Below are 57,671 nucleotides of genomic sequence, written 5' to 3'. Positions count from 1 at the left end.
GCAGCTTGCTCTGCTCCAACTGGCAGGTCAGCGAGCCCGGGCCTTCTTCCACAGTCGGGAAATCGTTGGCCGGCAAGGTGGACAGGGTAAAGCGGCTACGGCCAGCCTTGACCACCAGCTTCTGCTCGTCGACCTTGATGTCGATCAGGGCATCGTTCGGCAGGCTCTTGCAGATGTCCATCAGCTTACGCGCCGGGACAGTGATTTCGCCTGGCTCCGCCGGCTCTTCCAACTGCACGCGACCGACCAGCTCGACTTCCAGGTCGGTACCGGTCAGCGACAGTTGCTGGCCTTCGACAACCAACAGCACGTTGGAAAGTACCGGCAAGGTCTGACGACGTTCGACGACGCCGGCGACCAGTTGCAGGGGTTTCAACAGGGCTTCGCGTTGAATGGTGAAATGCATGGTCTAGTCCCTTGCCTTAATAAGCTGCGCTGGAGTCATCAAGTGGTCAGAGTACGCAGCAGGTTCTTGTAGTCCTCGCGGATGTCCGCGTCGGATTCCTTAAGTTCATTGATCTTGCGGCATGCGTGCAAGACCGTGGTGTGATCGCGGCCACCGAACACATCGCCGATTTCCGGCAAGCTGTGGTTGGTCAGTTCCTTGGACAAGGCCATGGCCACCTGGCGCGGACGCGCGACAGAACGCGAGCGCCGCTTGGACAGCAGATCGGAGATCTTGATCTTGTAGTACTCGGCGACAGTGCGCTGAATGTTATCCACAGAGACCAGTTTGTCCTGCAGGGCCAGCAGGTCTTTCAGCGATTCTCGAATCAGCTCGATGGTGATGTCGCGCCCCATGAAGTGCGAATGAGCGATGACACGCTTGAGCGCACCCTCCAGCTCACGCACGTTGGAGCGAATCCGCTGGGCAATGAAGAACGCCGCATCGTGAGGCAGTTCGACTTTGGCCTGGTCGGCTTTCTTCATCAGGATCGCAACGCGGGTTTCCAGTTCCGGTGGCTCCACCGCCACGGTCAGGCCCCAGCCGAAGCGTGATTTCAGGCGTTCTTCCAGGCCTTCGATCTCCTTCGGATAGCGGTCACTGGTGAGAATCACCTGCTGGCCGCCTTCGAGCAGGGCGTTGAAGGTATGGAAAAACTCTTCCTGGGAACGCTCCTTGCGAGCGAAGAACTGAATATCGTCGATCAGCAACGCATCCACCGAACGATAGAAGCGCTTGAATTCGTTGATCGCGTTGAGTTGCAGCGCCTTGACCATGTCAGCCACGAAGCGCTCGGAATGCAGGTACACGACCTTGGCATTCGGGTTCTTCTTTAATAGATGGTTACCCACAGCGTGCATCAAGTGGGTCTTACCCAAACCTACGCCCCCATAAAGGAAGAGCGGGTTGTAACCATGCTTGGGGTTATCGGCTACCTGCCAGGCCGCGGCGCGGGCCAACTGGTTGGACTTACCTTCTACAAAGTTTTCGAAGGTGAAGGTGCGGTTCAGGTAACTGGTGTGCTTGAGCGCACCTTCCACCTGAACGGTGCGCTGCTCGGCGCGCACTGGAGCCTGCTGCGAGCTGGCCCCCGCCATCGGGTCGAAGCTGTCACGAGAGGGTTCTTCGCTGACTTCGGCGACTTTCTGGGTCGCCGGCTTGGTCGGTGCGGCCGGAGCCGGGGTAGCGACCGGGGCGGCAGCGGCTGCCTGTTGAACCTGAGAGGCAACCGCAGCGGCCAGCGGAGCATTGGGCGCCGCACGAGGAGCGGAACTGCGTTTGCTGCCTATTAATAAGGAAAGCGCCGGCGCCATGCCATTGCCATGCTCATCCAGCAGCTCGAGCACGCGGCCCAGGTACTTTTCGTTGACCCAATCGAGAACAAAACGATTCGGTGCGTATACACGCAACTCGTCGCCTTCGGCTTCGACCTGTAGCGGACGGATCCAAGTGTTGAATTGCTGGGCAGGCAGCTCATCACGCAGAAGCTCCACGCACTGCTGCCAAAGTTCCACTGACACGGATATCCCCTAAGTTGAAAGCCGGTGAGGCAAAAACAAGCCGCCATTGTAACGACCAGACGCACACTTATCCACATGTAGGTTGATCGCAGGACACTATGAATCAACGCTTTATCCCGAAAAAACACGACCAGTGGTATGTGCATAAGCTCTGTGGATAACCACGCCTGAGGGCATTGCACAACTGGGGGCGAAAATCGGTGGATAACCCGCTTGTGGATAACTCAGCTTTCCACACACAGCTTTTCCGATAGCGCAGCACAGGCAGAACACCGTTTCTCGACAGTGTTGTCATTCTCTGTACAGCACGTCCTATAAGGGTTGAGTGTAGTTATCCACAGACAGTGGCGCTCCTAGCCTTTATAAGCTTTACAGAAAAGCTTTAAATAATTCCCTTCTTTATTTTTATATCTGGCTGAACGGATCTTCAGGCTTAGAGGCGGAGATACCCAGATAAAGGAAAAGCTGGTTGGAAATTGACCTAGAGGCTTGCTTTCTCTAGAATCGCCGATCTCTTAAAACGGGGGCCATTCCGGCCCGTTGTGGACGAACCAGGTAACACGACAATGAAACGTACTTTCCAACCAAGCACTATCAAACGCGCTCGTACCCACGGTTTCCGTGCTCGCATGGCTACCAAGAACGGTCGTGCCGTCCTGTCGCGTCGTCGCGCCAAAGGTCGTGCGCGTCTGGCAGTTTGATACTCCGGCACTGGAGGTGAGTCAGGACTTCAGTCGGGAAAAGCGTCTGCTTACTCCCCGGCATTTCAAGGCAGTCTTTGACTCCCCTACCGGCAAGGTTCCGGGGAAAAATCTCCTGCTCCTTGCGCGCAACAACGATCTGGATCATCCCCGTCTGGGGCTGGTTATCGGAAAAAAGAGCGTCAAGCTCTCCGTTGAGCGCAATCGCCTCAAACGCCTGATGCGCGAATCGTTTCGCCTGAACCAGGATTCTCTGGTCGGCTGGGACATTGTTATCGTCGCGCGCAAAGGTTTGGGCGATGTAGAAAACCCCGAATTGATTCAGCATTTCGACAAGCTCTGGAAGCGTCTGGCCCGTAACAAGCCGGCACCAGCAGTCAAAACCGAAACTGTAGGGGTAGACAGTACCAATGCGTAAACTGGCACTCGTTCCGATCCAGTTTTATCGCTATGCCATTAGTCCTCTGATGGCCAGTCACTGTCGTTTCTACCCCAGCTGTTCCTGCTACGCGTATGAAGCCATCGAAAATCATGGCCTTCTGCGCGGTGGCTGGCTGACCTTTCGTCGTTTAGGTCGCTGTCATCCGTGGAATCCCGGTGGTTATGACCCGGTTCCACCTATCCCTACCTCCCGTTCTTCTTCGATGGCCGAGTAATCATGGATATTAAACGCACGATCCTGATCGTCGCCCTGGCAATCGTGTCCTATGTCATGGTTCTTAAGTGGAACCAGGATTATGGCCAGGCTGCCCTGCCGACTCAGAATGTTGCTGCCAACACCGCCACCCCGGCTCTACCGGATACGCCTGTTGGTAACAATGCTTCCGCCAGTGCCGATGTACCCAGCGCGAATACCGATACCAGCACCGCTACCGAAACTCCGGTAGCGGCAAGCAAAGACCTCATCCAGGTAAAAACGGATGTGCTCGATCTGGCTATCGATCCTCAAGGTGGTGATATCGCCCAGCTGAAGCTGCCGCTGTATCCACGTCGCCAGGACCATCCGGAAATTCCGTTCCAGCTGTTCGATAACGGTGGCGAGCGTACTTATCTGGCGCAGAGCGGCCTGACCGGTGTCAACGGTCCGGATGCCCGTCCTGCAGGACGCCCGGTTTACTCGGCCGAGAAAAAGACTTATCAACTGGCTGACGGCCAGAACCAGCTGAATGTCGACCTGAAATTCAGCGACGCCGGCGTCAACTACATCAAGCGTTTCACCTTTACCCGCGGTCTGTACGATCTGAAAGTCACCTATCTGATCGACAACACCAGCGACAAGGCCTGGACTGGCAACCTGTTTGCCCAGCTCAAGCGTGACGCCAGCTCCGATCCTTCTTCCAGCACCGCCACCGGCACCGCGACTTACCTGGGCGCCGCGCTGTGGACAAGTTCCGAACCGTACAAAAAAGTGTCGATGAAAGATATCGACAAGGGTTCGCTGAAAGAAACCGTGCAAGGTGGCTGGGTTGCCTGGCTGCAACACTACTTCGTGACCGCCTGGATCCCGGCGAAGAACGAAAGCAACGTGGTGCAGACCCGCAAGGACAACCAAGGCAACTACATCATCGGTTTCACCGGCCCGGCGCTGACCGTTGCACCAGGTGCCAAGGCTGAAACCACCGCCACTCTGTATGCCGGTCCGAAGAGCCAGGCCGTGCTGAAAGAGTTGTCCCCAGGCCTGGAACTGACTGTCGACTACGGCATTCTGTGGTTCATTGCCCAGCCAATCTTCTGGCTGCTGCAACATATCCACAGCATTGTGGGTAACTGGGGCTGGTCGATCATCTTCCTGACCATGCTGATCAAGGGGATCTTCTTCCCGCTGTCGGCAGCCAGCTACAAATCCATGGCGCGCATGCGTGCAGTGGCACCGAAACTGGCCGCTCTGAAAGAGCAACATGGCGACGACCGGCAGAAAATGTCGCAAGCCATGATGGAGCTGTACAAGAAAGAGAAGATCAATCCGCTGGGTGGTTGCTTGCCAATCCTCGTGCAGATGCCGGTGTTCCTCTCCTTGTACTGGGTACTCCTGGAAAGCGTGGAAATGCGCCAGGCGCCGTTCATGCTGTGGATTACCGACCTGTCGATCAAGGATCCGTTCTTCATCCTGCCGATCATCATGGGCGCCACCATGTTCATCCAGCAGCAGCTGAACCCGACTCCTCCGGATCCGATGCAGGCCAAGGTGATGAAAATGATGCCAATCATCTTCACCTTCTTCTTCCTGTGGTTCCCGGCCGGTCTGGTGCTGTACTGGGTTGTGAACAACTGCCTGTCGATCGCCCAACAGTGGTACATCACACGTAAGATCGAAGCCGCTACCAAGAAAGCAGCAGCCTGACCTACTCTGTGGATAACCACTCAAGACGCCCCCTAGTGGGGCGTTTTGCTATCTGTCACTTTTGTCTGCCTCTTTATGTCTGGAGCGGGTTATGAATGTCCCTCGTGAAACCATCGCAGCCGTCGCCACCGCCCAGGGGCGTGGTGGTGTGGGCATCGTGCGTATTTCCGGACCGTTGGCCAACACTGCCGCCAAGGCCATCAGCGGCCGCGAGTTGAAACCGCGTTACGCCCATTACGGACCGTTTTTCAGCGATCGGGATGAGGTCCTGGACGAGGGGATCGCCCTGTATTTCCCGGGACCGAACTCCTTTACCGGCGAAGACGTGCTGGAACTTCAGGGTCATGGCGGCCCGATTGTCCTGGATATGTTGCTGCAACGTTGCCTGCAGCTGGGATGCCGCCTGGCCCGACCGGGGGAATTCAGCGAACGCGCCTTCCTCAACGACAAGCTCGACCTGGCCCAGGCCGAAGCTATCGCCGACCTGATCGAGGCCAGTTCCGCACAGGCCGCGCGTAATGCCTTGCGCTCTTTGCAGGGGGCATTCTCCAAGCGTGTGCATAACCTGACCGAGCAATTGATCGCGCTGCGCATCTACGTCGAGGCGGCCATCGATTTTCCCGAGGAAGAAATCGACTTCCTGGCCGATGGCCATGTCCTGCAGATGCTCGATGCAGTACGCGACGAGTTATCCACCGTGGTCCGCGAAGCCGGGCAGGGTGCCTTGCTGCGTGACGGTATGACGGTGGTCATCGCTGGCCGGCCGAATGCCGGCAAGTCCAGCCTGCTCAATGCCCTGGCCGGACGCGAAGCGGCCATCGTCACCGAGATCGCCGGCACTACCCGGGATGTGCTGCGTGAACACATCCACATCGACGGCATGCCGCTGCACGTTGTGGATACCGCGGGACTGCGCGATACCGAAGACCAGGTGGAAAAGATCGGTGTGGAGCGTGCTCTCAAGGCCATTGGCGAGGCTGACCGGGTATTGCTGGTGGTCGACGCCACGGCGCCGGAAGCACTGGACCCCTTTGCCTTGTGGCCGGAGTTCCTGGAGCAGCGTCCGGATCCGGCGAAAGTCACCTTGATCCGTAACAAGGCCGACCTGACCAGCGAAGCGATCGCCCTGGAAGTCAGCGACGATGGTCACGTGACTATCAGCCTGAGCGCCAAGGTGGGAGGCGAGGGCTTGGAACTGCTGCGTGAACACCTCAAGGCTTGCATGGGTTACGAGCAGACGTCCGAAAGCAGTTTCAGTGCACGCAGGCGTCACCTGGAAGCCCTGCACCACGCCAGTGAGGCGCTTGAACATGGTCGTTCGCAATTGACCCTGGCCGGCGCCGGCGAGCTGCTGGCTGAAGACCTGCGCCAGGCCCAGCAATCCCTGGGAGAAATTACCGGCGCTTTCAGCTCGGACGACCTGCTGGGCCGGATCTTTTCCAGCTTCTGTATCGGTAAATAACCCCAATCTCCCTGTAAGAGCAGCCGTTCAGCGGCTCGGTTGCTCGTGATGCTCAATGGCGGTTGTTCCGTCGGCATCACGGGCGAACCCGATTCTGCAATCCCTCGTACTTCCCATCATTTCCAAGTCTGCCGGGCACCATCGAGCGCTTCGGCGGATTTGTCGTGGGCGCCATTTGCTCGGCAGAGCCTTTTTCTGCGGATTAAGCCCTGTGAATAACTGCCCTTAGGGGCAGTTGATAACAGGGCCCCAAAACTGAGGAAAACCCGCTCTGTGGATAAGCAGCACTTTAATCCACAGGCTTACACCGGTTATCCAAGGGCCTCGTTGCCACCTAACCACAGACTTTTGAACCTCTGTACACATTGAAAACAAAGGGCTGTATGGATCTATCCACAGATAGGTCGGTGCCTAAGAATAAACATAAAAACAAAGATTTAATAAATTTCTCTCTTTTTAATTTCTATTGTCCGTGAGTCATCCACAGCTGGTTAAATTTTGTGCAAAGGGTTCTTTAGGAAGGGCGAAGACCCTATACTTGTCCGTTATCCCAAGAACCCATCCTTTTTTACCCATATAAGCAGGCACGAGGTGCGTGGTGGATTTCCCTTCCCGTTTTGAAGTGATCGTCATCGGCGGCGGTCATGCCGGTACCGAGGCAGCACTTGCATCAGCACGCATGGGGGCAAAAACCCTGTTGCTGACGCACAACGTGGAAACCCTCGGAGCGATGAGCTGCAATCCCGCGATTGGCGGGATCGGTAAAAGTCATCTGGTCAAAGAAATCGATGCCCTCGGCGGCGCGATGGCCATGGCTACCGATAAAGGTGGTATTCAGTTTCGGGTGTTGAACAGCCGCAAAGGCCCGGCCGTGCGCGCTACTCGCGCCCAGGCCGACCGTATTCTGTACAAGGCTGCAGTCCGCGAAATCCTGGAAAACCAGCCGAACCTGTGGATATTTCAACAGGCGGCGGATGACCTGATCGTCGAACAGGACCAGGTTCGCGGCGTAGTGACCCAAATGGGCCTGCGCTTCTTCGCCGAATCCGTGGTGTTGACCACCGGTACCTTCCTCGGTGGACTTATCCACATCGGGATGCAGAACTATTCCGGCGGTCGCGCCGGCGATCCACCTTCGATCGCCCTGGCCCATCGCCTGCGTGAATTGCCGCTACGTGTCGGCCGCTTGAAAACCGGCACGCCGCCGCGTATCGATGGTCGTTCCGTGGATTTCTCGGTGATGACCGAACAACCGGGCGATACACCAATTCCAGTGATGTCGTTCCTGGGTTCGAAAGAGCAGCATCCGCGGCAGGTCAGCTGCTGGATTACCCATACCAATGCCCGTACCCACGAAATCATTGCTTCCAACCTTGATCGTTCGCCGATGTATTCCGGGGTGATCGAGGGAATCGGCCCGCGTTACTGCCCATCGATCGAAGACAAGATCCACCGCTTTGCCGACAAGGAGAGCCATCAGGTCTTCATCGAGCCGGAAGGCCTGACCACCCACGAGCTGTACCCGAACGGGATATCCACATCCTTGCCGTTCGATGTGCAGTTGCAGATCGTGCAGTCGATCCGCGGCATGGAAAACGCCCACATCGTGCGTCCTGGCTACGCCATCGAGTACGACTACTTCGATCCGCGCGACCTGAAGTACAGCCTGGAAACCAAAGTGATCGGCGGTCTGTTCTTTGCCGGCCAGATCAACGGCACCACCGGTTACGAAGAAGCCGGCGCCCAGGGTTTGCTCGCCGGTGCCAACGCTGCATTGCGCGCGCAGGGCAAAGACAGCTGGTGCCCACGTCGCGACGAGGCCTACATCGGTGTGCTGGTCGACGACCTGATTACCCTGGGAACCCAGGAACCGTATCGGATGTTTACATCCCGTGCCGAATACCGCCTGATCCTGCGTGAAGACAACGCCGACCTGCGCTTGACCGAAAAAGGTCGGGAACTGGGTCTGGTTGACGATGTCCGTTGGGCCGCGTTCTGCAAAAAGCGCGAAGGCATTGCCCTGGAAGAGCAACGCCTGAAAAGCACCTGGGTTCGCCCGGGTACTGAACAAGGCGATGCGATCGCCGAAAAGTTCGGCACGCCGCTGACCCATGAATACAACTTGCTGAATCTGCTGAGCCGTCCGGAAATCGACTACGCTGGTCTGGTCGAAGTGACCGGGCAGGGCGCAGAAGATCCACAGGTCGCCGAACAAGTCGAGATCAAGACCAAGTACGCCGGCTACATCGATCGCCAGCAGGACGAAATCGCTCGTCTGCGGGCCAGCGAGGACACCAAGCTGCCTGTGGATATCGACTACAGCACCATCTCCGGCCTCTCGAAAGAGATCCAGAGCAAGCTCGGCGCCACGCGTCCTGAAACCCTGGGCCAGGCTTCAAGGATCCCGGGCGTCACACCGGCGGCGATTTCCCTGTTGATGATTCACTTGAAAAAACGCGGCGCGGGCCGTCAGTTGGAGCAAAGCGCTTGAGTTCGCAGGTCACCTCGCAGCATGCAGAAGAGTTATCCACAGGTGCTCGCCAACTCGGTGTCAACCTGACAGAAGCCCAGCACGAATTGCTGCTGGGTTATCTGGCCCTGTTGATCAAATGGAACAAGGCTTACAACCTGACCGCCGTGCGCGATCCGGATGAAATGGTCTCGCGTCATCTGCTCGATAGCTTGAGCGTGATGTCATTCATCGAAAACGGTCGCTGGCTGGATGTGGGCAGCGGCGGCGGGATGCCGGGTATTCCATTGGCTATCCTGTTTCCGGATTCGCAAGTGACCTGCCTGGACAGCAACGGCAAGAAAACCCGCTTCCTGACCCAGGTCAAACTGGAGCTGAAGCTGGATAACCTGAATGTTATCCACAGTCGTGTCGAAGCTTTCCAGCCGCAGCAGCCATTCAACGGGATCATTTCCCGGGCATTCAGCAGCATGGAGAACTTCACCAACTGGACTCGCCACCTCGGCGACCGCGATACACGTTGGCTGGCAATGAAGGGCGTTCATCCCGCCGATGAGCTGGTAGCATTGCCGGCAGACTTCCACCTCGATAGCGAACACGCCCTGGCCGTACCCGGTTGCCAAGGCCAACGCCATCTGCTGATACTGCGCCGCACGGCATGATTGGGAACACAAGCAAGAATGGCTAAGGTATTCGCGATAGCGAACCAGAAAGGTGGTGTGGGCAAGACCACCACCTGCATCAACCTCGCAGCATCGCTGGTTGCTACCAAGCGCCGGGTGCTGTTGATCGATCTCGATCCACAGGGCAACGCCACCATGGGTAGCGGTGTGGATAAACATGGCCTGGAAAATTCGGTCTACGACCTGCTGATCGGCGAATGCGATCTGGCCCAGGCCATGCACTACTCCGAGCACGGCGGTTATCAACTGCTGCCGGCGAACCGCGACCTGACCGCGGCGGAAGTCGTTCTGCTGGAAATGCAGATGAAGGAAAGCCGCCTGCGCAGCGCCCTGGCGCCAATCCGGGAAAACTACGATTACATTCTGATCGACTGCCCGCCGTCGCTGTCGATGCTCACACTCAATGCCCTGGTTGCCGCCGATGGGGTCATTATCCCCATGCAGTGCGAGTACTTTGCGCTCGAAGGGCTGAGCGACCTTGTGGATAACATCAAGCGCATCTCTGAATTGCTCAATCCGAACCTCAAGGTCGAAGGCTTGCTGCGGACCATGTACGACCCGCGGTTGAGCCTGATGAACGATGTGTCTGCGCAGCTCAAGGAACACTTCGGCGATCAGCTGTACGACACGGTGATCCCGCGCAACATCCGTCTGGCGGAAGCCCCCAGTTATGGCATGCCGGCGTTGGCCTACGACAAACAGTCCCGCGGTGCCATCGCCTACCTGGCCCTCGCTGGCGAGATGGTTCGTCGGCAACGGAAAAATTCACGCGCAGCTGCCGCCCAGCCAACTTAAGGAATCCCCATGGCCGTCAAGAAACGAGGTCTCGGACGTGGACTGGATGCACTGTTGAGTGGTCCGACTGTCAGTGCACTGGAAGAACAAGCGGTGCAAGCCGATGTGCGTGAGCTACAGCATCTGCCGCTGGACCTGATCCAGCGTGGCAAGTATCAGCCGCGCAGGGACATGGACCCACAGGCACTGGAAGAACTGGCGAGCTCGATCAAGACTCAGGGCGTGATGCAGCCGATCGTGGTGCGTCCGATCGGTTCCGGCCGTTTTGAAATCATCGCCGGCGAGCGCCGCTGGCGCGCCAGCCAGCAGGCGGGCCAGGAAACCATCCCGGCAATGGTCCGCGATGTGCCGGACGAAACCGCCATCGCCATGGCGCTGATCGAGAATATCCAGCGCGAAGATCTCAATCCCATCGAGGAAGCGGTTGCCCTGCAGCGCCTGCAGCAGGAATTCCAGCTGACTCAGCAGCAGGTTGCCGAGGCTGTGGGTAAGTCCCGCGTCACCGTAGCCAACTTGCTGCGCCTGATCGCTTTGCCTGAAGTGATCAAGACCATGCTGTCCCATGGCGACCTGGAAATGGGTCATGCCCGTGCCTTGCTGGGTTTGCCGGAAAATCAACAGGTTGAAGGGGCGCGACACGTTGTCGCACGCGGCCTCACCGTTCGCCAGACCGAAGCCCTGGTTCGCCAGTGGCTCAGTGGCAAACAGCAGCCTGCCGAACCCGTCAAACCCGACCCGGATATCGCGCGCCTGGAGCAGCGCCTGGCCGAACGCCTGGGCTCTGCGGTGCAGATTCGTCATGGAAAGAAAGGAAAGGGTCAGTTGGTCATCGGGTATAACTCCCTCGATGAGCTTCAAGGCGTCCTTGCACACATTCGCTGAAACATTTCCTCATGTAGCGTGCAGTCGGAAATCACTACCCGGCAGTTGAATAGGGGCTGAACCGCCCCTATACTCTGCGCGCATTTTGTCGGCACAAATTATGCCAAGTTATTGAATTCTGGCAGCCGACCCATGAGGAGCAAGAGTGATGGAAACCCGCACGCCAAACCGCTTGCCGTTCCATCGCTTGGCGGTTTTCCCGGTTTTATTGGCTCAATTGGTCGTTTTACTGCTGGCCGCCTTGGCGCTCTGGCAATGGCATGGAGTCGTAGCCGGATACTCAGGCCTTTGCGGGGGACTGATAGCCTTGCTACCCAATGTGTATTTCGCTCACAGGGCATTTCGGTTTTCCGGCGCCCGAGCAGCTCAAGCCATCGTCCGGTCTTTTTATGCCGGCGAGGCGGGCAAACTGATTTTGACGGCAGTGCTCTTTGCATTGACGTTCGCAGGTGTGAAGCCATTGGCGCCGCTAGCTGTATTCGGCGTCTTCGTGCTGACCCAACTGGTCAGCTGGTTCGCTCCCCTGCTTATGAGAACAAGACTTTCGAGACCTTAGGGCGTTTGAGGCAACCATGGCAGAAACAACCGCTTCGGGCTATATCCAGCACCACTTGCAGAACCTGACCTTCGGTCAGCTACCTAATGGCGGCTGGGGCTTTGCCCACACCGCAGCAGAAGCCAAAGAAATGGGCTTCTGGGCATTCCACGTCGATACCCTCGGCTGGTCTGTGGCGTTGGGTCTGATCTTCGTTCTTCTTTTCCGCATGGCGGCCAAGAAGGCAACTTCCGGTCAGCCAGGTGCTTTGCAGAACTTCGTTGAAGTATTGGTCCAGTTCGTCGATGGCAGCGTGAAAGACAGCTTCCATGGCCGTAGCCCAGTGATTGCACCGCTGGCACTGACCATCTTCGTCTGGGTGTTCCTGATGAACGCCATCGACCTGATCCCGGTCGACTGGATTCCTCAGCTGGCCATCCTGATCTCCGGCGATGCACACATTCCTTTCCGCGCCGTATCGACTACCGACCCGAACGCCACCCTGGCCATGGCCTTCTCGGTATTCGCACTGATCATTTTCTACAGCATCAAGATCAAGGGGATCGGTGGCTTCATCGGCGAACTGACCCTGCACCCGTTCGGCAGCAAGAACATCTTCGTTCAGGCGCTGCTGATTCCGGTGAACTTCCTGCTTGAATTCGTGACGCTGGTAGCCAAGCCAATCTCCCTGGCACTGCGTCTGTTCGGCAACATGTACGCTGGCGAACTGGTGTTCATCCTGATCGCCGTGATGTTCGGCAGCGGCCTGCTCTGGCTCAGCGGCCTGGGCGTGGTGCTGCAATGGGCGTGGGCTGTGTTCCACATCCTGATCATCACCCTGCAAGCGTTTATCTTCATGATGCTGACCATCGTCTACCTGTCGATGGCGCACGAAGAGAACCATTAAGACCAGTCTCGATCGGTCTGATGTCCCTCCCGGTCAAACGGGAGGGGGCCCGTCTAGGGCACGATGAAACGATTTGTTTTACCGCTTTAATCTAAAAAACCTAAACCATACGACGTAAAAGTCGGGAGGAAAGATGGAAACTGTAGTTGGTCTAACCGCTATCGCTGTTGCACTGTTGATCGGCCTGGGCGCACTGGGTACCGCAATTGGTTTCGGCCTGTTGGGCGGCAAGTTCCTGGAAGGCGCTGCGCGTCAGCCAGAGATGGTTCCAATGCTGCAAGTTAAAATGTTCATCGTTGCCGGCCTGCTCGACGCCGTAACCATGATCGGCGTTGGTATCGCTCTGTTCTTCACCTTCGCGAACCCCTTCGTTGGTCAACTCGCTGGCTAATCACTCGAATTTTCGAGTTGATTGGTGTGATGGACAACGAACGAGCGAGGTGTTGGCGTGAACATTAATGCAACCCTGATTGGCCAGTCCGTTGCGTTCTTCATTTTTGTACTGTTTTGCATGAAGTTCGTGTGGCCTCCGGTCATCGCGGCTTTGCACGAACGTCAGAAGAAGATCGCGGATGGACTGGACGCTGCCAGCCGAGCAGCTCGCGACCTGGAACTGGCCCAAGAGAAAGCGGGTCAGCAACTGCGCGAAGCAAAAGCTCAGGCAGCCGAAATCATTGAGCAAGCCAAGAAACGCGGTAACCAGATCGTCGAAGAGGCCGTTGAAAAAGCCCGTGTCGACGCTGACCGTGTGAAGGTTCAGGCTCAGGCCGAGATCGAGCAGGAACTGAACAGTGTCAAAGACGCGCTGCGTGCCCAACTGGGTGTGCTGGCCGTTGGCGGCGCCGAGAAGATCCTGGGCGCCACAATCGATCAAAACGCGCACGCGGAGCTGGTTAACAAACTGGCTGCTGAAATTTAAGCGAGGGCGATCATGGCAGAACTGACCACGTTGGCCCGACCTTACGCTAAGGCGGCCTTCGAGCACGCTCAGGCCCACCAGCAGCTGGCCTCTTGGTCAGCCATGCTCGGCCTGGCTGCAGCGGTGTCGCAAGACGACACCATGCGGCGCGTGCTCAAGGCCCCGCGACTGACGAGCGCAGACAAGGCCGCCACGTTTATCGACGTGTGCGGCGACAAGTTCGATGCCAAGGCACAGAATTTCATCCATGTCGTTGCCGAAAACGACCGTCTCCTGCTTCTGCCGGAGATCGCCGCCCTGTTCGACCTGTACAAGGCCGAGCAAGAGAAGTCGGTAGATGTGGAAGTCACCAGTGCTTTTGCGTTGAACCAAGAACAGCAAGACAAACTCGCCAAGGTTCTCAGTGCACGACTCGACCGGGAAGTGCGCCTGCAAGTTGCGGAGGACGCTGCCCTGATTGGTGGTGTCGTCATCCGCGCCGGCGACCTGGTTATCGATGGCTCGATTCGCGGCAAAATCGCGAAACTTGCCGAAGCATTGAAATCTTGAGTTTGAAGGGGCAGCAGAGCAATGCAGCAACTCAATCCTTCCGAAATAAGTGAAATTATCAAGGGCCGCATCGAAAAGCTCGATGTGACCTCTCAAGCCCGTAACGAAGGCACTGTCGTCAGCGTTTCTGACGGTATCGTGCGGATTCACGGTCTGGCCGACGTCATGTACGGCGAGATGATCGAGTTTCCGGGCGGTGTCTACGGTATGGCACTCAACCTCGAGCAAGACTCCGTAGGTGCCGTTGTACTGGGCGCATACACGACTCTGGCTGAAGGCATGAGCGCCAAGTGCACCGGCCGCATCCTCGAAGTTCCGGTTGGTAAGGAACTGCTGGGTCGCGTAGTCGACGCACTGGGTAACCCAGTTGACGGCAAAGGTCCGCTGAACAACACCGAGACCGACGCGGTCGAGAAAGTTGCTCCAGGCGTGATCTGGCGTAAGTCGGTAGACCAGCCTGTACAGACTGGCTACAAGGCTGTCGATGCCATGATCCCGGTCGGCCGTGGCCAGCGTGAGCTGATCATCGGTGACCGTCAGATCGGTAAGACTGCTCTGGCGATCGACGCGATCATCAACCAGAAAGACAGCGGCATCTTCTGCGTATACGTAGCCGTGGGTCAGAAGCAATCGACCATCGCCAACGTTGTTCGCAAGCTGGAAGAAAACGGCGCTCTGGCCAACACCATCATCGTGGCTGCCAGTGCTTCCGAATCCGCTGCCCTGCAATTCCTGGCACCGTACTCCGGTTGCACCATGGGCGAATACTTCCGCGACCGCGGTGAAGACGCGCTGATCGTTTATGACGATCTGTCCAAGCAAGCAGTGGCTTACCGCCAGATTTCCCTGCTGCTGCGCCGTCCACCAGGCCGTGAAGCTTACCCAGGCGACGTGTTCTATCTCCACTCCCGTCTGCTGGAGCGCGCATCCCGCGTTTCGGAAGAGTACGTAGAGAAGTTCACCAACGGCGCGGTAACTGGCAAGACCGGTTCCCTGACTGCACTGCCGATCATCGAAACCCAGGCTGGCGACGTTTCCGCGTTCGTTCCGACCAACGTGATCTCCATCACCGACGGTCAGATCTTCCTGGAATCGGCCATGTTCAACTCCGGCATCCGTCCGGCAGTGAACGCCGGTGTTTCGGTATCCCGTGTAGGTGGCGCCGCTCAGACCAAGATCATCAAGAAGCTGTCCGGTGGTATCCGTACCGCTCTGGCTCAGTACCGTGAACTGGCGGCATTCGCCCAGTTCGCTTCTGACCTGGACGAAGCGACCCGCAAGCAACTTGAACACGGTCAGCGCGTTACCGAGCTGATGAAGCAGAAGCAATACGCGCCTATGTCCATCGCTGACATGTCGCTGTCGCTGTATGCCGCTGAACGTGGGTTCCTGACTGACGTCGAAATCGCCAAGATCGGTAGCTTCGAACAAGCGCTGATTGCTTACTTCAACCGCGATCACGCCGATTTGATGGCGAAGATCAACGTGAAGGGTGACTTCAATGACGAAATCGACGCTGGCCTGAAAGCCGGTATCGAGAAGTTCAAGGCCACCCAAACCTGGTAAGCCGCAGCGGGGGCCGCGAGGCTCCCGCTTGCTAACCTGATAGGTGTTACATGGCAGGCGCAAAAGAGATTCGCAGTAAGATTGCGAGCATCAAAAGCACGCAAAAGATTACCAGCGCCATGGAAAAAGTGGCGGTCAGCAAAATGCGCAAGGCACAAATGCGCATGGCTGCTAGCCGTCCTTACGCGGAGCGCATCCGCCAGGTTATTGGTCATCTGGCCAACGCCAACCCGGAATATCGCCACCCGTTCATGATCGACCGTGCAATCAAGCGCGTCGGTTATATCGTGGTGAGCAGTGACCGTGGTCTGTGCGGTGGTTTGAATACCAACCTGTTCAAGGCTTTGGTCAAGGACATGGCGGTAAACCGCGAAAATGGCGTCGAGATCGATCTGTGCGTGGTTGGCAGCAAAGGTGCGGCTTTCTTCCGTAACTTCGGCGGTAACGTCGTCGCTGCAATCAGCCACCTGGGTGAAGAGCCGTCGATCAATGACCTGATCGGCAGCGTCAAGGTGATGCTGGATGCCTACCTGGACGGCCGGATTGACCGCCTGTCCGTGGTGTCCAACAAGTTCATCAACACCATGACGCAACAGCCTACGGTGGAGCAGTTGATTCCGCTGGTGGCAACCCCGGATCAAGAACTCAAGCACCACTGGGACTATCTCTACGAACCGGACGCCAAAGAGCTGCTTGACGGCTTGATGGTTCGCTACGTGGAGTCGCAGGTCTACCAGGCGGTGGTCGAGAACAACGCGGCTGAACAAGCTGCGCGGATGATCGCGATGAAGAACGCTACCGACAACGCCGGTGATTTGATCAGCGATTTGCAGCTGATCTACAACAAGGCGCGTCAGGCTGCGATCACCCAAGAGATCTCGGAAATCGTCGGCGGCGCTGCCGCGGTTTAACGGTTCAAATATTCAGAGGATCCAGCTATGAGTAGCGGACGTATCGTTCAAATCATCGGCGCCGTTATCGACGTGGAATTTCCACGCGACAGCGTACCGAGCATCTACGACGCCTTGAAGGTTCAAGGCGCCGAAACCACTCTGGAAGTTCAGCAGCAGCTGGGCGACGGCGTGGTACGTACCATTGCGATGGGCTCCACCGAGGGCTTGAAGCGCGGTCTGGACGTCAACAACACTGGCGCAGCCATCTCCGTACCGGTCGGTAAAGCGACCCTGGGCCGGATCATGGACGTACTGGGCAACCCGATCGACGAAGCTGGCCCGATCGGCGAAGAAGAGCGTTGGGGCATTCACCGTCCAGCGCCGACCTTCGCTGAACAAGCTGGCGGCAACGACCTCCTGGAAACCGGCATCAAGGTTATCGACCTGGTTTGCCCGTTCGCCAAGGGCGGTAAAGTCGGTCTGTTCGGTGGTGCCGGTGTGGGCAAAACCGTAAACATGATGGAACTGATCCGTAACATCGCCATCGAGCACAGCGGTTATTCCGTGTTCGCCGGTGTGGGTGAGCGTACTCGTGAGGGTAACGACTTCTACCACGAGATGAAGGATTCCAACGTTCTGGACAAAGTGGCACTGGTATACGGCCAGATGAACGAGCCGCCGGGAAACCGTCTGCGCGTAGCTCTGACCGGCCTGACCATGGCCGAGAAGTTCCGTGACGAAGGTAACGACGTTCTGCTGTTCGTTGACAACATCTATCGTTACACCCTGGCCGGTACCGAAGTATCCGCACTGCTGGGCCGTATGCCTTCCGCAGTAGGCTACCAGCCGACCCTGGCCGAAGAGATGGGCGTTCTGCAAGAACGTATCACTTCGACCAAGCAAGGCTCGATCACCTCGATCCAAGCGGTATACGTACCTGCGGACGACTTGACCGACCCGTCGCCAGCGACCACCTTCGCCCACTTGGACGCCACCGTCGTACTGTCCCGTGACATCGCTTCCCTGGGTATCTACCCAGCGGTAGATCCACTGGACTCGACTTCCCGTCAGCTGGACCCGAACGTGATCGGCAACGAGCACTACGAAACCGCTCGCGGTGTTCAGTATGTGCTGCAGCGCTACAAAGAGCTGAAGGACATCATTGCGATCCTGGGTATGGACGAACTGTCCGAAGCCGACAAGCAACTGGTATCCCGCGCACGTAAGATCCAGCGCTTCCTGTCGCAGCCGTTCTTCGTGGCTGAAGTCTTCACTGGTTCTCCAGGCAAATACGTTTCCCTGAAAGACACCATCGCTGGCTTCAAAGGCATCCTCAACGGTGACTACGACCATCTACCAGAACAAGCGTTCTACATGGTTGGTGGCATCGAAGAAGCGATCGAGAAAGCCAAGAAACTGTAATCCCGGCGCCCGGCAACGGGCGCTAATTTAGGTTGAGGCAAGCAGATGGCTATGACAGTCCATTGCGATATCGTCAGCGCGGAAGGAGAAATCTTCTCCGGTCTGGTCGAGATGGTGGTCGCACACGGCGAGCTGGGGGATCTTGGTATCGCCCTGGGTCACGCTCCGCTGATCACTAATCTGAAACCAGGTCCGATCCGCTTGATCAAGCAGGGCGGGGAAACCGAGGTGTTCTACATCTCCGGTGGTTTCCTCGAGGTTCAGCCGAACATGGTCAAGGTTCTTGCCGACACCGTGCAGCGTGCTGCCGACCTGGACGAAGCCTCCGCTCAGGAAGCCGTCAAGGCTGCCGAGAAGGCCTTGCATGAAAAAGGCTCGGAGTTCGACTACAGTGCCGCTGCTGCACGTCTGGCTGAGGCCGCAGCCCAGCTGCGCACCGTCCAGCAGATCCGCAAGAAATTCGGCGGCTAAGCCGCGGGATTTCCGCGTGATTGATTAAAAAGGGTAGCCTCGGCTACCCTTTTTCTTTTTTTGCAATTCACCTCATGGTCGCAGTCGCTGACCACTCAGGATTGGTAGCAGTCATGTCTCTTGAAATCGTTATTCTCGCTGCCGGTCAAGGCACTCGCATGCGTTCGTCGTTGCCCAAGGTCCTGCATCCGGTGGCAGGCAACTCCATGTTGGGTCATGTTATCCACAGCGCCCGGCAACTCGATCCACAACGCATCCATGTCGTCATCGGTCACGGTGCCGATGCGGTGCGCGAGCGCCTGGCGGCGGATGACCTGAATTTCGTGCTACAGGACAAGCAGCTCGGCACCGGCCACGCCGTGGCCCAGGCCGTACCCTTCATCACCGCCGACACCGTGCTGATCCTTTACGGCGATGTGCCGCTGATCGAGGTGGAAACCCTGCAACGCCTGCTCAAGCAGGCAGGCCCCGAGCAACTGGGCCTGCTCACTGTCGAGCTGGCCGATCCGACCGGTTACGGCCGCATCGTGCGTGACGCTGCCGGCAAGGTGACCGCTATTGTCGAGCAGAAGGACACCAACGAAGCCCAGCGCGCGATCACCGAAGGCAATACCGGCATTCTCGCGGTACCGGCCAATCGTCTCGGCGACTGGATGGGCCGGCTGTCGAACAACAACGCCCAGGGCGAGTATTACCTGACCGACGTGATCGCCATGGCGGTCAGCGACGGCCTGGCGGTGGCCACCGAGCAACCCCACGACGCCATGGAAGTGCAGGGCGCCAACGATCGCAAGCAGCTGGCCGAGCTGGAGCGTCATTATCAGCTGCGGGCGGCCCGTCGCCTGATGGCCCAGGGCGTGACCCTGCGCGATCCCGCACGTTTCGACGTGCGTGGCGAAGTCAGCGTCGGCCGCGATGTGCTGATCGACATCAACGTGATCCTCGAAGGTCGCGTGGTCATCGAGGATGACGTGGTGATCGGCCCGAACTGCGTGATCAAGGACAGCACCCTGCGCAAGGGCGTGGTGATCAAGGCCAACAGCCATATCGAAGGCGCTGTGCTGGGCGAGGGCAGCGATGCCGGCCCGTTCGCTCGCCTGCGTCCGGGTACCGTCCTTGATGCCCGTGCCCATGTGGGTAACTTTGTCGAGTTGAAGAACGCGCACATGGGCGAGGGCGCCAAGGCCGGGCACCTGGCCTACCTGGGCGATGCCGAGATCGGGGCGCGCAGCAATATCGGCGCCGGCACCATCACCTGCAACTACGATGGCGCCAACAAGCATCGGACGGTGCTGGGCGAAGATGTATTCATCGGTTCGAACAATTCGCTGGTGGCGCCTGTGGATATCCAGGATGGCGCCACCACGGCGGCCGGTTCCACCATCAACCAGACTGTGGAAAAATCCCAGCTGGCCGTGGCCCGTGCCCGGCAGAAGAACATCGACGGTTGGAAACGCCCGGTGAAAATCAAGAAGAGCTGAGTTATCCACAGCCCGATGCAAGGTCGGTACTGTTCGTTCTGTCTATCGTGAGCAAATTCGTGGCTACAGGAGTGATACCCATCCTCCTGTAGCCGCGAGATGTCATCTCTGTGGATAATTCCTTCAGCTTGTTATCCACAGCATTTTTCATTTCCTTCGCTTGACGAATTTCCAGCAATAGGTTTTGATTGCTTCCGTTATCTTTCGAATCGAAACTTAAGTGCTCATGTCGAAACGCAATACGCCCCAGCGCCGTCACAATATTCTTGCCTTGCTCAATGAGCAGGGTGAGGTGAGCGTGGACGAGCTGGCTAAACGCTTCGAAACTTCGGAAGTTACGATCCGTAAGGACCTGGCGGCCCTGGAGAGCAACGGCCTGTTGCTGCGACGCTACGGTGGCGCGATCACCATGCCGCAGGAGCTGGTCAGCGAGATTGGCCAGCCAGTCTCTCCCTACAAACAAGCCATCGCCCGCGCGGCGGTAGCGCGGATTCGCGAACACGCCCGCATCATCATCGACAGCGGCAGTACCACCGCGGCCATGATCCCCGAACTCGGCCAGCAGCCGGGCCTGGTGGTGATGACCAACTCGCTGCATGTGGCCAATGCCCTGAGCGAACTGGAGCACGAGCCGGTGCTGTTGATGACCGGCGGCACCTGGGACCCGCATTCCGAGTCGTTCCAGGGGCAGGTCGCCGAGCAGGTATTGCGTTCCTACGACTTCGACCAGCTGTTTATCGGTGCCGACGGCATCGATCTGGTGCGCGGGACCACCACCTTCAACGAGTTGCTCGGCCTGAGCCGGGTGATGGCCGAGGTGGCGCGGGAAGTCGTGGTGATGGTCGAGGCCGACAAGATCGGCCGCAAGATTCCCAACCTGGAGCTGCCCTGGAGCAGCGTCCATACCCTTATTACCGATGATCGCCTGCCTGCAGAGGCCCGCGACCAGATTCAGGCCCGCGGCATCACGCTGATTTGCGCGGCAGTCATCTAGGAGAGAAACCATGTGTGGAATTGTCGGTGCCGTTGCTGAACGGAATATCACGCCCATCCTGCTCGAAGGCCTCAAGCGCCTCGAATACCGCGGCTACGACAGCGCCGGGGTAGCGGTCCTGACCAACGATGGCAAGCTCGAGCGGATGCGTCGTCCGGGCAAGGTCAGCGAGCTGGAACAGGCCCTGGCCGGCGAGCCGCTGGTCGGTCGCCTGGGCATTGCCCACACCCGCTGGGCCACTCACGGCGCGCCGTGCGAACGCAACGCCCACCCACATTTCTCCGGTGACCTGGCGGTTGTACACAACGGCATCATCGAGAACCATGAAGCCCTGCGCGAGCAGCTCAAAGGCCTGGGTTACGTGTTCACCTCGGACACCGACACCGAAGTCATCGCCCACCTGTTGAGCCACAAGATCAAGGACCTGGGCGACCTGACCGTGGCCCTGAAAGCCACCGTCAAGGAGCTGCACGGCGCCTATGGCCTGGCTGTGATCAGCGCCAGCCAGCCGGACCGCCTGGTCGCCGCCCGCAGCGGCAGCCCGCTGGTGATCGGCCTGGGCCTGGGTGAGAACTTCCTGGCTTCCGACCAACTGGCCCTGCGTCAGGTAACCGACCGCTTCATGTACCTGGAAGAGGGCGATATCGCCGAGATTCGCCGCGACAGCGTGCAGATCTGGAATGTCGACGGTAAAGCGGTAGAGCGCGAAGCCGTGCAATACCGTGACGGTGCCGAAGCCGCCGAGAAAGGTGAGTTCCGCCACTTCATGCTCAAGGAAATCCACGAGCAGCCAGCCGTGGTGCAACGCACCCTCGAAGGCCGCCTGAGCCCGAACCAGGTGCTGGTCCAGGCCTTCGGTCCACAGGCCGCCGAGCTGTTCGCCAAAGTGCGCAATGTCCAGATCGTTGCCTGCGGTACCAGCTACCACGCCGGCATGGTTGCTCGTTACTGGCTGGAAGAACTGGCCGGGATTCCGTGCCAGGTCGAAGTGGCCAGCGAATTCCGCTACCGCAAGGTGGTGGTGCAGCCGGACACCCTGTTCGTGACCATCTCCCAGTCCGGCGAAACTGCCGACACCCTGGCCGCCCTGCGTAATGCAAAGGAGCTTCCTAGAGAAGAAGGGGGTTTCCTCGCCAGCCTGGCAATCTGCAACGTCGGCATCAGCTCGCTGGTGCGTGAATCCGACCTGACCCTGCTGACCCAGGCCGGTCGCGAGATCGGCGTGGCCTCCACCAAAGCCTTCACCACCCAGCTGGTGGGCCTGCTGTTGTTGACCCTGTCCCTGGGCCAGGTCCGTGGCACCCTGGGCGAAGGCGTCGAAGCCACCCTGGTGGAAGAACTGCGGCGCTTGCCAACCCGCCTGGGCGAAGCCCTGGCGATGGACGGCACGGTGGAAAAAATCGCCGAGCTGTTCGCCGAGAAGCACCACACCCTGTTCCTCGGTCGTGGCGCGCAGTTCCCGGTGGCGATGGAAGGGGCACTCAAGCTCAAGGAGATCTCCTACATCCACGCCGAAGCCTACCCGGCCGGCGAGCTCAAGCACGGTCCGCTGGCCCTTGTGGATAACGACATGCCGGTGGTCACCGTGGCGCCGAACAACGAGCTGCTGGAGAAACTCAAGTCCAACCTGCAGGAAGTCCGCGCCCGTGGCGGCGAGCTGATCGTCTTCGCCGATGAGAAAGCCGGCATGACCAACGGCGAGGGCACGCATGTTATCCACATGCCGCATATCCACGACATCCTGTCGCCGATCCTCTACACCCTCCCACTGCAACTGCTGTCGTATTACGTGGCGGTGCTCAAGGGCACTGACGTCGACCAGCCGCGCAACCTGGCCAAGTCAGTGACGGTGGAGTGAGTTATCCACAACCGGGTTGAATTCTTGGTTTCAGACAATAGATTTTGACACAATGCCAAAAGCCCCTGATTTCAGGGGCTTTTTCTTTTTTATGTCCTCCACTATATGTTCGACTTTGAATAGTGATCTTGCCGAAGGTTTAGTCTGGTACCTGTGATCAGACTTATCCACAGGGCTGATGATAAATTGGAAGTCAGGATGCAGGGCAGCAGCCACCTATTCTAAGAATCGTCTGATGTCCGTCGACATTTCAATTTATTAGGCTGCAACGCTCCTTGCATCAACCCGTATAGCCCTCTTCATGAAGTGTTTAAAATTTCAGCGCCCGCTGCTCGCCTTAGTCTCGGCGACCTTGCTGGCGTGCGCGTCGCAGGCCATGGCCGGCAGTTGCGAAGTCATCGATTCGATGACCGAAACCCTTAACTTCGGCGCCAGCCTGGCCAATACTAGCCTGATGATCCCCGCTGACGCGCCCAATGGAACGGTGGTCTATCAAGACACCGTGCAAGGGTCCGCCCACCGCTGGAAGTGCACGCTGGCTTCACAATATGGCGTACTGCTCAATCCCAGGCTGGGCACCGTCTCCGGCTCAGTATCGACCTTCCCGCTAGGCAAGACCGGGCTGTCATACCGCATCTGGATGGGGATGATGGATCGATACGAGTCGTCTTTACACACCATTGTGCCGAACCCCTTGTATGCCATCGAGGCCGGCAGTATCCGCCTGGAAATCATCAAGAGCGGCGAGCTGACTTCGCAGGTCAAGGTCGATGCTGGCGCCCTGGGTACCCTGCAAGACGATGACCTGATCCTGAAAAGATTCAATCTGAGCAACCCCATCGTGCTGAATGCGGCCTCGTGCCAGACCCCTTCCGTGCCGGTGCCCATGGGGGACGACTATCAACTCCACGACTTTCGCGAGGCTGGCGCCACACCTCGCAAGGTGCGGTTCAACATTGGCTTGAATCAGTGTCAGGCTGGTATCAAGAAAGTGACTTACTCGCTCAAGGCCAACACTCCGGTCATCGACGCTGCAAAAGGCATCGTTTCGCTCAACGACAGCTCCATCGCGAAAGGTATCGGCCTGCAATTGCTGGATGACGCCGGACATCCGATCGCGCTGAATACGACTTACCCGTTCGACGCATTCACTACCACTGGCACCAACTTCAAGATTCCCCTGTCGGCTTCGTATTACCGTCTGGCGACGGAGGAACTCAAGGCCGGTAGCGCCAACACCGAAGTCACCTTCATCGTGAACTACCTGTAACAAACTTAGGATCGTCTGATTTCCCGGCATCTGGCCGCAGCTACATGAGCCGCGGCATCGCCGAAGCGCATACCTTTCACCACCCGCGAAGCACTCCTGGAAAGTCTGAGCCTGTCGGCCACGCGCAGGGCCAAGATCGATGGTCCGCTTTCCGATGAAGAGATACGCCTGTTGCCGGGACAAACGCCGGGCCAGCAGTGGAGTATCTGGCTGTCCCGGCGCATGCGCGATTACCTCAAAGCCAAGCAGTTGAACCTGATCTACGTCAGCGGCGATTCCCAGGCCATGCTGGATCGGACACCTGTATTTGCAGAACCTGTTCAACGAGTTGTTGGGCTCGACCGTGGTGGCAGAGGGTGTGGAAACCGCGCAAGAACTTGCTCTGTTGCGTAAAATCGACTGCACTCAGGTTCAGGGTTTCCTGATCTCCCACGCCGTGTCTTCGGATCAGTTCCAGCAATTGCTGACCCATGACGGGCCGGCGAACGCTTATTGACCCGCAGGCGGGTGTTGACACTTGTTATCGAGGTCAATGTGTCCAAAGACTTTCCCATCACTGCGGTCCAGGCACGCTGATGCCGCATCCCGATACCGTCCTGGAAAAACTCGCCAGCAGTTCATCGCGTCTGAACAAGGGCTTGCTGGTGCTCACCGCTCTTGTGTTGCTGTTGCTGGGCATCAGCTACGTGGGGGTGATGCGCATGATCAAAGAACGGCGCGATACCTTGCAGTTTCATTTTGCCGCACTGATGGAGAATGTCCGCGAACAGGAAGTGTTCCTGCGGGATATCGCCCGGGAAAGTGCCAAGGAAGAGCGACTGCCCACGAGCACGTTTCCGCCCCCGATACAAAAAGCCCTGCCCGAAGAAGGGCCGAACACCTATGAAGGCCGCGGCCTGCCGTTTTCGCTCCCCTATAGCCTGAAGATCAATTCGGACAAAATCGCCCCCGATCAATACCCCGGAATCTTCACGCTCGGCACTCACCTGGCCGCCTACTACAGCGCGTTCTGGTCGGCGTCGCACTATCAGTCGCCCCAGGTCGTCCTGGTCAATGGTCCCGACAACTTTGATGTGGTCGTGCCCGCCGCCGGACGTTTGCGCGGGGCGAACCCGATGCAGATCAGCGAATTGGTCCAGGCAATGACCCAAGTGAACAAGCGCATGCGCGAGCACAACTCGCCGCCGCGCGATCTTCAGGTGCACTGGGAGCCCTATTCATCCGCCCGCGACAACGGGACCGCGCCGACCCTGATGGCCTACGTGAACATCGACCTGGCCAAGAGCGCGCTGAGCATCGAGGGCGCCGATACCTGGGTGATACTGGCCTCGCTGCTGAATCTGTCTCAGGTCAACAACATCGAGCGGCTGATGAAGTGGTCGATCTACGACAACTTCACCTTGATCACGCCTGGCGGTGTGATCCTGACCGGCGACCTGAAACCCGGCCAGACGCTGCGCGACGGGGTGAACTTCAACCGCGACGGCCTGGTGTTCAAACTGACCAGCCCCGGCGAGGCGCACTGGACGGCGATCTACGTTATCAGTGTGCAGAGTTTTCTCGATTACGCGCTGTGGCCATTGCTGTTCCTGATCGCGCTGGTACTGGCGCTACTCGGCTGCAGTCGAGCCATCAATCGCTGGTACCGAACCCGGGTCATCCTGCCTGCGCAAAGCGCACATGCCAGCATCGCCGAAAGCGAGGCGTTCAGCCGCGTTGTGATCGATACGGCGCCGACCGGCCTGTGCGTGATCCGTCGTAGCGATCACCAGGTGCTTCTGGAAAACCAGCGTGCGCAGCAATGGCACGACAACAGTCAGTTGATGAACCTGCTCACATCGCGTACCGAGCCTGGCCACGCCGACATCGAGATTGGCGGGCGCCACCTGCATGTCGCCTTCGTGCCCACCCGTTACCAGGGCCAGGACGCCTGGCTGTGTGCATTGCATGACGTGACCCGGCATGTCGAGGACGCGATGGCGCTGGAAGATGCGCGCCAGGCCGCCGACTCGGCGAATCAGGCCAAGAGCCGGTTCCTCGCCACCATGAGCCATGAGATCCGTACCCCCCTGTACGGCGTGCTGGGCACCCTGGAACTGCTTGATCTGACGCCGCTCACCCCGCGCCAGCAGGATTACCTGCACACCATCCAGCGCTCCTCCGCCACATTGTTCCAACTGATCAGCGATGTGCTGGATGTGTCGAAAATCGAAGCCGGGCAGATGAACCTCGAGCTTCAGGATTTCTGCCCGCTGGAGCTGACCGAAGACACTGTGCGCGCCTACAGCGCCTTCGCCCGGTCCAAGGGGCTGAAACTCTATGCCTGCATTGACGCGACGCTGCCGGATCGGTTGCGCGGTGACCCGTTGCGGATTCGCCAGATCCTCAACAACCTGCTGAGCAACGCGATCAAGTTCACCGACAACGGTCGCGTAGTACTGCGGGTACGGGTGCTGGACAGTGTCGACGGTCGCGTCAACGTGCAGTGGCAGGTCAGTGATTCGGGTATGGGGATTTCCCTGGCGCAACAACGGCAACTGTTCGACCCGTTCTATCAGGTCAACGACGCCACCGAACAGGCCGGTGCCGGTCTCGGCCTGGCCATTTGCAAATGGCTGTGCGAATTGATGGCGGGCCAGTTGAACGTGGTCAGCGAACCCGGGCTGGGCAGCAGCTTCACCCTGCAACTCGGGCTGGAGCGCGTGCCCGGCGAGCTGGCCGATTGCCCCGGATTCAGCCCCGGCACCCCCGCCGTCTATGTGCGCGCGCCAGTCGCTGAGCTGGCACAACACCTCATCGCCTGGCTCAACCGCTTTGGCCTCGAATGCCGCCCGGTGACGGCCGATGCGCCAGAGCCATCGGCGCTGCTAGTAGAGGTTTCACCCCCCCCTCACACAACGCCCTGGCCCGGCCCAAGGATCATTGCCACACCGGACGGGCCCAACCCGTCGCAGCTTCGCGGTACCGACCGGGAAGTCAACGCCGACGATGTACGTGCGATTGCCTGGGCCATCTACATGGCCCGACACGGCGCCAGCACCGACAGTCATCCCTTGCCGCCGGAAAAAACCCGGCGCCTGAATCTGCAGGTGCTGGTGGCGGAAGACAACGTGATCAACTCCGCCATCATCAAGGAGCAACTGGAGGTGCTGGGCTGCTCGGTTACTGTTGCGGCCAATGGCGAACAGGCCCTGGCACAGTGGTCGCCCGGACGCTTCGACCTGGTGCTGACCGATGTCAACATGCCGATCATGAACGGTTACCAACTGGCGGCAGCGTTGCGCCAACAGGATCCGGCACTGCCGATCATCGGTGTCACCGCCAACGCCTTGCGCGAAGAAGGCGAACGCTGCGCCGCCGTCGGCATGAATGCCTGGATGGTCAAGCCGCTCAACCTCACCACCTTGCGCACGCACCTTGAAAAACACTGCAAAATCGCCCTGCCTGCGGCCATCGCCATGCCGATACAGCTGTCACCAAAAATGCGCGAATTGCTTGTCACGACTCTGCGCCAGGACATACACGCCACATTGGCGGCGCTGGATAACGCCGATGCCACTCGCGTGGCACAGCAACTGCACAGCATGGCCGGTGCGCTGGGTGCGGTGCAGGTCGAGGCCATGGCCGCAACGTTTGTCGACCTGGAATGTCGTTTGAGCGGCATGGCCGTGACCCGCGCCCTGAACCTGGAAGTCCGCCAGAACCTGGCTCGATTGAAAGACTTACTGGATACCCTGGAATAATTTCACTCTGGTAAATCACCCATGGAAACCTTCAACGTTGTGATTGCCGAGACCATCCATCGTACTGGTGGGGGTAGGTGAGCTGGTCGAGCGTGACAAACGCTTTCGTGTGGCGGGCGAAGCGGTTTGCTCCAGCGAGCTGATCAACCTGCTCGCAGGCCTGGACGAATGCTTTACCCGACTGTCGCCCAAAGAACACGAAATATTGCGTTCATTCGTCTCGGGACTGAGCGTCAACGAGATTGCCCAGAAGTTGAACAGAAGTGCCAAGACTATCAGCACTCCGAAAATATCGGCCGTGCGCAAACTTTAAGTAAATGGTGATCAGAACTTGTTGGCTTATTGTATATAATGCAACTTCCTAAACTAACAGGAGAGACGGCTCAAGAACTTCAGAGTGGCTTTTAAGAATCGTCTGATGTTCCACTACAAGTGCGCGCTATATCGTATTGTTTTAACCCAACCATTGGTAAACAACATGAAAAAGCTGTCTCGAGCACTTCTCGCCCTTTCAATCATGGCTGCTGCCGGCAACGCCCTGGCCGCCGATCCTGTTACGCCAACCAAGGCCGGTAGCGGCACCATCAACTTCACCGGCAACATTAACAACGATGCCTGCTCCGTTGAAGGCGCCGGGGTAAACAAAACTATTTCGGTCCCTATGGGCGAGGTGTCGATCAAGGACATGGGCACCGCTACTGCGCCTAAAGGCAATGGCACCCTGAGCGCCGAGAACTTCGACATGAAGATCAACTGCAACGCCGGTACCAAGGTCGCGATGATCTTTGAGCCGACCAAGGGTGCAGGTTCGGGCATCGTTCCCGGGACCAAAGTGCTGAAGCTGAACGACGGTCTGGGTTCTGCCAAGAACATCGGTATCGCCTTGCTCGACGCTAACGGTACGTTGATCGACCTGAGCTCGCCGTCCACGGCGAAGATCGAAAACACCTTGCAAGACAGCAACACCACGCTGAAATTCTCGGCGGCCTACGTCACCACCGCCGATGTGGCGACAGCCGTTGCCGGTCGTGGCGACGCCACCCTGCCGTTCACGCTGCAATACGAATAATCCGCGCGAACACCCAAGTCTGGTGCGGGGCCGTTCGGCCCTGCACCTTCATTCAATTGCGCGGTACCCCTCATGTTCTATCGTCACACACTGTCCATTTGCGCAGGCCTGCTGGGCCTGCTCATGGTCGATCAGGCCATGGCCGGCATTTCATTGAGCAGCACCCGCCTGGTCTTCGACGGCCAGCACAAGGAAGCCGGGATCACCGTGCGCAACAGCGGTGAAGATGTGTTGATCCAGTCCTGGATCGACACCGATGCCAGCGAAACCGCCGCTGTACCGTTTGCCGTCACCCCGCCACTGGTGCGCGTCAGCGGCGACGAACAGCAGATATTACGGGTGATGTACGAAGGCACGGGCATGCCGACCGACCGGGAGTCGGTGGTATGGCTCAATGTCCAGGAAATCCCACAGACGGCGAAAACCCTCAACACGTTGCAGCTGGCCGTGCGTCAGCGCATCAAGGTGTTCTTCCGCCCGGCGGGACTGAAAAACAACGCCTATCTGGCACCGAGCGAACTGACCTGGCGCCTGGCCGAACGCGCCGGTAAAAGCCTTCTGGTGGTGAACAACCCCGGTCAGTATCACGTCTCGATTGCCGATATAACGCTGCAATCCGGCGCACTCAGCGAACAGCCTTTTGATTCGACGATGATTGCCCCTGGCGAACAAAAAGAGTTCAGCCTTAAACAACTAAATCACACAAGTACAGCCCGCCTGTTATTCAACAGTATTAATGATTATGGCGCACAAGACCGTTATGGCGCGCAACTATCCAACCGTGCCGATACCCAAGCCAGTTTGAATAAAGAGTCACCATAACTTAGGTGCCGTTGTCACAGCCGCACTGTCACTGTATTTCTCTTCGCTCCGTTAGTTCGTATCGGAGGTGATATAGGGTTCCTGCATGTTTTTACTCAAGCGCGACGGATGGGTGCCGTTTTCGATTACCCTGGTTTTCAGCAGTGTTTGCCTGGCGGATGGCGATGAACAGTTCAATACATCGTTTCTGCAAGGCGCTCCGTCCTCTGTGGACCTGCAATCACTGCTCGCCTCCAGTCGCGTGCTGCCCGGCATTTATCGGGTGGACCTCTACGGCAACGAGATCCTGGTCGGCCGTCGCGATATCGACTTCCGTCGCCACCCCGGCACGGGCAAGGTCGAGGCCTGCCTGACCCTGGAGATGGTGCAGCAATTAGGGGTGGACATTGGCAAACTGCAAGCCGCCGGCAAACTGACCGGCGATGACCCGAACGCCTGTCTCGACCTGCCCGCCTTGATCGATCACGCCAGCGTACGTTACGACGTGCCGCGCCTGCGCCTGATGGTCAGCGTGCCGCAAAGCGCCATGGAGCGCGGCCGGCGTGGTTATGTCGACCCGGCCTTGTGGGACGAAGGCGTGTCCGCAGCGTTTATCAACTATCAGTTGAGCAGCAGTCGCAACAGCACCCAGGCTGGAAACACCCTGTCCAACAACATCGGCTTGCGCAACGGTATCAACCTGGGCGCCTGGCGGTTGCGTAACGAATCGAACTTCAGCAGCAGCACCGGTCGTCCCAGCACCTTCAAAAGCAACCGCAGCTATCTGCAACATGACGTGACGGCCCTGAAGGGCCAGTTCAGTGCCGGGGACATTTTCTCGGATGCCGACCTGTTCGACAGCGTGCGCTATCGCGGCCTGAAACTGGCGTCCGACGATGGCATGCGCGCCGACAGCGAGCGCGGTTATGCGCCGATCATTCGTGGCATTGCGCAGTCCAGTGCCACCGTGGAAATTCGCCAGAACGACTACATCCTCTACACCGCTAATGTGCCGCCGGGTCCATTCGAGATCAGCGACATCTACCCCAGTGGCTCCAACGGCGACCTGGAAGTGACGATTATCGAAGCCGATGGTCGGCGCCGGGTGACGGTGCAAGCGTTTTCCAGCCTGCCGATCATGGTGCGCCAGGGCCAGTTGAAATACAGCGTCTCGGCCGGCCAGTACAACAGCAACAGCAATGATCAAAAGTCACCGCAGTTCGTCAGCAGCACCCTGGCCTATGGGGTCAGCAGCGATCTGTCGACAATCGTCGGGGTACAGGCTTCGGACAATTTCCAGGCGTTGTCCGTGGGCGCCGGTCGTAACACGCCGTTCGGTGCGGTCTCGCTGGACGTGACCCACTCCAGCAGCCGCACCTTCGGTCAGGCCGTCAAGGGCAACAGCCTGCGTGCCTTGTATGCCAAGACGTTTACCGGTACCGACACCAACTTCACGCTCGCCGCCTACCGCTACTCGACCGAGGGCTATCGCACCCTCGCCGAGCACGTCGAAGAGTTGAGCAGCGATGGCCAGAAACGCACCGGCAACTCAAAAACCCGCACCGACCTCACCATCAACCAGAGCCTGGGACGCAACCAGCGATATGGCAGCATCTACGTGAACGCCAGCGACCAGCGTTACTGGGGGCGCGGCGGTTCGCAAAGCCTGTCGGCGGGTTACAGCAACTATTGGGGGGATGTGAGTTACAACATCGGGGCCACGTACTCCAAGGATGTCGGCAACTACGGGCCGTCGAACAATGACACCCTGGTCAACCTGTCCGTGTCGTTCCCGCTGGGCTCAAAACCCCGTGCACCACGGGCCTTTGTGTCCGCCAGCACGCAGAAAGCCGACGACAGCACCCAAGTGGGCATCAATGGCTATCTGACAGAAGACAGCGACACCTATTACTCGGTGCAAGGTGGCAACAGCAGCAGCGGTGGCAGCAGCGGTTCGGTCAACCTCAGCACCCGCACGTCGGTGATGGACCTCAGTGCCGGCTACAGTCGGGGACGCGGATACAACTCGCAGAGCCTTAACCTGGCAGGTTCGGTCGTGGGCCATGCCGGCGGGATCAACCTGGGACAAACCGTGGGCGAGACGTTCGCACTGGCACAGGTCGAAGGCGTGGCGGGCGTCAAGATCGGCAGCTATTCCGGGGCCAAAACCGCCAGTAACGGCTTCGCGGTGGTGCCTAACGCCCAGCCCTATCGCGTGAACTGGATCAACCTTGACACCCGTGACCTCGGCGGCGATATCGAGATTGATAATGCGACCCGGCAAGTGGTGCCACGACGCGGTGCAGTGGTGCTGGCACGTTATGCCAGCAAGACCGGTCGGCGCGTGCAGTTCGCGCTGTTCGACGCCCAGCACAGGCCGATTCCGTTTGGCGCGTCGCTTGAAGATGGTGCGGGCAAGCAGATTGCGATCGCCGACCCTAGCGGCAAGGCGTTGGCGTTGATTGAGGCCGACACCGGCAGCCTCTTCATCGTCTGGCAAGACCAACGGTGTGAAGCGCCTTATGCGTTGTCGAAACGCGATAAGGCGCGGAACTACGAGCGGGTGTCGCTGGTGTGCGGCCCCTCCGAAAAATCGCGCTTGTAGAAGATGACCAGCGAACTGGCGACGCCGCTGGTGTCGGAATATTTTGTTCGGCACCATTTTTTCAGCCCGGTCGGCGCTTTGACAACGGGCCTATATGGCCCGTTGCCTTATGTCCGGATTATTCAAAACAATATGATGAAACGATATAGCAACTGATTTGCACTCCTAAAAAGGCTGATCTATACATCCAAGCCACACATTGATGAGGTGTGTGGCAAGCAAGGGCTCACGGAACCGGAGCTCCTGCATAACAAGGATAGAGACAACGCTTCAAGGATGATTCAGCCATGCATGCGTATCGGCATTTCGATCGTTGTTCCATTTTTAAACGAAGCCACGATTCTTCGATCCAGGTTTTCGGCCAGGTTGCTCATTGCCACCGGCGCTCGATTCGACCTGATTCCCCTCCTACCTATCGCCTTCGCGGCGCTACCCCTTCTGCCCATCACGCCTTTGTGGCTCTCCGGCCTCAACCGGGTGTCGGCGTGTGGCGTGAAACATCTGGGTGTTCCACCCGGGTGACCCTGGGCAACAGCCCGAACGGACTCTGTAAAGGTGATCCGTTGTTCTGAGGCAATCCTGCCTCGATTGCAGCGAATGTCGGACCGGATCGGCTCACCCCGCGGGTGACCCGAGGCGGATCCCGTGTAGTCGTTCGTCCAACCTTTTCATGACGCAGTACCCACTTTTCCAGGATGGAGATGGTTATGACTGTACTCAGAGTTGGCATCGTCGGCCTTGGCGCGCAGATGCAAGAAAACCTGCTGCCCACGCTTCTGCAAATGCCGGATATTCGCATCGTCGCCGTGTGCGACAGCGACTTGAACCGCGCCGGACAGATTCACCGTTTCATCTCCGAGGTCGCGATCACCGACGACTTCGACGACATGCTCGATACCGCTGCGCTGGATGCGGTGGTCATGGCTTGCCCGCCCCAGGCGCACCGCGACCTGGCGATCAAGGCCATGGCCAAGGGCGTGCATGTCTTCGTCGAGAAGCCGCCGTGCTTCACCCTCGCCGAGCTCGAATACCTGATCGGCGCGGCTCGCCAGGCCCAGGTGGTCACCGGCGTGGGCATGAACTTCAAATACGCCAAGCCCATGCGCCAGCTGCGCGACATGACGCGCACCGAGCAGTTCGGCAAGGTCGTGCACATCCAGCTCAACCACTATGCGAGCAAACCCACCGCGCCGCTGTGGGGGCTGGATTCCACCCTGCGTTCGTTCCTGCTGGCCCAGGCGATTCACACCATCGACCTTGGCGTGACCTTCGGTGGTGGCGAATTGCGCGATATCGAATCCCGCGTGCAACGCCACGAGGACTCGTTGCTGGTGAGCCTGGAGCTCGGCTTCAGTTCCGGCGCGACGGTCAGCCTGCTGAGCGGGACGATGTTCCCGTACTTCGAATTCGACATGAAGATCGTCAGCTCCAATTCGATGATGGTCGAGCTCAACAACCTGTGGAACATCACCCTGCACGAGCCAGTGCATGGCACCAGCGCCACCGGTACCGCCAAGCGCTGGCGCGGCGCGTGGCAGCCAGGGCCGCTGGATTCGGGTTATGAGCGCAGCGGTTATTTCGGCGAACTGGAGAAGTTCTTCGACGCGGTGCGCAACCGTTCGCCTTACGAGGCCAGCTTCGAGAGCCTGCTGCCGACCTTCCGGGTGATCGAGCAGATCTGTCATGCCGACAGCGCCCGTGCCGATGTCGCCCCGGTGCTCGCCCTCCACCCCACCCATGCCGCCAAGTCCCCAGCCTTCCTCGGAGCCCAGACCAATGTCCTCTAATCTCTCCAGCGCTGCCCGCATCTCCGTTTCCGACAAGTACCGTCCGGTGTACGCCGACGATCTGCTGACCCTGCAGAACACCCTGGAACGGCCGCTGTCCGGCACCAGCGATGTGGTGGGCGAATACGAGGCCAAGCTGGCGGCCTGGTTCGAGGCACGGCATGCGATCGCGGTCTCCTCGGGGGGCGCGGCCCTGAGCGTGGCGATCTACGCCGCCGGTGTCGGTCCCGGCGACGACGTCCTGCTGACGCCGAGCTGCCCGCTGTGCACCATCTATCCGATCATCGCCGCGGGCGCCAACCCGATCTTCGTCGACACCCGCCGTCATGGCTTCGGCGCCGATCCGGAGTCGATCAAGGCCCGCATCACTCCGCGCACCCGGGCGATCATCGATATCCCGATGTGGGGCTACCCCACCGAAGTCGATGAACTGCAAGGCCTGACCCGCGAGCTGGGGATCAAGCTGATCCTCGACCTGGCGCATTCCCATGGCAGCACCCTCCATGGCCGGCCGCTGTCGGCCTATGGCGACCTGTCGTGCTTCAGCACCCACGAACGCAAGCCGCTGGCCACCGGCGAGGGCGGTTTTATCCTCACCGACGACGACCAATTGGCCCAGCGCTGCCGCGACTACAGCCGCTTCGGCAACCTCAATGGCAAGGACTTCGGCCTCAACTACAAGCTGGCCGCGCTGCCCGCCGCCCTGGGCGCCAACCGCCTGGACTCGCTGGCCGCGCAGATCGAGCAACGACGCGCCAATGCCAGCTACTTCCTGCAGCAGCTCGACCACAGCAAGGTGCGGGAAAAGGTCATCATCGAAGGGGGGCGGACCAACTACTACTTCCTCAACCTGGAACTGCATTTCGCCGACAACCGGGCCTTCATCGATTACCTGGACGAGGCGGGCATCCCGTCGGACATCAAGCGCTACGGCTGCAAGGCACTCTACGAGTTCCCGGCGCTGGCCCAGTACCGCAACGACTGCCCGAACGCCGAGGCGCTGCTGGCCGGCATGACCACCATCCCGGTCCATCCGGACATCACCCGCGCCGAACTGGACTACATGGCCGAGCGGATCAATCAGTACGGTGCGCCATGATGACGGACGTCCCCGATCGTTCGACCCTGGACCGGCATTTCACGGCCTCGGCGTTCGTGTTGAACCCGGACCGCAAGATGCTCCTGCTGCACCATCGCAAGCTGGGGGTCTGGCTGTACCCGGGCGGCCATATAGAGCAGGGGGAAACCCCTGATGTGGCGGTGCTGCGCGAGATCTACGAGGAAACCGGGATTCACGCCGCCCTGCTGGGCGAGCGTGACCTGGAACTGGCCGATGCCGAGACCGATGTCACGGTATTGCACCAGCCTTACCGGATCCTCTGCGAGTTCATCGATGACAAGCGCGGGCCGCACTACCACCTGGACCTGATCTACCTCACCGCCACCGACCTGCGGGCTTGCCCGCCGGAGCGCGAGGTGGAAAACGCGCGCTTCTTCAGCCGGCAGGAAACCGCCGAGCTGAAGATGTTCCCCAACTTCCGGCGCCTGGTGGACCGGGTATTCGCCGATGCCGAGGTGTGGGACATGGTCGGCAGGAAGGTGGCGCCATGAACCAGACCACCTCCCTACATGCCCGGGTCATCGCGGACAAGTGCGGCCACGATACCGCCGACGATGTGCCCGAGCTGCAACGCGCCCTGGCGACAGGGCTGACCGGCACCTCGCAGATCGTCGAGGACTACGAGACCGCGCTCGCCGTGCTGTATGGCGTGCGTCACGTGATCGCGGTGTCGTCGGGGGCCGCTTCGGTCACCGCGGCACTGGCCGGCGTGCGCTTCCAGCCGGGGGACGAAGTGATAGTCGCGCCCACGTGCCCGATCTGCACCGTCCTGCCGATCCTGGCCCTGGGCCTGGTCCCGGTGTTCTGCGATGTGGCGCCGGACAACTTCGGGCTCGACCCGGATGACCTGCAACGCTGTATCGGCCCGCGGACCTGCGCGGTGATCGAGGTGCCGATGTGGGGGTATCCGATTGCCTCGCACGTCACCTGGACCATGACGCGCCAGGCCGGTATCCCGCTGATCCAGGACCTGGCCCATGCGCACCTGACCCGCCTGAACGGCAGCTGGCTGGCGCAGCATGGCGACATCAGTTGCTTCAGCACCCACGACTGCAAGTTCATGTCCACCGGTGAGGGCGGTTTTGTCATGACCGATGACGACGAGCGCGCCAGCCGTATCCGGGCCTACACCCGCTTCGGCAACCTCACCGGCGAGACCCTGGGCATCAACCTCAAGCTCGGTGGGCTGCAGGCGGCCCTCGGCCTGGCGCGTTCGCGGCAGCTGGAAAGCCGTCTGCACCAGCGCCAGGACAACCGCCGACGGTTGCTGGAGCAACTGGACAACCCGGCGCTTCGCGAACTGCCGCTGACCCCCGGTGGAGAGGCCAACGCCTATGCCTTGCTGTTGCAGGCGGTGGGGCACGACGGGCGTGAGCTGGTGCATTACCAGCAGCGTCACGGCATCCCTTCGGACATCGGCAAGTACGACAACCAGCCGCTGTACCAGTTGCCGTTGCTGGCGCAGTACCGCCGCGATTGCCCCAACGCCGCCCGGTTGCTGCGTTCGCTGACCACGGTGCCGCTGCACCCGGGCCTGGCGGGCGACGACCTGGCATACATTGCAAAGGTGCTCAATGATTACTCCCCAGCCTGATACCGCCGTGGGCGGTCGACATGCCGTGGTCATTGGCGGCAGCGTGACGGGCTGCCTGACGGCCGCGGTCCTGGCCCGGCGTTTCCAGCGGGTCACGGTGATCGAGAAGAGCGATTTCTTCGACGAGACCGGGCCTCGCCAGAGCCTGCCCCAGGAGCATCACGTCCACCTGTTGCTGCTGCGCGGCAAGCAGATCATCGAAGGCATCTTCCCCGGCACCCTGAGCGCCCTGGAGCAGGGAGGCGCGCAAGTGGCCGACCTGGGCCACGACGTGAAGTGGTACCAGGGCGGGCGTTGGAAAAACCGCTACCGCAGTGGCATCTATGCCCATTACTGCAGCCGGCGGCTGATCGACAACCAGCTGCGCCGGGCCTTGCTCGGCGTGCTGAACGTCGAGGTGCTGTCGAGCACCCGGGTCACGCGGATCGAGTTCACCGGGGTCGATCCTTCCCGGCGGGTCGAGGCGGTGACCGTCGACGATGGCCATGGCGAGCGGACGCTGCGCTGCGACCTGCTGGTCGACGCCAGCGGGCGTGGCACGCGCTTGCCGACATGGCTGAAAGAGGCCGGTTTCGGCGAGGTCGAGACCAGCGTGGTCAAGACCGAGCTGGGTTATGCGTCGCGCATCTATCGGCGCCTTCCGGCCTATGCCGAGCAATGGCAGGTCCTGCTGGTGCTGCCCAAGGCGCCGTTGCAGCGCTCCATGGGGGTGATCAGCCCGATCGAAGGCGACCGCTGGATGGTCACCACCGGCGGCTGGTTCGGCCACTTTCCCGGCAACGATCCGCAGGAGTTCCTGCAGGCGCTGGCGGCGCTTCCGGTGCCGGACATCCATGAGGTGATCCGCGACGCCGAGCCGCTGTCGCCGGTCCACACCTTCAAGATGCCCGGCAGCCGCCGCACGCACTTCGACTGGGTCGAGCACTGGCCCGCCGGGCTGCTGGTGGTCGGCGACGCCCTGAGCAGCATGAACCCGCTGTACAGCCAGGGCATGACCATCGGCGCGCTGGAGGCCGATTGCATCGACCGCCACATCGACGAGGTATTGCTGGGCGGTGAGGGCTTTCGCCAATTGCAGGGCCGCCTGTGCGGGGTGGTCGATGGCGCCTGGAGCATGGCCACCACCGAAGACTTCCGCTTTCCCGAAACCGTTGGCCAGCGCAGTTGGCGCACCCGTTTCCATCATTGGTACGGTGCCGGCCTGGGCCAGGTCTCGGCGAACAATCGGCGGGCCCTGGAAACCCAGATTGGCGTGACCAACCTGGTGATGGAGCCCCGCAAACTCTACACACCGGCGATCGCCTCGCGTATCGCCCTCAACGCCCTTCTTGCGGAGAAAACCCGACCATGATCGATGATCGACTGCACTTCTCGGGGATCGAACACCTGGTATTCGACTGGAACGGCACCCTGATCGACGACATCGCCCTGGCGGTCAGCGCGGTCAATCGCTGTGGCGAGCGCTATGCGGTGCCGCCCATCGATGCCGTGCGTTACCGGGCGCTGTTCGACTTTCCGATTGCCGATTTCTACGCCTCCCTGGGGTTCGATCTGCAGCGCACGCCCTTCGCGCACATCGTCGAGCACTACCTGGAGCACTTCGATACGAATGTCGCGCAGTGTCCGCTGCACGATGGGGTGTTCGAGGTGCTGGAGGCGGCGCGCAATGCCGGCATCGGCGTCTCCATCGTGTCCGCCTCGCATTGCGACGTGCTGCGCAAGACCCTGGAGGCCAAGGGCCTGCACGGGCATTTCGAGCATGTCGTGGGGCTGAGCCACAACCAGGCCACCAGCAAGACCGCCGAGGCCCTGATGCTCCAGGAGAAGCTCGGCACACCGGCCGGGCGCACCCTGTTCATCGGCGACACCCTGCACGACTACGATGTGGCGCGAGCCGTCGGCTGGAAGCCGCTGCTGGTCAGCACCGGCCATCAGGACATCGACCGCCTGCGGCAGGCCGACGCCCCGGTCTTCGGCGGCTTGGGCGAATTGCTGGGCCATTACGCCAGCGACGAGCGACGCGCCGTCATTCGCGAGGGGGCCTGATCATGGACACTGCGCACATTGTCCTGCTTGGCCTGATCGCTGTTTCGCTGCTGTTGCGCGCGCTGGTGGCGTTCTATTACCGGGACGCGCAGCGGGTGCTGCGCCTGCTCAAGCTGATACCGCGCCTGGAGGGGCGGCGGGAGCAGTACTACCGCCCGCTGGATACCTGGTTCGCGCCGCTGCCCTTTGTCTGGACGTGGCTGGATATCGTCGCCGCGGTGCAGGCGGCGTCGATCTACTCGTCGCCGCTGGCCTGGCTGGCCGTGCTGCTGTGGAGCGGCGGGCGCATGCGCGCATTGCAGGAGTTCGGGCACAACGCGGTGCACTTCGCCCTGTGTCGCCACCATGGCTGGCAGTGGTGGCTGAGCAATGTGTTCTACCAGTTCCCGATGTTCAAGCGCGACATGCGCAGCCGGCACCAGACCCACACCCTGGAGCACCATCGCCACCCCAACCATCCGCAGCTCGATCCCAACCGCGCCCGGGTGCAGGCCGGCGGCTACGTTGCCGGCCTGTCGCCCAGCGGTTTCTATGGCCTGTTGCTGTACCCGCTGACCCCTCGCGGGGCCTGGGTGAATCTCACCACCCTGGTGCGCAGCAGCCTGCTCAACCACTCCCGCCTGACCACCCTGGCGCGTTGCCTGAGTGTGGCGGCGGTGGCGGCGTTGCTGTACGCCTTCGGTGGCTGGGAAGGCGTGTTGTTCGGCTGGTTGCTGCCGTTGCTGACGTCCTATCCGGTGTTTGCCTGGATCTCGCTGCTGACCGAGCACCGCTGGTTCATCGAAGGCAGCGCGCGCAACCGCCGCGAGCTGGAATACCTGGCGGGCCGGCCCACCGATTACTTCGGGATTTCCGGCTGGCTGGTGCGGGTGTTCATCGCCCCGACGTCCGACGCCTATCACCTGGCGCATTCCCTGTACCCCGGCGTGCGCTGGAACTACCTGCCGGCGATCGACCGGCACCTGAAAATCCACGAACCGCGCTACAGCACCAACGCCAGCGAAGGGTTGCTGTTGCCCCGCGGCAATGCGCCCACGGCCTTGTCCGAACTCTATGAACGCCTGGTGTGCAGCGAACACGAACCGTCCCCCCTGAAGTCGAGAGGTAGCCTGTGACCCATTCCACTCCAACCCAGCACGTTCAACGTATCGGCATCATCGGCGGCAGCGGCCTGCAACAGCTGCCGGGCCTGCAGGACATCCAGCAGGTGGAGTGCACGACCGCCTTCGGCACGCCGTCGTCGCCGCTCACCCTGGGCACGCTCAATGGCGTGCCCGTGGCCTTTGTGCAACGGCATGGCGTGGGGCACGTGATTCCACCGGCCTCGATCAATGCCCGCGCCAACATCGCCGCGCTGCGCAGCGTCGGCTGCACGCAACTGCTGTCGGTCAGCGCGGTGGGCAGCCTGACCCACGACGCGCCCCCAGGCAGCTTTGTGCTGATCGACCAGTACATCGACCGCACCATCCAGCGTGAAAAAACCTTTTTCGGCCCCGGGCTGGTCGGCCATGTGCCCTTCGGCGAGCCGGTCTGCGCGCGCATGCGCGGCGTGCTCGCCGAGAGTGCCGAGGCCAGCGATATCCAGGCGCGCAACGGCGGCACCTACGTGGTCATGGAAGGCCCGCAGTTCTCGACCCGCGCCGAGTCCCACCTGTACCGCCAGTGGGGCGGCACGGTGATCGGCATGACCGCGATGCCCGAAGCCAAGCTGGCCCGCGAGGCCGAGCTTTGCTACGCCATGATCGCCATTCCGACCGATTTCGACTGCTGGCACGAATCCCACGAGCCGGTGAACGCCACGCTGGTGGCGCAACGCATGGCGGAGACCTTCAACCTGACCCGGCGCCTGGTGACCGAAGCCGTGACGCGCCTGGGCCGGCATGCCGGGGCCTGCCCCTGCGGTTGCGACCGTGCCCTGGACACCGCGGTGATGACCGCTCCCGAGCACCGCGACCCACGCATGGTCGAGCGCCTGTTGAGCGTTGCGCCCAACGCCACTCATTTGTCAGCGAACAAGGAATGAATCGATGAACCAGGCCATCTCCACCAAGGACCGGGTGCGGATCCATCAGGTCGAAGTGCTCTCGGACAACTGGTACGTGCTGCGCAAGACCACCTACGACTTCCAGGGCCGCGACGGCGTCTGGCGCACCCTGGACCGGGAAACCTACGACCGCGGCAATGGCGCCACCATCCTGCTGTACAGCAGGGCCAAGCAGACGGTGGTGCTGACCCGGCAGTTTCGCTTCCCGGCCTTCGTCAACGAACACGACGGCATGCTGATCGAAACCTGCGCCGGGCTGCTGGACAAGGACGATGCGCGTACCTGCATTCACAAGGAGACGGAGGAGGAAACCGGCTATCGCATCCGTGAGGTGCGCAAGGTGTTCGAGGCCTTCATGAGCCCGGGGTCGGTCACCGAGCGCCTGCACTTTTTCGTCGGCGAATATTTCGACGAGGACAAGCAAAGCGAGGGCGGCGGCCTGGAACACGAGGGCGAAGAGATCGAAGTGCTGGAGCTGCCGATCGACCGGGCGCTGGCGATGATCGACAGCGGCGAGATCTGCGACGGCAAGACCATCATGCTGCTGCAGTACGCCAAGCTGCACCGCTTGCTGGAGGTCGCCGATGACTGAACTCAACGCCATCAGCTCGATGGAGCATGCCGAGCTGGCCGAATTCATCGCCGGCATCAGCCAGCACATCGGCATGCCGGTGCACCTGACCCGTTGTTCCACCTCGGAGCTGATCGAACGCCTGCACAGCGGCAGCGCCGGGGCCTGGGACCTGTTGCTGGGCACGGCGGCAACCGCCTTGCTCGACCCCGCCCTGGCCTGGCAATTGATGCCGCTGACGGACATCGAGTTCTCTGGCCTGCCGGCGGCCGCGGTGGCTACGGATCGTCGCTGGTTCGCGGCCTCGGGTTTTGTCCCGGCCTTCTGTTATGACCCCAAGGTCCTCGCCCGCGAGGGCCTGGCGGTGCCGACCCGTTGGCAGGACCTGACAGCTCCCGAGTGGTTCGGGCGGCTGGCCTTGCCCGACCCCGGGCGTTCCGGTGCCGGCTACCTGCACCTTGGCGCATTGCTTGAACATTACGCTGAACAGGCCTGGTCGCTGCTGGCCCAGGTGGCCAGGCAGGCTCCTTCGATCAGCGGCTCCTCCACGGCGCCGATCGAAGCCGTCGTGCAGGGGCGGGCCTGGCTGGGGGTGACCGTGTCGACCGCGGCCACCCGCGCCGCCGAACAGCACCCGCACCTGCGCTGGTGCGTGCCCGAAGATGCGCGCTGCTATGAGGACGAGGTGTTCGCCTGCCGGGCCGGCTCGCCCAACGCCGCCTATGCACAGCAGGCGTTGCAGTGGATGCTCACGCCTGCCGCGGCGGCGATCAGCCAGCGTTATGGCAAGGTGGTGCCGGGCCAGGCCCATCCGAGCGCTGCGCTGCAACCGCTGCCGGCCTTGCAGGCCAGCCGGGACAAGGCCGCGCGCTGCCGGCAATGGCAGGCGCTGTTCAGCCGGGAGACGGCTCATGGCTGAAGCCGCGCGGGATTCCAGTCAAGCGCTCAGCCGCCAGGAGCAGGTCCGTGTGGTGCGCCCGTGGTTTCTTTACCTGCTGTTCGGGCTGTTCGGCGCCCAGCAAGGGTTGCTCGGGCCGATCATGCCGTTCCTGCGCGAAACCCTGGCGCTCGACCTCGGTTGGGCCGGCCTGCATTTCGCCGCCTACGCCGCCGGCCTGGCGCTGGTCGGCTGGCCCTATCGCTGGCTGGAACGACGGGGGCGGTCGACGAGCATGAGCAGCATCGCCTGCCTCTCGGTGGTTATCGCCAGCAGCCTGTTCGCGCTGGCCGGACACTGGTCGCTGACCTTGCTCGCCGCCGGGGCGATGGGCCTGTCGGGCGGATTTGTGCTGGCGGTGGGGCAGGCGGCCCTGGGCGAGCGTTATCGCGAGCAGGCCGCGCCGAGGCTGGTGGAGGCGCACATAGTCGCCGGGCTGTGCGTGCTCGGCGGCGCCTTGCTGGTGGGGAGCATGACCGGCCTGGGGCTGTCCTGGCGCCTGGTGCCGGGCAGCATCGCCGCCATCGCGTTGCTGGTGACGGGGCTCTCGCTGAGTGCCTGGAACGTGCCGGCGACACTCGCCGCCGCCCATCAGGCCAGCGAGAGCGGGCAGGCCTTCATGAGCCGGCGGGTGCAACTGAGCCTGTGGGCCTTGGTGCTGCTGGGGATTTCCGCGGAATGGGGCGTCGGCTTCTGGGGCGCGGAATACCTGGCCGTGCACGTCCAGGTCAGCGCTTCGGCCGCGGCCACGCTGATGAGCCTGTATTTTGCCGGTACGGTGTGCGGGCGCCTGGCCAGCCGTTATGCGTTGATCCGCATCCGTCCGTTGCCGTTGCTGGTCGGCGTGATGCTCGGGGCCATCGCCACCCTGGTGGTGCTGTACTTCAGCCAGGCCCAGCTGCTGACGGCCTTGTTGATCTTTGTCCTGGGCGCCTGCCTGGGCAATTTCTTCCCGTTGATCCTCGGTTCGGCGATGCGTGTCGCACCCCAGGCCAGCTCGGCCATCAGCGCCCAGGCCTCGCAGGCGGTGGGCGTGGCGCTGTTGCTGGCGCCTTTCCTGCTGGGCTTGCTGTCCTCGCGGATCGGTGTCGAAGCGGCTTTCAGCCTGTTGATCGTCTATCCCTTTCTCATGCTGCCGATCGCGCGCGGTCTGCATTTTCCTGGAGTACGCCCTTGAAGCTTTCTGCCCTGTTGTTCGATCTCGACGGCACCCTCATCGACACCGACGACCTGCACCTCAACGCCTATAACCAGTTGCTGGCGCGCTGGGGCAAGTCCATGAGCCTGGATTACTACAAGGCCCATGTGATGGGTTTTCCCGACGACATGATTTTCTCCGGCCTGTTTCCCCAGGCGCCGGCGGCGCAGTACCCGGAGCTGGCGGCGCAGAAGGAGGCCATGTTCCGCGCCCAGCTGCGCGAGACCACGCCGGTGCCTGGCGTATTGCGCACCCTGGATTATGCCCAGGCGGCCGGCATCCCCATGGCGGTGGTGACCAACGCGCCCCGGGAAAACGCCGAAGCCATGCTCCAGGGCCTGGGGATTGCCGAGCGTTTCGACGCGCTGGTGATCGGCGGCGAGCTGGCGCGCGGCAAGCCCGACCCGCTGCCTTACCTGACGGCCCTGCAACTGCTGGACGTGAGCGCCGATCAGGCGCTGGCCTTCGAGGACTCGCTGGCCGGTGTGCGCTCCGCGGCGGCGGCGGGCATCCACACCTTCGGCATGCTGTCGGGGCTCGAGGAAACTCAGCTTCGCGAGGCGGGTGCGCGGAGTATCATCCGGGACTTCAACGATGAGGCCTTGTGGCAGCGACTCCAGGTCCCTGCCTGAGCCCGGGCGGTCCATGCGGGACAGTGCCGGGGCAGGGCGCCGTACTGCGAGGACTACCATGGACCGATTCCAGGAAATGCAGGTGTTCATCAGCGTCGCTCAGGAGCAGGGCTTCGCTGCCGCGGCCCGGCGCCTGGGGCTGTCCGCGCCCAGCGTGACCCGGGCGGTGGCGGCGCTGGAACAGCGTATCGGCACCCAACTGCTGACCCGTACCACGCGCAATGTGCTGCTGACGGAAGCCGGCCAGCGTTACCTGGACGACAGCCGGCGGATCCTCGCCGAGTTACAGGACGCCGAGGCTTCGGCCGCCGGCATCCATGCCCTCCCTCGCGGACAACTGACGATCACCGCTCCGGTGCTGTTCGGCGAGTTGTTCGTGACCCCGCTGATGGTGGATTACCTGGAACGCTTTCCCGAGGTCAGCATCAATGCCCTGCTGATCGACCGGGTGGTGAGCATGGTCGAGGAGGGCATGGACGTCGCGGTGCGCATCGGCGAGTTGCCCGACAGCGGCCAGCACGCCATGCGCGTCGGCGAGGTGCGGCGGGTCATTTGCGCGTCCCCGGCTTTCCTGGCCCGGCATGGGCGGCCGCGACATCCGCAGGAATTGCGCCAGGCGCCGGTGATTGCCCCGTCGTCCATCGGCCAGTCCAGAAGCTGGCTGTTCGACGAGGGCGGAACCCCCTTGAGCGTTCGTCCGGAACCGCGGCTGGTGGTCACCGCCAACCAGGCGGCGATCAGTGCCGCGTGCCTGGGGCTGGGCCTGACCCGGGTGCTGTCGTACCAGGTCGCGGGCAAGGTGGCGGCCGGCGAGCTGGAGATTGTCCTGGCGGAGTTCGAACTGGCGCCGCTGCCGATCCATGTGGTGTATCAGGGCGGGCGCAAGGCTGCGGCGCGGGTGCGCAGCTTCGTCGACTTCGCGGTGCAGGCGTTGCGCGAACATCCGGCGTTGCAGTCGTAGCGTGGATCATTGCGCTGGCTGAAATCCTGAGGATCCACTCGGCGCGGCACGGGGCCAGCGTTGGCGCCAGGCTGTTCCTACAGACCGGCATCAGGCGTAGGACAGGGCTTTTTCCTCCAGCAGCTCCTGGTACAGCTCGCTCCACCTGCGGCCCATTTCGTCGGCGGTGAACAGCTGCCGGTAACGGGCTTCGGCCTTGAGGCCCATTTGCGCGGCCTGTTCCGGGTTGTCCCAGAGCTGGCGCATGGCGGCGCGCAAGGCCAGGGGATCGCTGGGCGGCACCACCAGGCCGGTTTCGCCATGGATATTGATGTAGCTGGTGCCGGTACCGATCTCGCTGGAGATCATCGGTTTGCCGTACATCGCGCCTTCGAGCAACGAGATGCCGAAGGCTTCGGAGCGCAGGTGCGAGGGGAAGACGATGGCGTAGCTCAGTTGCAGCAAGGCCACCTTGTCTTCATCCCCCAGCCGGCCGAGGAAATGCAGGTTGCGCAGGCCCAGGGCCGCGGCCTGGGCATGCAGTTCGGCCTCGAGCGGGCCGGCGCCGACGATCACCACCGGGTAGTCCACATCCTTGAGGGCATCGAGCAGGATGTGCAGGCCCTTGTAGTAACGCATCACCCCGACGAACAGGAAAAAGCGCTCGCCCAGGCGCTGGTGCCAGTGGGCCGTGCGTTCGGCATCGGGCTGTGGATAACCGGCCTTGTCCAGGCCGTAGGGGATGACCCGGGTCTTGTCCGGGAATTGTTGCAGCACATCGCTGGTGTGCAGGTAGTTCGGCGACGCGGCGACGATCCGGTCGACGCTGTTCAGGAAACGGTTCATCAACGGTCGGTACAGCTTGAGCAAGTGGCGCTGGCGGATGATGTCGGAGTGGTAGGTGGCCACGCAGGGTTTGTTCGGGCCACTCACGAAATGCACCAGGTCCATGAACGGCCAGGGGAAGTGGTAATTGACCACGTCGGCTTCGGCGGCCATTTCGCGAAACTGCTTGAACACGCTGTAGGAGAAACCGGTGGAGGCCAATTGGAAATCAAGCCGGGCCTGATGCACCTCGTGCTGGCCGATTTTCATCGCGGCGGGCGAGGGGGGGGCTCAGTGTCAGTACCTGGCCGTCAATGCCGTAGTTGGCGCCACTTTCGCAAAGCTGGAAGATGACCTGTTCGGTACCGCCGATCGAATCGGGCAGGTATGTTTTGTAGAAGTGTAAGACTCGCATTCAGCCTCCCATGGCCTGACGGTAGGCACGTGCGGTAATTCGCGCACAGCTCTCCCAGGAAAAAAGTTTTGCCTGTTCCAATCCCGCTTCGCGGCACGCTTGCCAATGGCTGTCGTCTTCAATCAGGCGCAGCACGGTGTGGTGCAAGCCGTCCGCATCGTCGGGGTCGACATAGTTGCCAGCCGTACCCGCGACTTCCGGCATGGCCGAACGCCGCGTCACCACCACCGGTGTGCCACTGGCCATGGCTTCCAGGACCGGAAGACCGAAGCCTTCATACAGCGATGGAAAGATCAGCGCCCTGGCCCCGGCCACCAGCTGCGCCACCTGTTCGTCCGGCAGGTAGCCCAGCAGGCGCACATGGCCGCTGGCCAAGGCCTTTTGCAGGGTGTCGCTGAATTGTCCTTGCTCCCAACCCGCCATGCCGACGATCAGCAACGGATAACGTCGGCGCAGCGCTGGCGGCAGCCGTTCGTGGGCTTGCAGGGCCTGGGACAGGTTCTTGCGTGGCTCCAGCGTGCCGACGCACAGGAAGTAGCCTTGAGGCTGCAGGCCATGGGCCGCGAGGCTGTGCGCCAGCTCGGCCTGCTCACGCGGATGGAAGCGTGGGGCGACGCCCAGTGGCGCCACGACAAAGCGATCGCGCGGCAGGCCGAAATAGTCCTGGGCCTCATCGGCGATGAACTGCGAGTCCGTCAGGATCAACCGCGCCTGTTCCACGCCCGCGCCAAGGCGCCGCTCGATTTCCTTCAAGCGGGCCGGCGGCTGGGTCGAGGGGTAATGCAGGTGAGTCAGGTCATGCAGGGTCATCACGGTCGGGCCTTCGAACGCCAGGGGCCACAGGCTGGGCTCGTGGTAGAGGTCGATCGCCGGATGCTGTCCCTGGTCGAAACGTCGTTGTTCCAGCCAGCGCCGGGCCTGGTAGGCCCCGGGGATCCGGCGCAGCCAGGGGGCCACTCGGGAATAACCCGGCATGGCCGCCGCCGGCAGTTCGGGGCTCCAGCCCCAGCCATGGAACAGCGACAGCTCAAGTCCCTGCTCGGTGACCAGGGCCGAGGCCAGTTCCGCGACGTAATGGCCGATACCGGTGCGGGGCGACTGGAGAATGCGCGCGTTAAGGGCTATCCGCATCGTGCGTCTCCATGACCGAGGGGGCGTGGTTCCTGTGGAACACGATGCGTTCGACCAGTTGGGTACTGGCTTCCCGCCAACCCAGCCAGCGCCAGTCATCGACATGGCGGGCCGCGGGAAACACGCCGCTGGTTTCCTGCTGGATGACCAGGTCGGCCAGGCTCTGCGGATCGTTCAGGTCGAAATAGGCCATGAACTCGCCGCCGATTTCGCGAAATACCGGGATGTCGCTGCCCATGGCAGGCAAGCCACGCTGCATGGCTTCCACCAGGGGCAGGCCGAAGCCTTCGACATAGGAGGGGAACACCAGCGCCGTCGCCTGGGAATAGGCGTACTCCAGGCTGTTGTCATCCAGGGCGTTGAACATGAACAGGCGCCGGTTCAACTCCGGGTGCCGGCGAATCCGTTCGATCAGCGCCTCGCACTTCCAGCCGATGCGCCCGGCGATGCACAGGCGAGCCTGGGAACCGCTGGCCCAGACGCGCTCGAAGGCATCGAGCAGGAAGCCGTGGTTCTTGCGGGGCTCGATGGTGCTGACCATCAGGAAGACCGCTGCCTGGCCCTTGAACAGCTGGGCCAGGTCCGGGTTGATCCGAGCGTTTTCGCTGCACTGGTCCAGTTCCGAACCCAGGTGGAAATAGTCGAACCAGCGCTGTGCCACCTGCTGGCGCCCGACCCGGCGGAGCATCTCTTCGCGGACCTGGTCGCGGATCGTCGCGGAAATGGCGATGTAGCCGTCGGCGGTGCGCGCTATCCAGTCGAACCAGTGGTTGAACACGCGGACCAGCCCGGCGTCGCAGAACTGCGGGTGGGTCAGGGGGATCAGGTCGTAGATCACCGAGACGATGCCCACGCCATCGCGCTTGAGTTGTTCGGCCAGGGGAAAGAAATCGGCATGCCAGGACGAGTCCAGCAACACCAGTTGATCGCCCGGCTGATGTTGCAGCGGTACACAGCGCTGGGGGATTTCCCGGGTGTCGAGGAGGCGGTTGCACAGCCGCAGCGGAATGCTGAAGCAGACCAGTGCGGTCAAGCGGCACGCCACATAGAGCAAGCGGCGCGCAAGGTACGAATGGAAAGGTTTGCGTCGCTCCAGGGTACGGTGACGCAACCAGAAGACATTGGCCATCTGTTCCAGGCGCACCCGCAGCCCCATCAGGTTCCAGCGCTCGGGTTTCAATGGCTTCAGGCTCAATACCCGCAAGAGCTGGCCCTTGAGCATGACCACCGGAATGCATTCCACCGAGGCATCGGCCGCGGGCAGTTCCCGGATAACGTTGCGGACCACGCGCTGGATGCCCGAGTTGGCCTCGGGGTGCTCGAACACATAGGTGCATTCAATCAACAGTCGGGTCATGGCGCTGCTCGCTGAGGCATGGACTGGGGGGGCTTCGACGGTGAGCGGACGATGCTGGTCCGCGCCTGCAGCCAGGAACAGCCGACGAAGTCTTCCTGGCGGTTATTGATGACATGGAAGACCAGGCCGTAGTCGCGCCATTCGAAATTGCGATCCAGGTGCGAATCCAGCCGCGACAGGCTCAGGGCCACCGAGTAGTTGCCCTTGCCCAGGCCCATGGTGAAGGCGAAGCGGAAAGTGACCTTTTCGCCGGCGCTCAAGTCGGTCAGGGCCTGGTCCAGGCGATGGGTGTTGATGCCATACATGGGCTGGCCGAGACGGTCCTTGATCATGAAACCCAGCACCAGCCGTTCGATGTCCTGGCGTATCTCGACCTGCACCTCCAGCACCACCGGCTGGCCGACTTCGGCCATTTCGATCGAGCGCTCGCGCTCGTCACGCAGGTGCACGCTGAGGATCCCGGCTTCGCCGGTGCCGGAAATGGTCCGCACCTGGCCGTTGGCGAGCATTTCCTGGCGCACCGTCTGGCCTTCGCGTTCGGCGAGCATGGCATTGTAGTAGTCCATCACCTCTTCCGGTTTGCCATGCATGGCCACGCGGCCCTGCTCGAGCAGGATCGCGGTGTCGCAGATCGACTGGATCGCCGAGCGGTCGTGGGAAACGATCAGCAGGGTGGTGCCGGCGCGACGAAAGCTGCGAATGCGCTCGAAACTCTTGTGCTGGAAGTAGGCGTCGCCCACCGACAGCGCCTCGTCGACGATCAGGATGTCCGGGCGCCGGGCCGTGGCCACGCTGAACGCCAGGCGCATCTGCATGCCGCTCGAGTAGGTGCGTACCGGGTGATCGATGGCCTCGCCGATTTCGGCGAAGGCTTCGATTTCCGCCATCAGGGCTTCGATTTCCTCGACCTGCATGCCCAGCAGCTGGCCGGCCATGATTGCGTTCTGACGCCCGGTGAAGTCCGGGTGAAAGCCCATGCCCAGCTCCAGCAACGCCGCCACCCGACCCCGCAGGTGGATCTCGCCGCAGGTCGGCTGGGTGGTACCGGTGATCATTTTCAGCAAGGTGCTTTTGCCGGCGCCGTTGACCCCGACGATGCCCACGGCCTGGCCCGGCTCGATCTCGAAGTCGACGCCCTGCAGCACCCAGTGCAGGTGGTGGCGCGGCCTGGAAAACGGAATCATCCACTCGAACAGCCGGCTCCAGCGGTTCGGGTACTGCTTATAGGCCTTGCCCAGGCCGGTGACGCGTATATGTCCCATCAGAGCTCATCCACCATTTCACCGACGCGCTGGCGGAAAAGCCGCAGCCCCATGCCACAGAACAGCAGGCTGATCACCAGCATCGGGGTCAGCGAACTCCATTGCGGCCACTGGTCGTACAGGAACAGGTTCTGGTAGCTGTGCATCAGCGCGGTCAGCGGGTTGAGCGCCAGCAGGCGCTGGACCGACTCGGGCAGGATGCTGATGGGGTAGACGATGGGGGTCAGCCAGAACCAGAACTGCAGGAAGATGCCGAAGAACTGCCCGACGTCGCGAAAGAACACATTCAACACCCCGAGGATCATTCCCAGGCCGGTGCAGAACAGCACCTGCAACAGCAGCAGCGGGATCAGCGCCAGCAGCGCCAGGCCCGGCAGGCGCCCGGTGATCAGCAGGAAGCCGAGGAACAGGCCGAGGATGATCGCGAAGTTGATGCCGGCGTTGAGCAGCACGATCACCGGCAGGCAGATGCGCGGGAAGCTGATCTTCTTCAGCAGGTTGGCGTTTTCCAGGAACATGCTCTGGCTGCGCAGGGTCAGCTCGGAAAACAGGCCCCAGGTCAGTAGCCCGGCACACAGGTAGACGCTGTAGGCCAGGCCGTCCTCCACGCCCGGCAGGCGGGCGCGCATCACCTGGGAAAAGATCACCGTGTAGACGACGATCATCGACAGCGGGTTGAGCACGGTCCACAAGGCGCCGAACAGCGAGTTGCGATAACGCGCCTGGAACTCGCGCTGCACGCTGCCGAGGATGAAGCCCCGGTAGCTGCGCAGCGAGCGGTACAGATTGAGCAGCATCAGGCCGTCCTGCTTTCTTCGAGCATTGTCTTGTTCCTATGTGAGCCACGGTTACGATGCGCTATCAACTCATAGGCCCGGTAGCTGTTATCCAGCGGGAATATGGCCAGATAGACCCCCGAACGGTGCGACTTTTGTCATTCTTGTAGCACTCTGGTTTCCCAGTCAGTGAGGATCGCTCGCAAGGATTGTTCTATTGGCGTTTTGGGCATCCACCCTGTGGCTTGTTGCAGCTTGGCGGCACTTCCGCAGACGCGACGCTGTTCTGATCGGCGTAGGCGAGCAGGGTCCTCAACCAATTCCATTTCTACCTGAGCGATGTCGGCTAGCTGCTCTATCAGATTACGGATGCTCTGCTCCTTGCCGGAACAGATGTTGTAGATCTGGCCTGGTACGCCGCTGTGCAGCAACGCCAGGTAAGCGCTAACTACATCGCTTACATCGAGAAAGTCACGGGTGACGTCGATATCGCCTACGTACACTTGTGGACCTTGCAATCCGAGCTTGATACGGGCGATCTGTCGGGCAGCACTAGTGATGGCGAAGCTGTTCTGCTGCCCGGTGCCGATGTGATTAAAGGGACGAGCAATCATCACTGGCCAGTCTTCGCTCATGCCCCATTGCAGGCTCAGCAATTCGGCTGAATCCTTGCTCACTGCATAAGGGTTGCGCGGGCAGGGTGGCTGGCGTTCGTTGATAGGTAGATCACTTTCGTTGACCAGGCCATAAACGTCACCCGAACTGACATACAAAAAGCGGCCGTTGAAGCCACGTATTTTGAGAGCCTGCAACAGGTTGAGCGTGCCCAGCAGGTTGATCTGGAATGTATTGGTAGGATCGCGGAAGGCTTCGGGGACGAAGGTCTGGCCAGCCAGGTGAATCACCGCATCCGGCAACTCGGGCCACAGGTCTTGCAGGCTTTGCGGTTGGGTCAGGTCGAAGGGTGGCGCGGGCAACAGTTCCCAGGCTGAATCGGCAGCGCCCAGGCGGGAGCGTAGATGACGTCCCACGAATCCATTCAGGCCCGTTACAAACAGACGCTTTTTCAAGCAGCAGCCTCTCAGAGGGAGACTTCGGCAATATTCAGACGACATAAGTCGTGTGAGAAACAGGAAAACTCCGCTATTTCCCCAGATCCTTCCTATTGACGAAGCTTGTTGTAGTTGTTTGGCGCTCAATCTGTGCCAATTGCGTTGGAATTTCAACAGGTCCTACCGTGACCGGTAAGTTCTCGTTTTCCAGCATAGGAAATATCTTGCCGGGAGGTTCCCGAATCTTCGACGGATGTGTTTAGAATGCCCCTCGTCTCGACCCAAACGATCAGAAATGGCGGCCTTCGAGCCGGTCAAAACTGACCCATAGAACAAGAACGTAGACGGGCATGAGAACGATGGATGCACGCCCACAACACAGGCGTGGCGCCATGGCTCTACCGTCATTGTGTGAAGGTGCCAGGACGGCGGCTTCATCGTGAGATGCCATGAATTTCATTCTTTATTCGGATGTTAACGACGGCTCCATCAGCCAGAGCCTCGGGCGTCCGGAATACAGTTATTACTTCGTGCTCAAGGCGTATCGCCCGGTGCTGGAAAGCCTTGGGCGCGTTCACGTGGTGCAGGCACCCGCCGAGGTCGATCGGCTGTATCACGAGCTGCGGCTCAAGGGCGAAGACAGCCTGTTTCTTTCGTTCACCCCTCCCCAGAAAACCCCGCTCGACCTGGACTGCCCGACCCTGTGCGTGGTGGCCTGGGAGTTCGACTCGATCCCCCACGAATACTGGGATAACGACCCGCACCAGGACTGGAGCCGTACCCTTGGCCGCCATGGACGGGTGATCACCCTGTCCAGCCATACGGCCCAAGCGGTGCGTCGGGTGCTGGGTGAGCATTTCTCGGTGCTGGTGCTGCCAACCCCGTTGTGGGAGCGCTTCGACGGCGTCCGCGGGCAATACCCCAACATCCCGGTCAACGCCGGCACCACCCTGCAGATCAAGGGTTGCATCATCGACAGCCGGACGCTGGGGCTTTGCGCCGACGGCCTGATCGCGCCAGTGCTGGATGAGGCGCCGCCGCCTGCTCCAGTCGAGGTCGAAATCGCCGAAGCCCCGCCGCTGACCGCCAGGCGCCGGCTGTTCATCGCCAAGCACTATCTGCGCGAATGGTATCGAGCGCTGGTCGGCGGCGAATGGCGTCGGCCGCTGTTCATCAGCAAGCACTACATTCGCCAATGCTACCGCGAGGGGTTGCGCGACCAGGTTCCCGAGCGCCTGCGGGCGCTGATGGCCAAGCCAGGCCAGGAGCACGTTGTGCCAGCGCAACCCGCGCCTGAGCCGGAACACCCCCAGGCCGTCCTCCCGGCCACCGACCAGCAGGTAGAGTTCCAGGTCGACGGCGTGGTTTATGTCAGCGTGTTCAACCCCGACGACGGCCGCAAGAACTGGCATCAGTTGATCACTGCGTTCTGCTGGGCAATGCGTGACACCGAAGACGCCACCCTGGTGTTGAAGATGACCCAGAACGACCTGTCGACCTATTACGTCGAAATGCTGACCCTGCTGTCGCAGCTGTCACCGTTCAGCTGTCGGGTGGTGGCCATGCACGGGTACCTGGACGACGAGCAATTCGCCCGGTTGTACGGCGCGGCCAGTTTCTACGTCAATGCCTCGCGGTGCGAAGGCCTGTGCCTGCCGCTGATGGAGTTCATGGCCTGTGGCAAGCCGGTGATCGCGCCGCTGCATACGGCCATGCTGGATTACATCGACGAGGAGGTGGCCTTCGTCGTCAAGTCCAGCCAGGAGCCGGCGATCTGGCCGCAGGACTCGCGCATCCTGTTTCGCACCCTGCGTCACCGCCCGGATTGGGGCTCGTTGAAAACCGCCTACCAGGACAGCTACCGCATGGCCAAGGAAAACCCCGCGGGCTACCGGTCGATGTCCCTGGCCGCGGCCCGGCGCATGCAGGAGTACAGCAGTTTCGCCAGCGTCCAGGGGCGCCTGCGGGACTTCCTCGCCCTGACCCCGCTGACCGAGGCCGACGGCGCGTCCTCCCTGGCTGTGGCGGGTAATGCCTGATGCTGATCCTCATCCATTCGGAAACCAACAAGAGCAATATCCAGCAGAACCTCGGCCGTCCCGAATACAGCTACTACTTCGTGCTCAAGGAGTTCCGGCCGGTGCTGGAGCGCCTGGGCCAGGTGCTGGAGGTCAGCAACCCCGACGAGCTGGTGGACCGCCTGTATTTCGACTGCCAGAGCCGTGGCGAGGCATGCATTTTCCTGTCGTTCTCGCCGCCCCATCGCACAGCCAACCATTACGCCTGCCCGACCATCCCGGTGTTCGCCTGGGAGTTCAGCACCATTCCCACCGAAAGCTGGCAGGGCGAGCCGCGGCATGACTGGCGGCTGGTCCTGGGCACCGCGGGCGCGGCGATCACCCACTCCAGCTTTACCGTGCGGGCGGTGCGCGATGTGATGGGCGAGGACTACCCGATCTGTGCCATTCCGGCCCCGGTCTGGGATCGTTTCGCCCGCCGTGGCGAACAGCTGGGCAAGCAGGCGCGGGCGTCCCAGGTGACCCTCAACCTGCATGGCCTGTTGCTCGACAGCCGCACCCTGGACCTGAGCGCCTACGGCCCGAGCATGCTGCGCGAAGGCACGTCGCTGGCGCTCGATACCCAGGCCCGCGATTGCCAACTGCTGCTCGACGGGGTGATCTACACCTCGGTGTTCAACCCCTACGACGGGCGCAAGAACTGGCAAGACATGATCAGTGCGTTCTGCACCACCTTTCGCGACTGTGCCGACGCCACCCTGGTGCTGAAGCTCACGCACCACGATATCGGCAATGCACTGGCCGACATGCTGCACCACCTCTACAAGAACCAGTCCTACCAGTGCCGTATCGTGCTGATCCACGGCTTTTTATCCGACCCGGACTACGAGCGGCTGGTGGAGGCCACCCGCTACGTGGTGAATTCCTCGTTCGGCGAAGGGCAGTGCCTGCCGCTGATGGAGTTCATGTCCTGCGGCAAGCCGGCGGTGGCGCCATGCAACACCGCGATGGCCGACTACATCGACCATGACAACAGCTTCATCGTCGACTCCACCGACGAACTGACCGCCTGGCCCCACGATCCGCGGGCCGCCTATCGGACCCTGCGCTACATCACCAACTGGGATTCGCTGTGCTCGGCCTATCGGGCCAGCTACGACGTCGCCCGGCAGGACCCGGAGCGTTATGCACGGATGTCGACCCATGCGATCGACAGCCTGCGGCGTTTCTGTAGCCAGGCCACGGCCGAACAGCGCCTGGGCGAGTTTTTTCGCCAGGTGCTGGAGCGGCGCAAGGCGCCTGCCACACCCGGGCTTCACGCATGATGCGGGCGTTCCTGCGGCGTTTGCGCAGGGGCGCGTCGTGGCCCGCGCCGCCGCCTCCCGAACCGTCCAAAGTGGCGGTCTCCCCCCGCGATTGCGGCTTGCGCGACGCCCTGCTCGATGGCTGGTTCCGTTCTGAAACCGGCGAGCTGCTCAAGGGCTTTGCGATTACCGCTGAAGACACCCTGCTCGATGTCGGCTGTGGCGAGGGCGTGGCGACGCTGTTCGCCATGCGCCAGGGCGCCTCGGTGATTTTTACCGACAGCGAGTTCGACAAGGTGCGCGAGCTGGCCCGGCAAGTCGCCGAGCAATCGGACGTAGCGGCCCTGGGGCTGGTCAGCAACAGCCTGCCATTGCCGCTGGCCCAGGGCTGCGCCAGCAAAGTGGTGTGCATGGAGGTGCTGGAGCACATCGAACAGCCCGAGCCGTTTCTCGCCGAGCTGGTACGCATGGGCCGCCCTGGCGCGCAGTACCTGATCAGCGTTCCGGACCCGGTGGGCGAGCATCTGCAGAAGGGCATCGCCCCCCCTGGCTATTACCGCGCGCCGAACCATGTGCAGATCTTTTCCCGCGAGGGCTTTGGCCAGATGATCGAGGACGCCGGGCTGGTCATCGAACACCGGCAGGCCACGGGCTTTTTCTGGGTCATGGGTATGATCTTCTTCTGGGCCAGCGAACGGGCCACCGGACGCGAACCGCCGGGCGCCGTGCGCGACCGCATCCAGGCGCCGTACCCGGCGCTGATGGAAGGCTGGGCACGGACCTGGGAAGAACTGCTGGCGCAACCCGACGGGCTGGCGATCAAGCAGGTGCTGGATGGCTTCATGCCAAAAAGCCAGGTCATCATCGCCCGCAAGCCGCTGTCCGACGCAGTGGCTGAGCCGTCTTGAACGACAAGCGGATCATGGATATCGAGCTGCTGCGGGGCATCGCGGTGCTGGGCGTGGTGTTCCATCATCTGCAAGGCACTCTGTTTCCAGGCGGGCTTGCCTGGCTGGGCAGCATCGCGGCCTACGGCCAGTTCTGGTGGGGCGTGGACCTGTTCTTCGCCATCTCCGGCTTTGTCATCGCCCGCAGCCTGATCCCGCAACTGCGCGCCTGCGCCAGCGCCGCGCAGTTCTGGCAACGGACCCGCGATTTCTGGATTCGCCGCGCCTTCCGCCTGTTGCCGTCGGCCTGGCTGTGGCTGCTGCTGATGTTGCTGGCGACCTTGTTTCTCAATCGTTCGGGAGCCTTCGGCAGCCTGCACGCCAACCTGTGGGCCACGGTTGCCGGTCTGTTGCAGTTCGCCAATTTTCGCTTCGCCGACAGCTTTTTCCACTATGAGTACGGTGCCAGTTTCGTCTACTGGAGCCTGTCGCTGGAGGAGCAGTTCTACCTGTTGCTGCCGCTGCTGGTGCTGCTGTGCCGCAAGTACCTGGCCTGGGCGTTGCTGGCGCTGGTGCTCGTGCAAGTCCTGACCCTGCGCTCGGCGCTGCTGATGGTCATTCGTACCGACGCCATGGCCCTCGGGGTGTTGCTGGCGCTGTGGACGGCCCGCGGCAGCTACCGGCACTGGGAACCGAAATGGCTGGGGCGGTATCCGGGGCTCGGCCCGCTGCTGTTGATCCTGTCCTGCCTGGGCCTGGGCTGGCTGGCCACCGATGGTTTTAATGTCACCCGTTACCGGGTTGGCGCCCTGGCGGTGCTCTGCGCGCTGCTGGTGTGGATCGCTTCCTACAACCGCGACTACCTGTTGCCCCGTGGCCCGCTGAAAAGCCTGCTGGCCTGGGTCGGCAGCCGTTCCTACGGGATCTACCTGATCCATGTCCCGGTGTTTCTGCTGGTCCGCGAAGCCTGGTTCCGCCTGGCGCCCCTGGGCACGACCGGGCTGGACGAGCAGCCGCTGCTGGCAATGGCCTGCGCCGCGGGCCTGCTGCTGTTGCTGAGCGAACTCAACTACCGTGTCATCGAGTTGCCCCTGCGCAATCGGGGCGCCGGGCTGGTGCAACGCCTGGGGGCAGCCCGCTCTCCCGTTCCTTCCACTGGAGTCACTTCATGCTGAGCCTTCTGAAAAAACTCACGGCGAGCGCTCCTGCGGCCGTGACGCCCGAGACACCGCCGCCGGCCAAGGTCGATCCGTACATGCTGGGCCTGCAGGACGCCATGCTCAGCGGCTGGTTCAACCAGGAAAACGGCGAGTTGTTCACCGGTTTTCCGGTGACGGCCGAGGACACCCTGCTGGATGTCGGCTGTGGGGATGGCGGTAACGTGCATTACTGC

General features: G+C 61.2%; 52 protein-coding genes and 4 pseudogenes (2 of these 56 running past the window's edge). 48 read left to right on the top strand and 8 right to left on the bottom strand.

The genetic code is table 11. The annotated features are described in order from the left end of the window. Together dnaN and dnaA are read right to left on the bottom strand one after the other, a co-directional pair. On the bottom strand, positions 1–406 hold the 5' portion of the coding sequence (gene dnaN, locus IF690_RS01050) for a DNA polymerase III subunit beta (protein WP_009046209.1). The gene continues 698 nt to the left of window position 1, outside the view; 406 of the gene's 1,104 nt are visible here — the first part of the coding sequence; the start codon lies at positions 404–406; the stop codon falls past the left edge of the window. Positions 407–444: 38 nt separating this feature from the next. Beyond that, entirely contained in the window at positions 445–1,965 is a 1,521-nt protein-coding gene (dnaA, locus tag IF690_RS01045; protein WP_124348849.1) for a chromosomal replication initiator protein DnaA, read from the bottom strand. Positions 1,966–2,531: 566 nt separating this feature from the next. Between dnaA and rpmH the strand changes: the two genes are divergently transcribed. The 43 genes and pseudogenes from rpmH (at position 2,532) to IF690_RS00835 (ending at position 45,272) form a co-directional block, all read left to right on the top strand. Beyond that, complete coding sequence (gene rpmH, locus IF690_RS01040; protein ID WP_003213577.1) at positions 2,532–2,666, top strand: 50S ribosomal protein L34; 135 nt, start codon at positions 2,532–2,534, stop codon at positions 2,664–2,666. A 16-nt stretch (positions 2,667–2,682) separates the two neighbouring features. Next, positions 2,683–3,084 (top strand): ribonuclease P protein component, encoded by a 402-nt coding sequence (gene rnpA, locus IF690_RS01035; RefSeq protein ID WP_202701257.1) that lies wholly within the window; start codon positions 2,683–2,685, stop codon positions 3,082–3,084. After that, entirely contained in the window at positions 3,077–3,322 is a 246-nt protein-coding gene (gene yidD, locus IF690_RS01030) for a membrane protein insertion efficiency factor YidD (protein WP_010465488.1), read from the top strand. Before rnpA ends, yidD begins: the two co-directional genes overlap by 8 nt. Positions 3,323–3,324: 2 nt before the next feature. Next, a complete protein-coding gene (gene yidC, locus IF690_RS01025) occupies positions 3,325–5,007 on the top strand; it encodes a membrane protein insertase YidC (protein ID WP_202698497.1) in 1,683 nt (560 codons plus the stop codon). 91 nt (positions 5,008–5,098) lie between these two features. Then, entirely contained in the window at positions 5,099–6,469 is a 1,371-nt protein-coding gene (gene mnmE, locus IF690_RS01020; RefSeq protein WP_202698496.1) for a tRNA uridine-5-carboxymethylaminomethyl(34) synthesis GTPase MnmE, read from the top strand. Between the two features lie 598 nt (positions 6,470–7,067). After that, positions 7,068–8,960 (top strand): tRNA uridine-5-carboxymethylaminomethyl(34) synthesis enzyme MnmG, encoded by a 1,893-nt coding sequence (mnmG, locus tag IF690_RS01015; RefSeq protein ID WP_202698495.1) that lies wholly within the window; start codon positions 7,068–7,070, stop codon positions 8,958–8,960. Further along, positions 8,957–9,601 carry a 16S rRNA (guanine(527)-N(7))-methyltransferase RsmG gene (gene rsmG, locus IF690_RS01010; protein ID WP_009051701.1) on the top strand — a complete coding sequence of 215 codons (645 nt, stop codon included), beginning with the start codon at positions 8,957–8,959 and terminating at the stop codon, positions 9,599–9,601. Before mnmG ends, rsmG begins: the two co-directional genes overlap by 4 nt. Positions 9,602–9,619: 18 nt before the next feature. Further along, positions 9,620–10,417, top strand: coding sequence for a ParA family protein (locus tag IF690_RS01005; RefSeq protein ID WP_009051700.1), 798 nt, complete (start codon positions 9,620–9,622; stop codon positions 10,415–10,417). A 9-nt stretch (positions 10,418–10,426) separates the two neighbouring features. Then, on the top strand, positions 10,427–11,299 hold the full coding sequence (locus IF690_RS01000; RefSeq protein WP_102676302.1) for a ParB/RepB/Spo0J family partition protein: 873 nt from the start codon (positions 10,427–10,429) through the stop codon (positions 11,297–11,299). 148 nt (positions 11,300–11,447) lie between these two features. Continuing rightward, entirely contained in the window at positions 11,448–11,855 is a 408-nt protein-coding gene (locus tag IF690_RS00995; protein ID WP_016703952.1) for a F0F1 ATP synthase subunit I, read from the top strand. Between the two features lie 16 nt (positions 11,856–11,871). Continuing rightward, entirely contained in the window at positions 11,872–12,741 is an 870-nt protein-coding gene (gene atpB / locus IF690_RS00990) for a F0F1 ATP synthase subunit A (protein ID WP_124322973.1), read from the top strand. Positions 12,742–12,874: 133 nt separating this feature from the next. After that, positions 12,875–13,132 carry a F0F1 ATP synthase subunit C gene (gene atpE, locus IF690_RS00985; protein ID WP_002555987.1) on the top strand — a complete coding sequence of 86 codons (258 nt, stop codon included), beginning with the start codon at positions 12,875–12,877 and terminating at the stop codon, positions 13,130–13,132. Between the two features lie 57 nt (positions 13,133–13,189). After that, complete coding sequence (locus IF690_RS00980; protein WP_007924504.1) at positions 13,190–13,660, top strand: F0F1 ATP synthase subunit B; 471 nt, start codon at positions 13,190–13,192, stop codon at positions 13,658–13,660. 12 nt (positions 13,661–13,672) lie between these two features. Beyond that, on the top strand, positions 13,673–14,209 hold the full coding sequence (locus IF690_RS00975) for a F0F1 ATP synthase subunit delta (RefSeq protein ID WP_007924505.1): 537 nt from the start codon (positions 13,673–13,675) through the stop codon (positions 14,207–14,209). A 21-nt stretch (positions 14,210–14,230) separates the two neighbouring features. Continuing rightward, the gene (gene atpA / locus IF690_RS00970) at positions 14,231–15,775 is read left to right on the top strand and encodes a F0F1 ATP synthase subunit alpha (protein WP_009051698.1); all 1,545 of its coding nucleotides are present in this window, start codon (positions 14,231–14,233) and stop codon (positions 15,773–15,775) included. 50 nt (positions 15,776–15,825) lie between these two features. Beyond that, positions 15,826–16,686, top strand: a complete 861-nt coding sequence (gene atpG, locus IF690_RS00965) for a F0F1 ATP synthase subunit gamma (RefSeq protein WP_007924507.1) — start codon at positions 15,826–15,828, stop codon at positions 16,684–16,686. 27 nt (positions 16,687–16,713) lie between these two features. Further along, positions 16,714–18,090, top strand: coding sequence for a F0F1 ATP synthase subunit beta (gene atpD, locus IF690_RS00960; RefSeq protein WP_009041461.1), 1,377 nt, complete (start codon positions 16,714–16,716; stop codon positions 18,088–18,090). A 45-nt stretch (positions 18,091–18,135) separates the two neighbouring features. After that, positions 18,136–18,561: a F0F1 ATP synthase subunit epsilon gene (locus tag IF690_RS00955; RefSeq protein WP_202698494.1), complete on the top strand. Its 426-nt coding sequence runs from the start codon at positions 18,136–18,138 to the stop codon at positions 18,559–18,561. Between the two features lie 113 nt (positions 18,562–18,674). Further along, the gene (gene glmU, locus IF690_RS00950) at positions 18,675–20,042 is read left to right on the top strand and encodes a bifunctional UDP-N-acetylglucosamine diphosphorylase/glucosamine-1-phosphate N-acetyltransferase GlmU (RefSeq protein ID WP_202698493.1); all 1,368 of its coding nucleotides are present in this window, start codon (positions 18,675–18,677) and stop codon (positions 20,040–20,042) included. 226 nt (positions 20,043–20,268) lie between these two features. Continuing rightward, positions 20,269–21,036 (top strand): DeoR/GlpR family DNA-binding transcription regulator, encoded by a 768-nt coding sequence (locus tag IF690_RS00945; protein ID WP_202698492.1) that lies wholly within the window; start codon positions 20,269–20,271, stop codon positions 21,034–21,036. A gap of 10 nt (positions 21,037–21,046) precedes the next feature. Beyond that, positions 21,047–22,894, top strand: coding sequence for a glutamine--fructose-6-phosphate transaminase (isomerizing) (gene glmS, locus IF690_RS00940; protein WP_202698491.1), 1,848 nt, complete (start codon positions 21,047–21,049; stop codon positions 22,892–22,894). Between the two features lie 301 nt (positions 22,895–23,195). Then, complete coding sequence (locus tag IF690_RS00935) at positions 23,196–24,164, top strand: fimbrial protein (RefSeq protein ID WP_202698490.1); 969 nt, start codon at positions 23,196–23,198, stop codon at positions 24,162–24,164. A gap of 35 nt (positions 24,165–24,199) precedes the next feature. Further along, positions 24,200–24,461: pseudogene (locus IF690_RS29210) on the top strand (hypothetical protein); the annotation flags it as partial. Positions 24,462–24,495: 34 nt separating this feature from the next. Continuing rightward, positions 24,496–24,660: pseudogene (locus IF690_RS00930) on the top strand (EAL domain-containing protein); the annotation flags it as partial. Positions 24,661–24,739: 79 nt separating this feature from the next. Further along, the gene (locus IF690_RS00925) at positions 24,740–27,907 is read left to right on the top strand and encodes a hybrid sensor histidine kinase/response regulator (RefSeq protein ID WP_202698489.1); all 3,168 of its coding nucleotides are present in this window, start codon (positions 24,740–24,742) and stop codon (positions 27,905–27,907) included. A 154-nt stretch (positions 27,908–28,061) separates the two neighbouring features. Further along, positions 28,062–28,220 (top strand): annotated as a pseudogene (locus IF690_RS29205) (LuxR C-terminal-related transcriptional regulator); the annotation flags it as partial. 165 nt (positions 28,221–28,385) lie between these two features. Beyond that, the gene (locus tag IF690_RS00915) at positions 28,386–28,976 is read left to right on the top strand and encodes a fimbrial protein (protein ID WP_202701255.1); all 591 of its coding nucleotides are present in this window, start codon (positions 28,386–28,388) and stop codon (positions 28,974–28,976) included. A 72-nt stretch (positions 28,977–29,048) separates the two neighbouring features. Then, positions 29,049–29,798, top strand: coding sequence for a fimbrial biogenesis chaperone (locus IF690_RS00910; RefSeq protein ID WP_202698488.1), 750 nt, complete (start codon positions 29,049–29,051; stop codon positions 29,796–29,798). An 85-nt stretch (positions 29,799–29,883) separates the two neighbouring features. Beyond that, the gene (locus IF690_RS00905) at positions 29,884–32,382 is read left to right on the top strand and encodes a fimbria/pilus outer membrane usher protein (RefSeq protein ID WP_202698487.1); all 2,499 of its coding nucleotides are present in this window, start codon (positions 29,884–29,886) and stop codon (positions 32,380–32,382) included. Between the two features lie 3 nt (positions 32,383–32,385). Further along, positions 32,386–32,538, top strand: a complete 153-nt coding sequence (locus tag IF690_RS00900) for a hypothetical protein (RefSeq protein WP_202698486.1) — start codon at positions 32,386–32,388, stop codon at positions 32,536–32,538. Positions 32,539–33,089: 551 nt separating this feature from the next. After that, positions 33,090–34,169, top strand: coding sequence for a Gfo/Idh/MocA family protein (locus IF690_RS00895; protein WP_202698485.1), 1,080 nt, complete (start codon positions 33,090–33,092; stop codon positions 34,167–34,169). After that, positions 34,159–35,268 (top strand): DegT/DnrJ/EryC1/StrS family aminotransferase, encoded by a 1,110-nt coding sequence (locus IF690_RS00890; RefSeq protein WP_202698484.1) that lies wholly within the window; start codon positions 34,159–34,161, stop codon positions 35,266–35,268. The genes IF690_RS00895 and IF690_RS00890 overlap by 11 nt, the downstream gene beginning before the upstream one ends. Then, entirely contained in the window at positions 35,268–35,780 is a 513-nt protein-coding gene (locus tag IF690_RS00885) for an NUDIX hydrolase (protein WP_286673833.1), read from the top strand. The genes IF690_RS00890 and IF690_RS00885 overlap by 1 nt, the downstream gene beginning before the upstream one ends. After that, entirely contained in the window at positions 35,777–36,883 is a 1,107-nt protein-coding gene (locus IF690_RS00880) for a DegT/DnrJ/EryC1/StrS family aminotransferase (protein WP_202698482.1), read from the top strand. Before IF690_RS00885 ends, IF690_RS00880 begins: the two co-directional genes overlap by 4 nt. Then, entirely contained in the window at positions 36,864–38,234 is a 1,371-nt protein-coding gene (locus tag IF690_RS00875; RefSeq protein WP_202698481.1) for an NAD(P)/FAD-dependent oxidoreductase, read from the top strand. Before IF690_RS00880 ends, IF690_RS00875 begins: the two co-directional genes overlap by 20 nt. Further along, on the top strand, positions 38,231–38,929 hold the full coding sequence (locus tag IF690_RS00870) for an HAD family hydrolase (protein ID WP_202698480.1): 699 nt from the start codon (positions 38,231–38,233) through the stop codon (positions 38,927–38,929). Before IF690_RS00875 ends, IF690_RS00870 begins: the two co-directional genes overlap by 4 nt. A 2-nt stretch (positions 38,930–38,931) precedes the next feature. Then, the gene (locus tag IF690_RS00865; RefSeq protein ID WP_202698479.1) at positions 38,932–40,044 is read left to right on the top strand and encodes a fatty acid desaturase family protein; all 1,113 of its coding nucleotides are present in this window, start codon (positions 38,932–38,934) and stop codon (positions 40,042–40,044) included. Beyond that, positions 40,041–40,952 (top strand): S-methyl-5'-thioadenosine phosphorylase, encoded by a 912-nt coding sequence (gene mtnP, locus IF690_RS00860; protein WP_202698478.1) that lies wholly within the window; start codon positions 40,041–40,043, stop codon positions 40,950–40,952. Before IF690_RS00865 ends, mtnP begins: the two co-directional genes overlap by 4 nt. Positions 40,953–40,956: 4 nt before the next feature. Then, a complete protein-coding gene (nudK, locus tag IF690_RS00855; RefSeq protein WP_202698477.1) occupies positions 40,957–41,565 on the top strand; it encodes a GDP-mannose pyrophosphatase NudK in 609 nt (202 codons plus the stop codon). Beyond that, positions 41,558–42,463 carry an ABC transporter substrate-binding protein gene (locus IF690_RS00850; RefSeq protein WP_202698476.1) on the top strand — a complete coding sequence of 302 codons (906 nt, stop codon included), beginning with the start codon at positions 41,558–41,560 and terminating at the stop codon, positions 42,461–42,463. Before nudK ends, IF690_RS00850 begins: the two co-directional genes overlap by 8 nt. Next, a complete protein-coding gene (locus IF690_RS00845; RefSeq protein ID WP_202698475.1) occupies positions 42,456–43,658 on the top strand; it encodes an MFS transporter in 1,203 nt (400 codons plus the stop codon). Before IF690_RS00850 ends, IF690_RS00845 begins: the two co-directional genes overlap by 8 nt. Continuing rightward, on the top strand, positions 43,655–44,311 hold the full coding sequence (locus IF690_RS00840) for an HAD family hydrolase (protein ID WP_202698474.1): 657 nt from the start codon (positions 43,655–43,657) through the stop codon (positions 44,309–44,311). The genes IF690_RS00845 and IF690_RS00840 overlap by 4 nt, the downstream gene beginning before the upstream one ends. 58 nt (positions 44,312–44,369) lie before the next feature. Then, entirely contained in the window at positions 44,370–45,272 is a 903-nt protein-coding gene (locus IF690_RS00835) for a LysR family transcriptional regulator (protein WP_202698473.1), read from the top strand. A gap of 90 nt (positions 45,273–45,362) precedes the next feature. Here IF690_RS00835 and IF690_RS00830 read toward each other — a convergent pair. From IF690_RS00830 to IF690_RS00805, 6 genes and pseudogenes are all read right to left on the bottom strand, one after another. After that, positions 45,363–46,491, bottom strand: a pseudogene (locus IF690_RS00830) (glycosyltransferase family 4 protein). Next, the gene (locus tag IF690_RS00825) at positions 46,492–47,622 is read right to left on the bottom strand and encodes a glycosyltransferase family 4 protein (protein ID WP_202698471.1); all 1,131 of its coding nucleotides are present in this window, start codon (positions 47,620–47,622) and stop codon (positions 46,492–46,494) included. After that, on the bottom strand, positions 47,606–48,979 hold the full coding sequence (locus IF690_RS00820) for a glycosyltransferase family 4 protein (RefSeq protein ID WP_202698470.1): 1,374 nt from the start codon (positions 48,977–48,979) through the stop codon (positions 47,606–47,608). The genes IF690_RS00825 and IF690_RS00820 overlap by 17 nt, the downstream gene beginning before the upstream one ends. Continuing rightward, entirely contained in the window at positions 48,976–50,241 is a 1,266-nt protein-coding gene (locus IF690_RS00815) for an ABC transporter ATP-binding protein (protein ID WP_202698469.1), read from the bottom strand. Before IF690_RS00815 ends, IF690_RS00820 begins: the two co-directional genes overlap by 4 nt. Continuing rightward, on the bottom strand, positions 50,241–51,038 hold the full coding sequence (locus IF690_RS00810) for an ABC transporter permease (protein WP_202698468.1): 798 nt from the start codon (positions 51,036–51,038) through the stop codon (positions 50,241–50,243). The genes IF690_RS00815 and IF690_RS00810 overlap by 1 nt, the downstream gene beginning before the upstream one ends. Positions 51,039–51,175: 137 nt before the next feature. After that, positions 51,176–52,087, bottom strand: a complete 912-nt coding sequence (locus tag IF690_RS00805; RefSeq protein WP_202698467.1) for a GDP-mannose 4,6-dehydratase — start codon at positions 52,085–52,087, stop codon at positions 51,176–51,178. Positions 52,088–52,518: 431 nt separating this feature from the next. Here IF690_RS00805 and IF690_RS00800 point away from each other — a divergent pair, with 431 nt between their 5' ends. The 5 genes in view from IF690_RS00800 to IF690_RS00780 are tightly spaced (each overlapping or abutting the next) and all read left to right on the top strand, a layout consistent with a single transcriptional unit that may run on beyond the window. Further along, the gene (locus tag IF690_RS00800; RefSeq protein WP_202698466.1) at positions 52,519–54,108 is read left to right on the top strand and encodes a glycosyltransferase; all 1,590 of its coding nucleotides are present in this window, start codon (positions 52,519–52,521) and stop codon (positions 54,106–54,108) included. Beyond that, a complete protein-coding gene (locus tag IF690_RS00795) occupies positions 54,108–55,412 on the top strand; it encodes a glycosyltransferase (protein WP_202698465.1) in 1,305 nt (434 codons plus the stop codon). The genes IF690_RS00800 and IF690_RS00795 overlap by 1 nt, the downstream gene beginning before the upstream one ends. Next, complete coding sequence (locus IF690_RS00790) at positions 55,409–56,299, top strand: class I SAM-dependent methyltransferase (RefSeq protein ID WP_502710161.1); 891 nt, start codon at positions 55,409–55,411, stop codon at positions 56,297–56,299. The genes IF690_RS00795 and IF690_RS00790 overlap by 4 nt, the downstream gene beginning before the upstream one ends. Next, the gene (locus IF690_RS00785; RefSeq protein ID WP_202698464.1) at positions 56,296–57,453 is read left to right on the top strand and encodes an acyltransferase family protein; all 1,158 of its coding nucleotides are present in this window, start codon (positions 56,296–56,298) and stop codon (positions 57,451–57,453) included. The genes IF690_RS00790 and IF690_RS00785 overlap by 4 nt, the downstream gene beginning before the upstream one ends. Further along, positions 57,447–57,671, top strand: the start of a protein-coding gene (locus tag IF690_RS00780; RefSeq protein WP_202698463.1) for a class I SAM-dependent methyltransferase. 600 nt of this gene lie beyond the right edge of the window; 225 of the gene's 825 nt are visible here — the first part of the coding sequence; its start codon is at positions 57,447–57,449; its stop codon lies beyond the right edge, outside the window. Before IF690_RS00785 ends, IF690_RS00780 begins: the two co-directional genes overlap by 7 nt.

It is taken from the genome of Pseudomonas sp. SK3(2021) (assembly GCF_016772375.1).
Lineage (GTDB): Bacteria > Pseudomonadota > Gammaproteobacteria > Pseudomonadales > Pseudomonadaceae > Aquipseudomonas > Aquipseudomonas chlororaphis_I.
This window is presented reverse-complemented; position numbering and strand designations above follow the sequence as displayed.

Bases quoted from the DNA above. Each gene is read 5' to 3' on its own strand.
- rpmH (WP_003213577.1), top strand. From the start codon at position 2,532: ATGAAACGTACTTTCCAACCAAGCACTATCAAACGCGCTCGTACCCAC.
- yidD (WP_010465488.1), top strand. From the start codon at position 3,077: ATGCGTAAACTGGCACTCGTTCCGATCCAGTTTTATCGCTATGCCATT.
- yidC (WP_202698497.1), top strand. From the start codon at position 3,325: ATGGATATTAAACGCACGATCCTGATCGTCGCCCTGGCAATCGTGTCC.
- mnmE (WP_202698496.1), top strand. From the start codon at position 5,099: ATGAATGTCCCTCGTGAAACCATCGCAGCCGTCGCCACCGCCCAGGGG.
- IF690_RS01005 (WP_009051700.1), top strand. From the start codon at position 9,620: ATGGCTAAGGTATTCGCGATAGCGAACCAGAAAGGTGGTGTGGGCAAG.
- IF690_RS01000 (WP_102676302.1), top strand. From the start codon at position 10,427: ATGGCCGTCAAGAAACGAGGTCTCGGACGTGGACTGGATGCACTGTTG.
- IF690_RS00995 (WP_016703952.1), top strand. From the start codon at position 11,448: ATGGAAACCCGCACGCCAAACCGCTTGCCGTTCCATCGCTTGGCGGTT.
- atpB (WP_124322973.1), top strand. From the start codon at position 11,872: ATGGCAGAAACAACCGCTTCGGGCTATATCCAGCACCACTTGCAGAAC.
- atpE (WP_002555987.1), top strand. From the start codon at position 12,875: ATGGAAACTGTAGTTGGTCTAACCGCTATCGCTGTTGCACTGTTGATC.
- IF690_RS00975 (WP_007924505.1), top strand. From the start codon at position 13,673: ATGGCAGAACTGACCACGTTGGCCCGACCTTACGCTAAGGCGGCCTTC.
- atpA (WP_009051698.1), top strand. From the start codon at position 14,231: ATGCAGCAACTCAATCCTTCCGAAATAAGTGAAATTATCAAGGGCCGC.
- atpG (WP_007924507.1), top strand. From the start codon at position 15,826: ATGGCAGGCGCAAAAGAGATTCGCAGTAAGATTGCGAGCATCAAAAGC.
- atpD (WP_009041461.1), top strand. From the start codon at position 16,714: ATGAGTAGCGGACGTATCGTTCAAATCATCGGCGCCGTTATCGACGTG.
- IF690_RS00955 (WP_202698494.1), top strand. From the start codon at position 18,136: ATGGCTATGACAGTCCATTGCGATATCGTCAGCGCGGAAGGAGAAATC.
- glmU (WP_202698493.1), top strand. From the start codon at position 18,675: ATGTCTCTTGAAATCGTTATTCTCGCTGCCGGTCAAGGCACTCGCATG.
- IF690_RS00945 (WP_202698492.1), top strand. From the start codon at position 20,269: ATGTCGAAACGCAATACGCCCCAGCGCCGTCACAATATTCTTGCCTTG.
- glmS (WP_202698491.1), top strand. From the start codon at position 21,047: ATGTGTGGAATTGTCGGTGCCGTTGCTGAACGGAATATCACGCCCATC.
- IF690_RS00935 (WP_202698490.1), top strand. From the start codon at position 23,196: ATGAAGTGTTTAAAATTTCAGCGCCCGCTGCTCGCCTTAGTCTCGGCG.
- IF690_RS00925 (WP_202698489.1), top strand. From the start codon at position 24,740: ATGCCGCATCCCGATACCGTCCTGGAAAAACTCGCCAGCAGTTCATCG.
- IF690_RS00915 (WP_202701255.1), top strand. From the start codon at position 28,386: ATGAAAAAGCTGTCTCGAGCACTTCTCGCCCTTTCAATCATGGCTGCT.
- IF690_RS00910 (WP_202698488.1), top strand. From the start codon at position 29,049: ATGTTCTATCGTCACACACTGTCCATTTGCGCAGGCCTGCTGGGCCTG.
- IF690_RS00905 (WP_202698487.1), top strand. From the start codon at position 29,884: ATGTTTTTACTCAAGCGCGACGGATGGGTGCCGTTTTCGATTACCCTG.
- IF690_RS00900 (WP_202698486.1), top strand. From the start codon at position 32,386: ATGACCAGCGAACTGGCGACGCCGCTGGTGTCGGAATATTTTGTTCGG.
- IF690_RS00895 (WP_202698485.1), top strand. From the start codon at position 33,090: ATGACTGTACTCAGAGTTGGCATCGTCGGCCTTGGCGCGCAGATGCAA.
- IF690_RS00890 (WP_202698484.1), top strand. From the start codon at position 34,159: ATGTCCTCTAATCTCTCCAGCGCTGCCCGCATCTCCGTTTCCGACAAG.
- IF690_RS00885 (WP_286673833.1), top strand. From the start codon at position 35,268: ATGACGGACGTCCCCGATCGTTCGACCCTGGACCGGCATTTCACGGCC.
- IF690_RS00880 (WP_202698482.1), top strand. From the start codon at position 35,777: ATGAACCAGACCACCTCCCTACATGCCCGGGTCATCGCGGACAAGTGC.
- IF690_RS00875 (WP_202698481.1), top strand. From the start codon at position 36,864: ATGATTACTCCCCAGCCTGATACCGCCGTGGGCGGTCGACATGCCGTG.
- IF690_RS00870 (WP_202698480.1), top strand. From the start codon at position 38,231: ATGATCGATGATCGACTGCACTTCTCGGGGATCGAACACCTGGTATTC.
- IF690_RS00865 (WP_202698479.1), top strand. From the start codon at position 38,932: ATGGACACTGCGCACATTGTCCTGCTTGGCCTGATCGCTGTTTCGCTG.
- nudK (WP_202698477.1), top strand. From the start codon at position 40,957: ATGAACCAGGCCATCTCCACCAAGGACCGGGTGCGGATCCATCAGGTC.
- IF690_RS00850 (WP_202698476.1), top strand. From the start codon at position 41,558: ATGACTGAACTCAACGCCATCAGCTCGATGGAGCATGCCGAGCTGGCC.
- IF690_RS00845 (WP_202698475.1), top strand. From the start codon at position 42,456: ATGGCTGAAGCCGCGCGGGATTCCAGTCAAGCGCTCAGCCGCCAGGAG.
- IF690_RS00835 (WP_202698473.1), top strand. From the start codon at position 44,370: ATGGACCGATTCCAGGAAATGCAGGTGTTCATCAGCGTCGCTCAGGAG.
- IF690_RS00825 (WP_202698471.1), bottom strand. From the start codon at position 47,622: ATGCGGATAGCCCTTAACGCGCGCATTCTCCAGTCGCCCCGCACCGGT.
- IF690_RS00820 (WP_202698470.1), bottom strand. From the start codon at position 48,979: ATGACCCGACTGTTGATTGAATGCACCTATGTGTTCGAGCACCCCGAG.
- IF690_RS00815 (WP_202698469.1), bottom strand. From the start codon at position 50,241: ATGGGACATATACGCGTCACCGGCCTGGGCAAGGCCTATAAGCAGTAC.
- IF690_RS00810 (WP_202698468.1), bottom strand. From the start codon at position 51,038: ATGCTGCTCAATCTGTACCGCTCGCTGCGCAGCTACCGGGGCTTCATC.
- IF690_RS00800 (WP_202698466.1), top strand. From the start codon at position 52,519: ATGAATTTCATTCTTTATTCGGATGTTAACGACGGCTCCATCAGCCAG.
- IF690_RS00795 (WP_202698465.1), top strand. From the start codon at position 54,108: ATGCTGATCCTCATCCATTCGGAAACCAACAAGAGCAATATCCAGCAG.
- IF690_RS00790 (WP_502710161.1), top strand. From the start codon at position 55,409: ATGATGCGGGCGTTCCTGCGGCGTTTGCGCAGGGGCGCGTCGTGGCCC.